Source organism: Mycobacterium sp. NGS15, from assembly GCF_059813245.1.
Map to the genome: position 1 here is coordinate 115,343 of NZ_JCALEF010000007.1, position 57,671 is coordinate 173,013.

55 protein-coding genes (2 of these 55 running past the window's edge) are annotated in these 57,671 nt (G+C 64.0%); 11 read left to right on the forward strand and 44 right to left on the reverse strand.

The genetic code is table 11. The features are described 5' to 3' along the window. From AC5Y5C_RS21425 to dop, 8 genes are all read right to left on the reverse strand, one after another. On the reverse strand, positions 1-329 hold the beginning of the coding sequence (locus AC5Y5C_RS21425; RefSeq protein ID WP_499976296.1) for a taurine ABC transporter substrate-binding protein. 700 nt of this gene lie to the left of the window's left edge; the window shows 329 of its 1,029 coding nt (coding positions 1-329); it begins with the start codon at positions 327-329; its stop codon lies beyond the left edge, outside the window. Next, complete coding sequence (locus AC5Y5C_RS21430) at positions 326-1,192, reverse strand: ABC transporter permease (RefSeq protein WP_499976297.1); 867 nt, start codon at positions 1,190-1,192, stop codon at positions 326-328. The genes AC5Y5C_RS21425 and AC5Y5C_RS21430 overlap by 4 nt, the downstream gene beginning before the upstream one ends. 125 nt (positions 1,193-1,317) lie before the next feature. Continuing rightward, positions 1,318-2,511, reverse strand: a complete 1,194-nt coding sequence (locus tag AC5Y5C_RS21435; protein ID WP_499976298.1) for a hypothetical protein — start codon at positions 2,509-2,511, stop codon at positions 1,318-1,320. After that, on the reverse strand, positions 2,508-2,867 hold the full coding sequence (locus AC5Y5C_RS21440; protein ID WP_499976299.1) for a hypothetical protein: 360 nt from the start codon (positions 2,865-2,867) through the stop codon (positions 2,508-2,510). Before AC5Y5C_RS21440 ends, AC5Y5C_RS21435 begins: the two co-directional genes overlap by 4 nt. A gap of 136 nt (positions 2,868-3,003) precedes the next feature. Further along, positions 3,004-3,825, reverse strand: coding sequence for a proteasome subunit alpha (gene prcA / locus AC5Y5C_RS21445; RefSeq protein ID WP_499976301.1), 822 nt, complete (start codon positions 3,823-3,825; stop codon positions 3,004-3,006). Continuing rightward, positions 3,822-4,691: a proteasome subunit beta gene (prcB, locus tag AC5Y5C_RS21450; protein ID WP_499976302.1), complete on the reverse strand. Its 870-nt coding sequence runs from the start codon at positions 4,689-4,691 to the stop codon at positions 3,822-3,824. Before prcB ends, prcA begins: the two co-directional genes overlap by 4 nt. After that, positions 4,688-4,882 carry a ubiquitin-like protein Pup gene (locus AC5Y5C_RS21455; protein WP_030095612.1) on the reverse strand — a complete coding sequence of 65 codons (195 nt, stop codon included), beginning with the start codon at positions 4,880-4,882 and terminating at the stop codon, positions 4,688-4,690. Before AC5Y5C_RS21455 ends, prcB begins: the two co-directional genes overlap by 4 nt. A gap of 90 nt (positions 4,883-4,972) precedes the next feature. Next, entirely contained in the window at positions 4,973-6,469 is a 1,497-nt protein-coding gene (gene dop, locus AC5Y5C_RS21460) for a depupylase/deamidase Dop (RefSeq protein ID WP_499976305.1), read from the reverse strand. Between the two features lie 92 nt (positions 6,470-6,561). On the opposite strand from dop, the gene AC5Y5C_RS21465 reads away from it, so the two are divergent. After that, complete coding sequence (locus tag AC5Y5C_RS21465) at positions 6,562-7,386, forward strand: class I SAM-dependent methyltransferase (RefSeq protein ID WP_499976307.1); 825 nt, start codon at positions 6,562-6,564, stop codon at positions 7,384-7,386. 78 nt (positions 7,387-7,464) lie between these two features. Here the strand turns inward: AC5Y5C_RS21465 and AC5Y5C_RS21470 are convergent, their stop codons facing one another. The 7 genes from AC5Y5C_RS21470 to AC5Y5C_RS21500 form a co-directional block, all read right to left on the reverse strand. Further along, a complete protein-coding gene (locus tag AC5Y5C_RS21470) occupies positions 7,465-8,523 on the reverse strand; it encodes an aminotransferase class I/II-fold pyridoxal phosphate-dependent enzyme (RefSeq protein WP_499976308.1) in 1,059 nt (352 codons plus the stop codon). After that, on the reverse strand, positions 8,502-9,515 hold the full coding sequence (locus AC5Y5C_RS21475; RefSeq protein WP_499976310.1) for a 3-oxoacyl-ACP synthase III family protein: 1,014 nt from the start codon (positions 9,513-9,515) through the stop codon (positions 8,502-8,504). Before AC5Y5C_RS21475 ends, AC5Y5C_RS21470 begins: the two co-directional genes overlap by 22 nt. After that, positions 9,512-10,171, reverse strand: a complete 660-nt coding sequence (locus tag AC5Y5C_RS21480; protein ID WP_499976751.1) for an SRPBCC family protein — start codon at positions 10,169-10,171, stop codon at positions 9,512-9,514. The genes AC5Y5C_RS21475 and AC5Y5C_RS21480 overlap by 4 nt, the downstream gene beginning before the upstream one ends. Continuing rightward, entirely contained in the window at positions 10,158-11,858 is a 1,701-nt protein-coding gene (locus tag AC5Y5C_RS21485; RefSeq protein ID WP_499976311.1) for a thiamine pyrophosphate-binding protein, read from the reverse strand. The genes AC5Y5C_RS21480 and AC5Y5C_RS21485 overlap by 14 nt, the downstream gene beginning before the upstream one ends. 219 nt (positions 11,859-12,077) lie before the next feature. Further along, entirely contained in the window at positions 12,078-12,824 is a 747-nt protein-coding gene (locus tag AC5Y5C_RS21490; protein ID WP_499976315.1) for a zf-HC2 domain-containing protein, read from the reverse strand. Beyond that, positions 12,821-13,303 (reverse strand): sigma-70 family RNA polymerase sigma factor, encoded by a 483-nt coding sequence (locus tag AC5Y5C_RS21495; RefSeq protein WP_499976752.1) that lies wholly within the window; start codon positions 13,301-13,303, stop codon positions 12,821-12,823. The genes AC5Y5C_RS21490 and AC5Y5C_RS21495 overlap by 4 nt, the downstream gene beginning before the upstream one ends. Before the next feature lie 207 nt (positions 13,304-13,510). Continuing rightward, the gene (locus tag AC5Y5C_RS21500; protein ID WP_499976754.1) at positions 13,511-14,116 is read right to left on the reverse strand and encodes a maleylpyruvate isomerase family mycothiol-dependent enzyme; all 606 of its coding nucleotides are present in this window, start codon (positions 14,114-14,116) and stop codon (positions 13,511-13,513) included. Positions 14,117-14,255: 139 nt separating this feature from the next. Here AC5Y5C_RS21500 and AC5Y5C_RS21505 point away from each other — a divergent pair, with 139 nt between their 5' ends. Beyond that, positions 14,256-15,122 (forward strand): class I SAM-dependent methyltransferase, encoded by an 867-nt coding sequence (locus tag AC5Y5C_RS21505; RefSeq protein ID WP_499976318.1) that lies wholly within the window; start codon positions 14,256-14,258, stop codon positions 15,120-15,122. Between the two features lie 36 nt (positions 15,123-15,158). Here AC5Y5C_RS21505 and arc read toward each other — a convergent pair whose 3' ends face one another. Next, complete coding sequence (gene arc, locus AC5Y5C_RS21510) at positions 15,159-16,967, reverse strand: proteasome ATPase (protein WP_499976320.1); 1,809 nt, start codon at positions 16,965-16,967, stop codon at positions 15,159-15,161. Positions 16,968-17,112: 145 nt separating this feature from the next. Here arc and AC5Y5C_RS21515 point away from each other — a divergent pair, with 145 nt between their 5' ends. Together AC5Y5C_RS21515 and lppK are read left to right on the forward strand one after the other, a co-directional pair. Beyond that, entirely contained in the window at positions 17,113-17,658 is a 546-nt protein-coding gene (locus AC5Y5C_RS21515) for an MTB12 family secreted protein (RefSeq protein WP_499976322.1), read from the forward strand. Positions 17,659-17,693: 35 nt separating this feature from the next. After that, positions 17,694-18,275 carry a lipoprotein LppK gene (gene lppK, locus AC5Y5C_RS21520; protein ID WP_499976323.1) on the forward strand — a complete coding sequence of 194 codons (582 nt, stop codon included), beginning with the start codon at positions 17,694-17,696 and terminating at the stop codon, positions 18,273-18,275. On the opposite strand, the gene AC5Y5C_RS21525 is transcribed toward lppK, so the two are convergent. Then, positions 18,276-19,121, reverse strand: a complete 846-nt coding sequence (locus AC5Y5C_RS21525; protein ID WP_499976324.1) for a tRNA (adenine-N1)-methyltransferase — start codon at positions 19,119-19,121, stop codon at positions 18,276-18,278. Between the two features lie 311 nt (positions 19,122-19,432). Between AC5Y5C_RS21525 and AC5Y5C_RS21530 the strand changes: the two genes are divergently transcribed. Then, the gene (locus AC5Y5C_RS21530) at positions 19,433-20,743 is read left to right on the forward strand and encodes a DEAD/DEAH box helicase (protein ID WP_499976326.1); all 1,311 of its coding nucleotides are present in this window, start codon (positions 19,433-19,435) and stop codon (positions 20,741-20,743) included. 72 nt (positions 20,744-20,815) lie between these two features. On the opposite strand, the gene AC5Y5C_RS21535 is transcribed toward AC5Y5C_RS21530, so the two are convergent. After that, positions 20,816-21,736 carry an acyl-ACP desaturase gene (locus AC5Y5C_RS21535; RefSeq protein WP_499976756.1) on the reverse strand — a complete coding sequence of 307 codons (921 nt, stop codon included), beginning with the start codon at positions 21,734-21,736 and terminating at the stop codon, positions 20,816-20,818. 95 nt (positions 21,737-21,831) lie between these two features. After that, entirely contained in the window at positions 21,832-23,799 is a 1,968-nt protein-coding gene (locus AC5Y5C_RS21540; RefSeq protein ID WP_499976327.1) for a CocE/NonD family hydrolase, read from the reverse strand. A 171-nt stretch (positions 23,800-23,970) separates the two neighbouring features. Here AC5Y5C_RS21540 and AC5Y5C_RS21545 point away from each other — a divergent pair, with 171 nt between their 5' ends. Next, complete coding sequence (locus tag AC5Y5C_RS21545; protein WP_499976329.1) at positions 23,971-24,861, forward strand: RecB family exonuclease; 891 nt, start codon at positions 23,971-23,973, stop codon at positions 24,859-24,861. Continuing rightward, a complete protein-coding gene (locus AC5Y5C_RS21550) occupies positions 24,858-25,667 on the forward strand; it encodes a thioesterase family protein (RefSeq protein ID WP_499976331.1) in 810 nt (269 codons plus the stop codon). Before AC5Y5C_RS21545 ends, AC5Y5C_RS21550 begins: the two co-directional genes overlap by 4 nt. Before the next feature lie 87 nt (positions 25,668-25,754). Here AC5Y5C_RS21550 and AC5Y5C_RS21555 read toward each other — a convergent pair whose 3' ends face one another. Further along, positions 25,755-26,420 carry a TetR/AcrR family transcriptional regulator gene (locus AC5Y5C_RS21555; protein ID WP_499976333.1) on the reverse strand — a complete coding sequence of 222 codons (666 nt, stop codon included), beginning with the start codon at positions 26,418-26,420 and terminating at the stop codon, positions 25,755-25,757. Positions 26,421-26,587: 167 nt separating this feature from the next. Between AC5Y5C_RS21555 and AC5Y5C_RS21560 the strand changes: the two genes are divergently transcribed. Then, a complete protein-coding gene (locus AC5Y5C_RS21560; protein ID WP_499976334.1) occupies positions 26,588-27,988 on the forward strand; it encodes a cytochrome P450 in 1,401 nt (466 codons plus the stop codon). Positions 27,989-28,034: 46 nt separating this feature from the next. Then, complete coding sequence (locus tag AC5Y5C_RS21565) at positions 28,035-28,712, forward strand: nuclear transport factor 2 family protein (protein ID WP_499976335.1); 678 nt, start codon at positions 28,035-28,037, stop codon at positions 28,710-28,712. A 14-nt stretch (positions 28,713-28,726) separates the two neighbouring features. Here AC5Y5C_RS21565 and AC5Y5C_RS21570 read toward each other — a convergent pair whose 3' ends face one another. The 21 genes from AC5Y5C_RS21570 to metH form a co-directional block, all read right to left on the reverse strand. Next, the gene (locus AC5Y5C_RS21570) at positions 28,727-29,392 is read right to left on the reverse strand and encodes an ABC transporter permease (protein WP_499976337.1); all 666 of its coding nucleotides are present in this window, start codon (positions 29,390-29,392) and stop codon (positions 28,727-28,729) included. 85 nt (positions 29,393-29,477) lie between these two features. Next, positions 29,478-30,719 carry a fatty acid desaturase family protein gene (locus AC5Y5C_RS21575; RefSeq protein ID WP_499976338.1) on the reverse strand — a complete coding sequence of 414 codons (1,242 nt, stop codon included), beginning with the start codon at positions 30,717-30,719 and terminating at the stop codon, positions 29,478-29,480. A gap of 184 nt (positions 30,720-30,903) precedes the next feature. Beyond that, the gene (nuoN, locus tag AC5Y5C_RS21580; protein WP_499976339.1) at positions 30,904-32,502 is read right to left on the reverse strand and encodes an NADH-quinone oxidoreductase subunit NuoN; all 1,599 of its coding nucleotides are present in this window, start codon (positions 32,500-32,502) and stop codon (positions 30,904-30,906) included. Further along, entirely contained in the window at positions 32,499-34,106 is a 1,608-nt protein-coding gene (locus tag AC5Y5C_RS21585; protein ID WP_499976340.1) for an NADH-quinone oxidoreductase subunit M, read from the reverse strand. Before AC5Y5C_RS21585 ends, nuoN begins: the two co-directional genes overlap by 4 nt. Beyond that, on the reverse strand, positions 34,103-36,001 hold the full coding sequence (gene nuoL, locus AC5Y5C_RS21590; protein WP_499976342.1) for an NADH-quinone oxidoreductase subunit L: 1,899 nt from the start codon (positions 35,999-36,001) through the stop codon (positions 34,103-34,105). The genes AC5Y5C_RS21585 and nuoL overlap by 4 nt, the downstream gene beginning before the upstream one ends. A gap of 24 nt (positions 36,002-36,025) precedes the next feature. Further along, positions 36,026-36,325, reverse strand: a complete 300-nt coding sequence (gene nuoK, locus AC5Y5C_RS21595) for an NADH-quinone oxidoreductase subunit NuoK (RefSeq protein WP_078326363.1) — start codon at positions 36,323-36,325, stop codon at positions 36,026-36,028. After that, positions 36,322-37,050, reverse strand: coding sequence for an NADH-quinone oxidoreductase subunit J (locus AC5Y5C_RS21600; protein WP_499976758.1), 729 nt, complete (start codon positions 37,048-37,050; stop codon positions 36,322-36,324). Before AC5Y5C_RS21600 ends, nuoK begins: the two co-directional genes overlap by 4 nt. Positions 37,051-37,079: 29 nt before the next feature. After that, positions 37,080-37,616, reverse strand: a complete 537-nt coding sequence (gene nuoI / locus AC5Y5C_RS21605) for an NADH-quinone oxidoreductase subunit NuoI (RefSeq protein ID WP_499976344.1) — start codon at positions 37,614-37,616, stop codon at positions 37,080-37,082. Beyond that, positions 37,609-38,877, reverse strand: a complete 1,269-nt coding sequence (gene nuoH, locus AC5Y5C_RS21610; RefSeq protein ID WP_499976346.1) for an NADH-quinone oxidoreductase subunit NuoH — start codon at positions 38,875-38,877, stop codon at positions 37,609-37,611. The genes nuoI and nuoH overlap by 8 nt, the downstream gene beginning before the upstream one ends. After that, positions 38,874-41,258, reverse strand: coding sequence for an NADH-quinone oxidoreductase subunit G (locus AC5Y5C_RS21615; RefSeq protein ID WP_499976347.1), 2,385 nt, complete (start codon positions 41,256-41,258; stop codon positions 38,874-38,876). Before AC5Y5C_RS21615 ends, nuoH begins: the two co-directional genes overlap by 4 nt. Then, positions 41,255-42,559, reverse strand: coding sequence for an NADH-quinone oxidoreductase subunit NuoF (gene nuoF, locus AC5Y5C_RS21620; protein WP_499976348.1), 1,305 nt, complete (start codon positions 42,557-42,559; stop codon positions 41,255-41,257). Before nuoF ends, AC5Y5C_RS21615 begins: the two co-directional genes overlap by 4 nt. Then, entirely contained in the window at positions 42,556-43,317 is a 762-nt protein-coding gene (gene nuoE, locus AC5Y5C_RS21625; protein ID WP_499976350.1) for an NADH-quinone oxidoreductase subunit NuoE, read from the reverse strand. Before nuoE ends, nuoF begins: the two co-directional genes overlap by 4 nt. Further along, complete coding sequence (gene nuoD, locus AC5Y5C_RS21630) at positions 43,314-44,612, reverse strand: NADH dehydrogenase (quinone) subunit D (RefSeq protein ID WP_499976352.1); 1,299 nt, start codon at positions 44,610-44,612, stop codon at positions 43,314-43,316. The genes nuoE and nuoD overlap by 4 nt, the downstream gene beginning before the upstream one ends. Then, positions 44,612-45,298 (reverse strand): NADH-quinone oxidoreductase subunit C, encoded by a 687-nt coding sequence (locus AC5Y5C_RS21635; protein WP_499976354.1) that lies wholly within the window; start codon positions 45,296-45,298, stop codon positions 44,612-44,614. The genes nuoD and AC5Y5C_RS21635 overlap by 1 nt, the downstream gene beginning before the upstream one ends. After that, the gene (locus AC5Y5C_RS21640) at positions 45,295-45,849 is read right to left on the reverse strand and encodes a NuoB/complex I 20 kDa subunit family protein (protein WP_499976355.1); all 555 of its coding nucleotides are present in this window, start codon (positions 45,847-45,849) and stop codon (positions 45,295-45,297) included. Before AC5Y5C_RS21640 ends, AC5Y5C_RS21635 begins: the two co-directional genes overlap by 4 nt. A 72-nt stretch (positions 45,850-45,921) precedes the next feature. Then, positions 45,922-46,308, reverse strand: a complete 387-nt coding sequence (locus tag AC5Y5C_RS21645; RefSeq protein ID WP_499976357.1) for an NADH-quinone oxidoreductase subunit A — start codon at positions 46,306-46,308, stop codon at positions 45,922-45,924. A 206-nt stretch (positions 46,309-46,514) separates the two neighbouring features. Next, positions 46,515-46,910, reverse strand: a complete 396-nt coding sequence (locus AC5Y5C_RS21650; RefSeq protein WP_499976358.1) for a hypothetical protein — start codon at positions 46,908-46,910, stop codon at positions 46,515-46,517. Positions 46,911-46,971: 61 nt separating this feature from the next. After that, positions 46,972-47,841 carry an ATP phosphoribosyltransferase gene (hisG, locus tag AC5Y5C_RS21655; protein WP_499976359.1) on the reverse strand — a complete coding sequence of 290 codons (870 nt, stop codon included), beginning with the start codon at positions 47,839-47,841 and terminating at the stop codon, positions 46,972-46,974. A gap of 1 nt (position 47,842) precedes the next feature. Then, positions 47,843-48,124 (reverse strand): phosphoribosyl-ATP diphosphatase, encoded by a 282-nt coding sequence (locus AC5Y5C_RS21660; protein ID WP_499976361.1) that lies wholly within the window; start codon positions 48,122-48,124, stop codon positions 47,843-47,845. Positions 48,125-48,140: 16 nt separating this feature from the next. After that, entirely contained in the window at positions 48,141-48,824 is a 684-nt protein-coding gene (locus AC5Y5C_RS21665) for an HAD family hydrolase (protein WP_499976362.1), read from the reverse strand. Between the two features lie 46 nt (positions 48,825-48,870). Next, positions 48,871-52,656 (reverse strand): methionine synthase, encoded by a 3,786-nt coding sequence (gene metH, locus AC5Y5C_RS21670; RefSeq protein ID WP_499976364.1) that lies wholly within the window; start codon positions 52,654-52,656, stop codon positions 48,871-48,873. A 265-nt stretch (positions 52,657-52,921) separates the two neighbouring features. Here metH and AC5Y5C_RS21675 point away from each other — a divergent pair, with 265 nt between their 5' ends. After that, positions 52,922-53,803, forward strand: coding sequence for a PAC2 family protein (locus AC5Y5C_RS21675; protein WP_499976366.1), 882 nt, complete (start codon positions 52,922-52,924; stop codon positions 53,801-53,803). Positions 53,804-53,806: 3 nt separating this feature from the next. Here the strand turns inward: AC5Y5C_RS21675 and AC5Y5C_RS21680 are convergent, their stop codons facing one another. The 3 genes from AC5Y5C_RS21680 to AC5Y5C_RS21690 form a co-directional block, all read right to left on the reverse strand. Continuing rightward, positions 53,807-54,388, reverse strand: coding sequence for an Rv1363c family protein (locus tag AC5Y5C_RS21680; RefSeq protein WP_499976368.1), 582 nt, complete (start codon positions 54,386-54,388; stop codon positions 53,807-53,809). Beyond that, positions 54,385-54,936, reverse strand: a complete 552-nt coding sequence (locus AC5Y5C_RS21685; protein ID WP_499976370.1) for an Rv1363c family protein — start codon at positions 54,934-54,936, stop codon at positions 54,385-54,387. Before AC5Y5C_RS21685 ends, AC5Y5C_RS21680 begins: the two co-directional genes overlap by 4 nt. Positions 54,937-55,009: 73 nt before the next feature. Further along, positions 55,010-56,164 (reverse strand): alpha-hydroxy-acid oxidizing protein, encoded by a 1,155-nt coding sequence (locus tag AC5Y5C_RS21690; RefSeq protein WP_499976371.1) that lies wholly within the window; start codon positions 56,162-56,164, stop codon positions 55,010-55,012. 274 nt (positions 56,165-56,438) lie between these two features. On the opposite strand from AC5Y5C_RS21690, the gene AC5Y5C_RS21695 reads away from it, so the two are divergent. Then, on the forward strand, positions 56,439-57,671 hold the 5' portion of the coding sequence (locus tag AC5Y5C_RS21695) for a SagB family peptide dehydrogenase (protein WP_499976373.1). 156 nt of this gene lie beyond the right edge of the window; 1,233 of the gene's 1,389 nt are visible here — the first part of the coding sequence; its start codon is at positions 56,439-56,441; the stop codon falls past the right edge of the window.

Consider the following 57,671-nt stretch of genomic DNA (forward strand, 5'->3'; position numbering starts at 1 on the left):
ACGAACGCCACGCGGTAGGGGATGTTCAACGGAGCCGACAATCCTCGTGCGAAAGGACTCGAACCCAGGGATCCGAAATCCAATTCCCGGGCGATGAATGCGGTGTTCACGTCGGCGCCCGAGTCGAATCGTGTCCACTTGATGTTGTATTCGGGCAAAGCCGTTTCCAGCCAACGATTTTGCTTGACCACAAGGTCGCCGCTGGGGAAGTTCTGATAGCCGATCCGGATGGTCGGCTTGCCGTCCTGCAGGCCGGAGTGGTCGATGGCGCATCCGGACAACACCCCGATCGCCACCAGCAGCGCTGCCGCGATTCGGCCCGGTCTCATACCTTTCCCCTCCACGGCACCGCACGGCGTTCCACGGCGCGCAATGCCCCGTCGATCACCAGTCCCGAGATCCCGATCGAGAAGATTCCGACGAGCACCACCGGAGTGTTGTTGTAGTTACTGGCGTCTTTCACCAGGCCGCCGATGCCGGGTATGCCGTTGAACAATTCGGCGGCGACCACCGAGGAATAGGCCATACCCACCGCGAGGCGCACTCCGGTGAATGTCTCGGGCAGCGCCGAGGGGATGACGACGTCGCGGACCACCTGCCAGCGGGTGGCGCCCAGGGCGCGGGCGGCCTCCACCAGCCCTACCGGTGCCGCGACCACGGCTGCCGTGGTGGCGACTGCGGCGGGCGGCAGCGCCGCCAACGCCAGCAGGGTGATCTTGGGGGCCTCGTCGATACCCAGCCAGATGACCAACAGGAAGAAGTAGGCCAGCGGAGGCAGCGTGCGCAGGAAGGTCAGCCAGGGTTCCAGGACACTGCGCACCCAGCCGACCGACCCCATGACCAGGCCCAACAGCACGCCACCGGTGACACCGATGACAACACCGAAAAGCAAGCGGCGCAACGTCATATACAGGTGCTCGGCCAGTAGATAGCCGCCGTACCCATGGACGCCGTCGTGGTTGGTGGAGACCTCGATGAATGCGTTCCAGACGGTGCTCGGATACGGCACGAAGGTCTGGTTCCAGATACCGCTTGCGGCAGCCAGCTGCCAGATGCCGACGAAGGCGACCACCGACAACAGCGGCAACGCGGCACTGGTCAGCCGCCGGCGCCATTGCGACGGGCGCGCAGTGGCTTCCGTCGATTCAGCGGGCGATTCTTCCGGGGGAACGATGTCAACGAATACGGACACTATGCAGACGGCTTTCTGTGACTAGGCGCGGTGGGATGGCGTCAGGCAACAGCAGCAATCAGCAGAGGTCGTCGAAGGCACCCGGTATTGATACCGGCGCAAACCCCGCCCTTCAAGGGTCCGACTCAGCGCGAACGAAACCCATGCCGCGGCGGCGGTCCGAAATCGTCGTCGGTGGCATCGACCTCCCATAACCCGATGACCGGAGCGGCACCCTTGGGCAACTCCCCCAGCAGCTCTCGTGTGTTGTCGCCGTTCACGAGATACCTCGGGCTGTAGTGCTCGTTTTCGTCACCGCGCCGCTGGTTTGCGTGCGCCGGATAGGCACCCATCATCGGCATCATCGCGCCCCACGCCCGTGTCGCCGCCCCCGCGCCAATACCGCTGCCATTGGCCACCGTGGGTGCCGCACCGAACGCCGGCATCCGGTCGGGAGAAAGTGGCTGTCGGCCCGTCGGTGTCGCCGTTTCGAACCCAGCACTGCGGGTTGGGTTCTCGCGCCAGAGCGGATCGCGCATCCAGTTCTGGCCCGCATAGACGTCGTCCTCGCCAGACTCGTCCGCCTCCGATCCGGAGGACGTTCCCACCCCGAAATCTCTGTCCCGGAATGGGTTACCCGGCATTCCCGCCACCGTGAGAGGCGTCTGCAGCGGCATACCGCCGTTGGCCGGGGGCACCGCCGACTGCGGGTTCGACTCCGGGCCCCACCGTGCCAGGAATTCCCCGGCCCGCTCGGCCTGCTCATCCGCCAGCCGGTCGGGCACCGCGTCCGCGTCCGCGTCGGCGCCGGATCCGAACCGGAGCCGTTCCCGAGGGCCGATCAGCTCGGCAACCGCATTACCGGCCTGCACCGCCGGGCCGCTATACATGGTGCGCACCTGAGCCAACGCCTGCTCCCAGAGGTCGAGGTTCTCGGCGACCGGCGTCGCCCAACCAAGGTCCACGCCCATCCGTCCGGCCGGGGCGCCGGCGGGCGGGGACGCGATCTTCTGTTGCAGTTCACTTGTCGCCCCTGCCAGCACCTCCAGGCCAGCGGACAGCGTGGACGCACGCCGCAACGCAACACCCGAGTTTTCGACGTACGCCCGCATAGTGCCCAGTGCTGCCTGCGCCCCGGGGCCGCTCCAACTCTCATCGATCATCGCGGCCACATCCTCCAGAAAGGTTGCGAACAGCGAATCAAGTTCCCCTAGAGTACTTTTCCATTCGTCGGCGATACGCTGGATACCCTCGGGCGCCATCCGCGCCTGCAAGTCCATGATTGATTCGTGGCTCCACTTGTCGCCATGCCATTCATCGGGCCGTACGGTGCCGCTCATCGCGCCGACGTCCGGGAACGCTGGGCGGAGCATCTGTCGGTTTCCAGGTAGGCATCACCGATGCGCCGGAAGGTCTCGGCGAACTCAGTGAGCGCCGTTCGGTGCTGCTCGAGGACGGCGGCCAGAGATCCCGTCGGCGCCCGGACCGTGTCCTGTACGACCCGGCCCCACCCTCGGCCTTCTTCGCAGTCGCCAAAGATGGCGTGGCTGACCGGCGCGAATGTGTCCAGGCGCGCGAGCACCCCCGCAAATGAGCTCCGCAGCAGCTCACAGCGGGTGGCCAGCGCCTCACAAGTACCGTCTGCGAGCCGCAGCGTCGCGAGATCGATATACGTGTCCTGATCTTTGATGGACATTGCTACTCCTACCTGGGGGAATACGGTTTCGATACCAGGTAGGACCGCCAACATGCGCGCGCGGTTTCGCCGATTTCAGGCTGTGGATAACTTCCGGGACGTCGTTCCGGCCATTGCCGAGCCGAAACCGGGCGAGCTAACTGTCCTTGGGGTCTTTGGAGCCCTTGGAGCCTTTGGGATCCTTGGTGTGCTTGGAATCACCGGACTCGGGCGCGGGATCTCCCCCACCCTCGGTCTGCCCTGGTGCGAAGTCCTCGGGCAGAAGCGCCTCCAGGGCTGCGCCCTTGATCCGCCGGAACGCCCGGCGCGGACGACTCTGCTCCAGCACCGCGACTTCCAGGCCGCCGAGCACCCGGCCCTCGGAGCTGCCATTGGCTGCACCGGCCCCGGCCTGCAGCGCCTTCACCGCGAAACCCACCGCGTCCTTGAGCGTGGTCCCCTCGGCGTAGCTCTCCTTGAGCGAGTTGATCACCGGCTCGGTGTTCCCGCCCATGACCACCCAGTGCGGCTCATCGGCGATCGACCCGTCATAGGTGATCCGGTACAGCACCGGGTCGGTGTCCCGGCCCTGGTGCGCCACCTCGCCGACACACAATTCCACCTCGTACGGCTTGGCCTGCTCGTTGAAGATGGTGCCGAGCGCCTCGGCGTAGATATTGGCCAGCTGACGTCCACTCACATCGCGGCGGTCATAGGCATAGCCGCGCATATCGGCCCACTGAATACCGCCGCGGCGCAATCGGTCGAACTCATTGAACTTTCCGACAGCGGCGAAACCCACCCGGTCGTATACCTCGCTGACCTTCTGCAACGAGTTGGACGGGTTCTCGGCGACAAACAACACTCCGTCGGCGTAGGTGAGCGCCACGACCGAACGACCGCGGCTGATTCCCTTGCGCGCCAGCTCCGAACGGTCGCGCATGAGCTGCTCGACCGACGCATAGTACGGAAAGGTCATGACTTACCTCCCGATTCACGCAATTCCGATTCGGCATGTGCCGCTTCGGTCCGCTTCTCGATGACCTCGCGCGCGATCCATTCGATATCCGCCTCGGGCACCCGGACCGCTCCCCCGGAATCGATCCGAACCGCCGTCGGGAACACCCGGCGCACCAAATCCGGTCCGCCCGTTGCCGAATCGTCCTCGGCGGCGTCGTAGAGCGATTCCACAGCCACCGCCAGGGCACCCAGCGCGTCGCCACCAGGCTTGTACAGCTTCTTGATCGAGGACTTGGCGAACATCGAGCCCGAACCCACCGCCTGGTAGCCGTCGCTCTCCACGTGCCAGCCACCGGCCACATCGAAAGACACGATGCGCCCAGCGGTTTCACCGTTGGGGTCGTCGATGTCGTAGCCCACCAACAGCGGCACCGCCACCAGACCCTGCATGGCCGCCGCGAGATTGCCGCGCACCAGCGCCGAGAGCCGATTGGCCTTGCCGTTGAAGGTCAGCGGCACACCTTCGAGCTTCTCGTAATGCTCCAGTTCGACGGCGTACAACCGCGCGAATTCGACGGCAATGGCGGCAGTTCCGGCGATACCGGTCGCGGAGTAGTTGTCGGTGATCTGCACCTTGTCGATATCGCGGTTGGCGATGTAGTTGCCCTGGGTAGCGCGCCGATCACCGGCGATCAGGACTCCACCGCGGTACGTGAGCGCCACGATGGTGGTGCCGTGCGGCAGGTTCGCGATCACTTCGCTTGACGCCTTTCCGACCGCCGGAAGCAACTCCGGGGCCTGAATCCTCAGGTACTCGGAGAACGACGAAAGGTGCGAGTGCCGGGTGAACTGCTGGGGCGTGATCGAGTCATCGCGCCAGATCACTGGCCACCCTTTTGGACGTACGCCCGCACGAAGTCCTCGGCGTTCTCTTCCAGCACGTCATCGATCTCGTCGAGCAGATCGTCGGTGTCCTCCGCCAGCTTTTCGCGGCGCTCCTGCCCGGCCGGTCCTCCCAGGTCGGTGACATCGTCCTCGTCACCGCCACCACCGCGCTTGGTCTGCTCCTGCGCCATCGCTGCCTCCTGACTGCTAGGTCGGTCTTGTTTAGCCTACCGGGCAGCGCCGACGACGTGACGTTTCGCTGGCGTGCGTCGCCGATCGCGTTACGTGGTGAGCTGATCGACCAGTTCAGCAGCCGAATCGACCGAGTCCAGCAGCGAGCCTACGTGGCTCTTGCTGCCGCGCAGCGGCTCCAGCGTTGGAATCCTGACAAGCGAATCCCCGCCCAGGTCAAAGATCACCGAGTCCCAGCTGGCGGCGGCGATATCGGCACCGAAACGGCGCAGGCACTCGCCACGGAAGTAGGCGCGGGTATCCGATGGAGGCCGGGTCACCGCGTCCAGCACCTGCTGCTCGGTGACCATCCGCTGCATGGAGCCGCGGGCGACCAGTCGGTTGTAGAGGCCCTTGTCGAGGCGCACATCGGAGTACTGCAGATCGACCAGGTGCAGGCGCGGCGCCGACCAGCTGAGGTTCTCGCGCTGCCGGAAGCCCTCCAACAGTCGCAGCTTGGCGGGCCAGTCCAGCAAGTCGGCGCATTCCATCGGATCGCGTTCCAACAGGTCGAGAACCTTGGCCCACACCTGCAGCACGTGGTCGGCCTGCGGATCCGGATCGCGGGACGCGACAAGTTCGGCCACCCGTTCCAGGTAAATGCGCTGCAGCGCAAGCGCCGTGAGCTCCCGGCCGTCCGCGAGTGCCACGGTGGCCCGCAGCGACGGATCGCGGCTGATCACGTGCACCGCGTACACGGGCCGCGCCAGGGCCAGGTCCGACAGGTCGGCCCCGGATTCGATCAGGTCGAGTACCAGGGCGGTGGTGCCCACCTTCAGGAATGTCGACGTCTCGGCGAGGTTCGCGTCCCCGATGATGACGTGTAGCCGCCGATATTTGTCGGCGTCGGCATGCGGCTCGTCGCGCGTGTTGATGATGCCCCGCTTAAGGGTGGTCTCCAGACCGACCTCAACCTCGATGTAGTCGGCACGCTGCGACAACTGGAAACCCGAGTCGTCACCGGACGGCCCGATGCCCACGCGACCGGAGCCCGTGACAACCTGGCGCGATACGAAGAACGGGGTGAGGCCGGTGATGATCGCCGAGAACGGTGTCTGTCGGTCCATCAAGTAGTTCTCGTGGGTGCCATAGGAGGCACCCTTGCCATCAATGTTGTTTTTGTAGAGCTGCAGCCGGGCCGCACCGGGCACGCTGGCGACGTGTCGCGCAGCGGCCTCCATCACGCGCTCACCGGCTTTGTCCCAGATGACGGCGTCCAAGGGGTTGGTGCATTCGGGCGCCGAGTACTCCGGGTGCGCATGATCGACGTACAGGCGAGCGCCGTTGGTGAGGATCATGTTGGCCGCCCCTACCTCGTCGGCGTCGACGATGGGCGCCGGACCGGTGGTGCGCCCCAGGTCGAAGCCGCGGGCGTCGCGCAGCGGCGACTCCACCTCATAATCCCAGCGGGTGCGCTTGGCCCGCTGGATCCCCGAGGCCGCGGCGTATGCCAGCACCGCCTGTGTGGAGGTGAGGATCGGGTTGGCGGCGGGGTCCGTGGGTGACGAAATGCCGTATTCAACCTCAGTACCGATGATCCGTTGCATGACGTTCAGCCTAGAGAGGCGGCGCTGAACACCACGCCGGGGACTGTTCAGACTCCTCTGCGCGCCACCGAATCCGCAGTAGCGTCGGCCTCATGAGCCAGCCCGAGAAGATTCATGTTGACCTCAGTGGAGCACCGCAGACCATGCTGGCGACGTTCTACGCCAAGGCGCTGGATGCCGATCTGCCCACGCCGATCCTCGGGGACCGGCTGGCCCGCGACATCGCCAACCGCATTGACTACGACTGGTCCAAGACGACCATCACCGCAGGCAGGTCCCCCGCCGTAACGACTCGCTCCGCGCATTTCGACAACTGGGCTCGCGCCTTTCTGTCCAGATACCCCGAGGCCGTCGTACTGCATCTGGGGTGCGGTCTCGACGGCCGCTTCTTCCGGCTGAACCCCGGTCCGGGGATCGAGTGGTACGACGTCGATTACCCCGATGTGGCCACACTGCGCAGCCAGCTCTACCCCACACACGACAACTACCATGTGGTTTCCGCATCGGTGACCGATCCGGCGTGGCTTGCCGACATTCGGGGCGACCGCCCGGTGCTGGCCATAGGCGAAGGCCTGACCATGTACCTGACAGAGGCCGACGGCATCGCACTGTTTCGCCGGATCGTTGATCACTTTCCCTACGGGGAGCTGCAATTCGACGCGTTCAACAGGTTCGGCATCAAGACACAGTGGTCGAATGCGGTGGTCCGACGCTCCGGCGCCACGCTGTATTGGGGCATCGACGGTCCCGAAGACCTCATTGGTGCGATACCCAAGCTACAACTGCTCGACTGGGAGTCGCCATTCGATTCGGAGACATTCCGACAGACCAAGACCGCGTATCGGCTTCTGGCGAAGGCAATGTCACTGTCGCCGACACTGCGATACATGGCGCAGTACCACCGCTACGCGTTCTGAGACGTTGGGGTTGGCCGCGACGGTCCTTGCCGTTTCGGGGCCGGCAATCGGGGGGACGGATCGCCGCGGCCAACCAGTCTATGACGCAGGCCTACTCATCTGGGGTGCTGCGCCTTCGCCCATCTCGTCTACCTCCAGTAGCCGTCGCGCGACAATCGCCATCTCACGCGGATCACCGACGGTGAGTCGGACGCCGCCGTCGGGGTACTCCTTGGCGACGACATCACCGGTTCCCAGGATGGACATCCAGGGCTCTCCATCGCCGCGCGCCGGGAGATAGACGAAGTTGGCGTGAGATTCCGGGGTATGCGCACCCATCTGAGCAAGCCGTTCTCGGAGCCGATCACGTTCGTAGACAATCGAATCCACCCGCAGGCGCAGCTCTTCTTCGGCCGCGTAGGATGCCGCTACCGCGACTGCTGCCGCGCGGTTCATGCCGAACGGGAGCTGGTAGCGGCGGATGACACCACAGACCGCGGGAGCGGCCAGCCCGTAGCCGATGCGCAGGCCGGCCAACCCATACGCCTTGGAGAAAGTACGCAGCACAACCAGATTCGGATGCGCCGCGATCAGACGCGGAATATCCAGATGCGCATCGGGATCCACGAATTCGATATAGGCCTCATCGAGTATCACAACACTGGTCGGCGGTGCCTGGCCGACAAACTCATAGACCTGCTCGGCAGGTATCAGCGTTCCGGTCGGGTTATGCGGTCGGCACAGCACCACGGCGGCGGCATCGGCGTCATACGCCGCTCCCAGTAGCTCATCGAGATCGGTCATCCCGTTGTCCGCCAGCGGGATCGGCACCTGGATCATCCCGGCGATATCGGCCAGTATCGGGTAGCCGTCGAATGTCGGATGCGCGAAGACCAAGGAATCGCCCGGCTGGCACAACGCCTGCAGCACCTGCAGCGCAACCCCGGTGGCCCCAACACCCACCACCACTTCCTCCGGTGTCATACCCACCCGCTCGGCGATCAACCTCGGGAGCACCACGGGCAGAAACTCGGGGTACCGATTCACCTCCGCGATGTCATGTCTGAGCGCATCGCGCACCGATGGCAGTGGACGATAAGGGTTTTCGTTCAGCGCCAGTCGGAGCGGACTGATCGTCACAGGCCTCTCCCGCCCCACCGCACGGCCGCCGCGGCCGCGTAGTCGCCGGCATGTGCGAATCCCGCCAGCATCACGGTGTCGCCGGCCTTGACCTGCCCATCGGAGACCGCCTGATCGAGCGTGTGCGGAATGCCGACCCCGAACAGGTTGCCGCACTCATCAAACGTATCGGGGTGCTTTTCCCGGGGCAGCTGCAGGGCATCTCGCCAGTTCCGCAGAAAGATCCGGTTGGGCTGGTTGGTCACCAGTGCATCGAGATCCGTTGACGGAACCCCGATTCGATCACAGACAGCCAGCGCCACCTCGGGCACCATCCGGTTGCCACGGGCTAGCACCTTGCTGATCTTGTGCTCGGTGAATGCCACCCTGCCCTGCCCCGGTCCGGCCTCCCAGTACTTGCGATGAGGTGTCACCGCGTAGGTCATGTCCCCCGCGAACTCTCCGAAGTTCCGCGTCTCGATGCTCAGGACCGGCGAACCCCCGTCGCGGGTAATCAGTGCCGCGGTGGCACCGTCTCCCGGTATCGAGGCCTGCGCGGCGGAACGCACCTGCTCCTGCACGAAGATCTGGCCCGCGGCATTCTGCATGTTCACGATGAGAGCCGACCGGGCGCTCGACGAGGCGATCATCTGCTGCACAAGCTTGAGCATCAGAACGAACGACACGCAGCCGCCGTTGTGCACATCCAGAATCCACTCCGGGCGGATCTGCAGCCGGTTCGCCACCTCCCCACCGCAACCCACGAACGGCAGGTCAGGCAACTGGGTATGCGTCAGGAGGATGTCCACCTCGTCCAGCACGCTGTCCCCGTGCCGTTCTCGCAGCCCCGCGACCGCACGCTCGGCCATGTCCACCGCGGACTCATCGGCGGCCACGTGGTGCCGGTAGGCGGGGCTGCGGAACATGACGTTCTCGGCCAGGTCATCATCCTTGGCGTACTGCGCGAAATAGTCTGCGCTGACCCGGTTCTCGGGAAGATAGCTGGAGATATCGAAGATGCTGACGGTCATTTCATCCACTCCGGAACAATCGGAAGTCCATGGCTGTGGCGGTACTCGGCAATGGCCTTGAGATTCAGCAGCTCCAACAGGTGGCCTGCGCCGAACATGTCCCAAAAGTCCCCTACCCACGGCTTGCGTTCCGGAGGAGCGGTTTCCGGATAGGGATTCTCGTCGTAGAAGGGGTGGTGGCAGTTGGTCCACAACACCACGGAACCCGGCTTGTTGAGCACGACCTGTGCGTCGACCACCCTCATGAGGTAGACCATCCACAAGTGATCGCCCTGATCCCAGGCACAGTGATAGTCGACGGTTCCGGATTCGGCATGTGATTCGGTGCGGGTGTATATCAGCGTGTCCGAACCCAAGCGATCATGTGCAACCCACAGCCCGGGCTCATCGGTCTCCTCGAAACCGCGCAGGCTGTAGGTCCATTCCTCCAGACAACGGGTGTCGGAGAGGTAGCGATGTAATTCGCCGGGCGGGCAGTCCACATACTCTTGAACGGTGCAGAACGGCCCGAACACCTGATCGTGTGGATACACCGACCGCATCATGTCCATGATGACCGGTGTCGCCTTCTCGCGTGGTGAGGTCTCGATGCGGTGCACCCCGGGCAGCGCGTCGTCGGTACCAGCGTCGGCGGCGATATCGCTAAGCGCGGGCAAAGCTTTCAGGCCGGGCTTGGTGGTTTCGGTAATCGTGTCGGTCATGCGTTTTCTCCTTAGCGATTTCGGATGACAAGAACGGGGCAAACGGGGGTATCTCGTCGGTAGAGCAGATGACCTCCACCACGGAAGGACCGCTGTGGGCCATCGCCGCATTCATGGCGGCCTCGAAATCGGCCACCGTATCGGCCGAACGGCACATCAAACCGGGGAACATTGCTGCCAGCCCCGCCCCGATGTGCGAGGGCGCGAACCGGTTGAAGCTGTATCGCCCTCCGTAATACAGCTGTTCGCGGGTGACACACATGGCGTGCGCGTTGTTGTTGACGATGACGAATGTCACCGGCAGCCGATGTTCGATCGCAGTGTGAATCTCCATGCCGTGCATGAAGAATGCGCCATCGCCCGCGACCACCACGGTGCGGCCTCCCCGCGCGAACGCGCAGCCGATACCGGCGCCGAAGGCATACCCCATGCCCCCCATCCCGAGAGCGACGACGTAACGTCCCCGGCGCCGGGCGCCCAGGTAGTGCACCGCGGCGGCGCCGGTGTTGCCCGCGTCGACGAAGATATCGGCCTCCGCCGGAATCACCCGGTCGAGAACGTGCATGCCATCGTGGTACCTGACACCGTCGCCGTCATGTACGGGTGGTTCGAGATGAGCTGGTGCGTAGAGCGTTTCACTGTCCGGGGATTCCGCACGCGCCGGTAGGGCCGCGGTGAGTCGGGCCAATGTCGATGACAGGTCCTCGGTCTGCAGGTGCCGCGATGCGATATGCGGAGTCGCCGAGCCGATCGAGAGCACCGGTGTCGTGGCGAAGTCAATGCCACCACGGGTCATGACGGGCATTGTGGTACCGATACACACACACGTCACACCGTGGTGCAATACCCTTTCAACGGCAGGGTGTCCCATCACTCCAATCACACCGAGCAGCCGCGGATCCTCGCCGTCTACAGCATCTTTGGCATCGGGTGACAGTGCGACAAAGGCGTCGAGACGATCGATGAGATCCGATAGCTCGTTACGGGCATCGTGCCGCGCCACCTCCGGCCCGGCCACGACCAAGATCCGCCCGGGCGTATCGGCCAGATGCACGGCGAAATCGGCGAGCTGGGCCGGCACCGCCCCGGGCCGAACCTGCCGCTCCTGCATCTGCGGTAGGGCCCTCAGGTTCGCCTGCTGAACATCCTTAGGTATCAAGAGCACCGCGGGCAGGCCGTCCCGAACCACGGCCAGGGCACCGGCGAGCGCCTCGGCGATTTCTTCCGGGTGCTCCACTCGGGCGCAGTAGCCCGAGATGGGGCGGAAGACCGCCTGCAGATCCATGCTGCCTGCGCGTCCACTCCCATCCTGGAATGCGCCATGTCCTTCCAACGGGCGGGGCGGCTGGCCCACGATCGCAAGTACCGGCACCCCGCTCGCATATGATTCGGCAAGCGCAGGAACAAGATTGACAGCACCGCCACCGGATGTCGTGGCCACCACGCTCATCCGCGACGTAGCGCGCGCATAGCCGTCGGCCATCGTGCCCGCCGAGAACTCGTGTTTGGCCACGACGGCTTCGATGCCGGGTGTGTAGTGCACGGCGTCGTAGAGATCCTCGATGTTCGCACCGTCGACCCCGAAGACAACATCGACATCGTGGCGACGCAGCTCCAAGGCGAGCCAGTCAACCACTCGCATGTTCCCGTTCCCGGACGGAGCGTCGCCTGCCGTTCGGCTCCGAGCACATATCGGCGTGGTCATGACTAGTACACGACTGCCACACGTGACCGGTTCAACAATCGACAAGAAAAAGTGATCCAGTTATCTCAATCATGTGATGGGACAATATGAATCGAGTTTCAGGTAGTGCCGATATGGGCACGTCGAAGCATCGCGAGCCCTGACGTATGGGGGAATTCAGCGGCGCAGTTCGAGGAACACGAGCGGTGCCGCGTCGCCGTGATTGTCAATCACCTGCACGCTCTCGATCTGATCCTGAGGCATCGGAACGGTCGTCGACGTCATCATCGCGGAGCCCGGCTTGGCCGTCCACGAACTGGCGATGATGTCCCCGCCTTCACGGGTGCCGATCCGCAGCGCGTACGGCGCCGCCGAGCCGTCGGCATCGTCTCCGTACGCCGGATAGCTGCACCACATTTCGATACGGGTCCCGGCGCCGTCGCGAGCAATGGCCACTTGGGCGCTCAGTGGCGATGGCGTCACCTGGCGCATCGGCAGCCAGTGCTCACCCGAGGGCAACGAACCCGCTGCGACATTCATCGGCGCGGGCCGGTGATACCAGGGCGGCGGCACCAGCGAGACCGTCAGCGCCACGGCGGCAGCCACCGCGACGGCGCCCACATAGGCGAGTCGGCGCACAGCACTCTGCCGTCGCCATCGGGCCTGCAGCCTGGGCCACAGAGCCTGTACCGGGCAGCTGGTCGCCGGCTTCGCGAGCACCGGCGGGTCTTCGAGTTCCATCTTCTCCGCGTAGCCGCGATCCACCTTCGACAACAGACCGGGCATGGCGGTTACCTCAGACAGCGCGCGCTGACAGCTGGCGCAGTCCACCAGGTGCTGTTCGTACTCACGCCGTTCGGTCGATGAGAGCGCGCCCAGCACATAGGCGGCATCCCAATCGGCGTAGACATGTTCGATAGTCATCGCGTGACCCCCATTTCCTGCAGCGACAACCGAAGCGCGCGCACCGCGTAGTGCAGGCGTGATTTGACGGTACCCTCGGGTACTCCCAGCTCAGCGGATATGTCGGCGACCGAACTCCCGCGGTAGTACGCACGCAGGATGACGGCTCGGTGATCAGTGGACAGCGTGCGCAACGCCTCGGCGACCAGCCACGTATCGAGCGTGGCATCCACCTGATCGGGGGACGCGAACTCGGGTGTCTCGGCGGTGGCAATCTCACTGCGGAAACGTGAGCTGCGCGCGTTATCGCGGACCAGGTTATGGGCAACCGTGAAGAGCCAGGCACGCGCCGATCCTTCGGTTTGATTGACGAGCGTCGGATGCCGCCAGGCGCGCAACACCACTTCCTGCACGATGTCTTCCGCTAGCGCAGAGTCGTGGGTCAGATACAGGACATAGCGATGCAGCGGGCCTGCGTACTCGTCGTAAAAGGCCCGCATAAGACCCGATGAGCCCTTGCCGCCGGCGCCTTTCGGCCCAGCCTGCCCATCCGCCATGAAACACCTCCGACGGTTACACGAAATGACCGCCCGATTGGTTCAACGTACGCCCGCTTTGCCGCGCCGAACAGCCTTGTCGTCGTGATCGGGTGCGCAATATCTCAAGGACGTCCACGGATGGATCATGAGTGCGGTACCGCGGCCGGCCTAGTGCATCCGCTGAGCCAGGGACGGCACGCCCTCGCCGTCGAGCTCACCGATCACCACCGGGCGCCCTGCCATCGCCAGCACCAGGGCCTCTCCGGTGCCACGCACCTCGGGCCCGGAGCCATTGGCCCAATCCACATCGGTGGCAACGAACCGCAGACCCTTGGTGTATCGCTTCGGATGAGCACCAAAGTCGGGATGCCCCAGGGCGAAGATCAGCCGGTCGGTAGGGATCTGGCGCGGTTTGCCCAAGGGCCTCCTGATGTCCTGATGGTGCACCATGGCATCGGTATGCAGAGCCGCGGGCGCCATCTTGCCGAAGGCTCCGGGTCGCACCGCCGACTCGAAATGACGCAGTAGTTCTTGATTCGACATGTGGCCGGTGCGTTCCACCAATGCATCGTTGAGTTTGTCGATCGATGGGTTACGCAGCGCGGTCCCCAAATACGCGCCGAGCGATACCGCGTCGACACTGGCATGTGCCACGACGTCGCGGACCCGCCACCCCGCACACAGTGACGGCGCCATCCAGTCATCCTCGGTGAGCGTGTGCAGGAATTCGGCCAGGCTGGCGCGCTCAGCGGAAAGCATTTCGCGGGGTTTCATGGGTTTCACGGATACCTCCTGGGGCTGTACCCGCCATGTTAGGAAGACTGCGCTGACCAGCACCGCCGCCGCCTGCCAAGCACTGCCAGATAGTGCCAGCGCGCCATCTTGCGCCCGCCGGGCTTTCTATCCTCGCGATATGCCTCCACGCCGACTCGACCACACCGCAAGCCTGACCGCACAATTCAATGCCTGGCAGCGCGCCGCCGAGTCCATGCAACCGAGCGCCCTGCTCGACGACCCACAGTCCGGCTGGTTCGTGACGCATCCGCTGTTCCGGCTCGGACTCAGCTCTCCGATGGCGGCGCAGTGGGGTCTGCGGCTACTGGACCGGTGGTGCGGTGGTCTGCACGCCCACATCGTGTTGCGCCGGCGGGTGTCCGATGACGAGCTGCGCGCAGCCGCGGCATCCGGCATCACCCAAGTCGTTATTCTCGGTGCAGGGTTTGACACCAGCAGTCAACATCTCGGGGCGCTGCCGGTCACCGTTTTCGAGGTCGACGCGCCATCGACGCAGCGGGATAAAAGGCGGCTGTTGGAACACCACGGTGTGCAGCCGCACTGGGTACCCTGCGATTTCGAACAGGACGATCTGACCATCAGCCTGCACACCGCCGGATTCAATGCGGCGGCACCGGCACTGGTGATCTGGCTCGGCGTCACCTACTACTTGACGGTGCCCGCGCTGGAATCGACACTGGCGCAGCTCCAAAACCTCTGCATGCCGGGAAGCCGACTCGTGATGGATTACGGCGATCCGGACATCGTGGGCCATGGCAGCGTCCGCCCCGACGTGCGCCGGGTGTCACGCTATGTCAGCCGCAAGGGCGAGCCTTATCGCACGGGACTGACGGCGACCCAAGTCGACGAACTCCTTGCGCGCCACGGGTTTCGGACGGTCACTCACCAGCGGGTGCCCGGACTCCTGGACCGCTACGATCCGATGAACAAGCGCGGGCTGGCACGCGGCGATTGGAACACGGTGCTGACCGCGCAGCGCGTATGAACTGTCAGCCGTCGGCACACAGTACCTATAGATGACCTATAAGTACTGTCCCAGGCTCGATTCGGTGTCGATTGCGCGGTTGGCACTCGAGCTCTTGCCGGTGACCAGCGTGCGGATGTAGACGATCCGCTCGCCCTTCTTGCCCGAGATCCGCGCCCAGTCATCCGGGTTCGTGGTGTTGGGCAGATCCTCGTTCTCGGCGAACTCGTCGACGATCGAGTCCAGCAGATGCTGAATACGCAGGCCCTTCTGACCGGTCTCCAGCACCGCCTTAATCGCATTCTTCTTCGCACGGTCCACGACGTTCTGGATCATGGCGCCGGAGTTGAAGTCCTTGAAGTACATGACTTCCTTATCACCGTTGGCGTAGGTGACTTCCAGGAATCGGTTGTCGTCGATCTCGGCGTACATCCGGTCCACGACCTTCTCGATCATGGCCTTGATGGTCAGCCCACGGTCGCCACCGAACTCGGCCAGGTCGTCGGTATTCACCGGCAGTTTGTCGGTGAGGTACTTGGAGAAGATGTCCTGCGCCGACTCGGCATCCGGCCGTTCGATCTTGATCTTCACGTCCAGGCGACCAGGCCGCAGGATCGCCGGATCAATCATGTCTTCACGGTTGGAGGCACCGATGACGATGACGTTCTCCAGGCCCTCGACACCATCGATCTCGGAAAGCAACTGCGGCACCACGGTCGTCTCCACGTCAGAGCTGACACCGGTACCACGGGTGCGGAAGATGGAGTCCATCTCGTCGAAGAAAACGATGACCGGCGTACCGTCCGAAGCCTTTTCGCGGGCCCGCTGGAAGATCAAGCGGATATGCCGCTCGGTCTCACCGACGAACTTGTTGAGCAGCTCCGGGCCCTTGATGTTCAGGAAGTAGGACTTGGCCTCGCGGGAATCGTCGCCACGCACCTCTGCCATCTTCTTGGCCAGCGAGTTGGCAACGGCCTTGGCGATGAGCGTCTTTCCGCATCCGGGCGGCCCGTACAGCAGCACACCCTTGGGCGGTCGCAGCGCGTACTCCCGGTACAGGTCCTTATGCAGGAACGGCAGCTCCACCGCGTCGCGGATCTGCTCGATCTGCCGGGTCAGGCCACCGATGTCGCTGTAGCTGACGTCCGGTACCTCTTCCAGCACCAGATCCTCGACCTCGGCCTTGGGGATCCGCTCGAAGGCATAGCCGGCCTTGGTGTCAACCAGCAACGAGTCGCCCGGCCGCAGTTTTCGGGGCTTGAGATCCGCTCCGTCAGCATCCTCGGACACGTCGGAGAGGTCGGGTGCGATCAGCGGATCGGCCAGCCAGACGATGCGCTCCTCGTCGGCATGTCCCACCACAAGCGCGCGGTGACCATCGTCCAGCAGTTCCCGCAGCGTGCTGATCTCACCAACGGATTCAAAGTGGCCGGCCTCGACCACGGTGAGCGCCTCATTGAGACGCACGGTCTGTCCCAGGCGCAGCTCGGCGGTCTCGATGTTGGGAGAGCAGGTCACCCGCATCTTGCGGCCGGAGGTGAAGACGTCCACCGTGTCGTCGGCCTGCACAGCCAGCAACACGCCATAACCGCTCGGCGGCTGGCCCAGCCGGTCAACTTCCTCGCGCAGTGCCAAGAGCTGCTGACGGGCCTCCTTGAGGGTGTCCATCAGCTTGGCGTTCCGCGTATTCAGGGAGTCAATGCGGGCCTCGAGCTGGTTCAGATCGCGCAGACGCCCGGTATCTCCCGCCCCACGGCCCGCACTGTCTTCCAGCTCTTGGCGAAGCACCGCAACCTCTCGGCGTAGCCGCTCCAGTTCGGCGGCATCCGGTGTGCCGAACGCCTCAGAACGCTCCGACTCACTCATGATGTCCTCCTTTCCCACACCGAGAATTGGTGCGGTGGATACTTCAACGCTACCGGCGATTGGCCGGTAATGCGGGGTCTACCCGTTGTCTGTGATGTCTACGCTGTTAGCGTTCGTCACATTCAGGTCGATCGAAAGGACAACCGTGAGCTCACAAACCGGTATGTCGGGGGTCGCCATGCTGGGTTTACTCGCAGCGGCCGCGGTTGGCTTGGCAGTGCCAATGGGCGAGCCGACAGCCAGCTCTCCTGGCCCGACAGCAACGACCGCGATACCCGCCGGCATCGCCCCCGTGTCGTGGGATATCCCGATGGACGTTCCTTCCGAGCCGGCCGATGCCACACCCACGTCCGATGAGTTGAGCGGTTTGCTGTATTCGCTTGCCGATCCGGGCGTGTCGGCCCTCGCCAAGGGCGGTCTGGTCGAGGGTGGCATCGGTGCCGGCGAGGCGATCTACGCCGATCGCGCGTTCAAGAACGCCAACCGCGACGGTTTCCTGCCACTCGCATTCACAGTGTCCGACGTCAAATCCACCGGACCGGGCGTGGCCTCGGCCGCGGTCACCATTACCGGCCCCAAGACCCAGGCCTATACGACGAAGATCAACTTCGTGAACCAGGACGGCTGGAAGATCAGCAAGGCCTCGGCCGTTTCGCTAATCCAGGCGGCATCAGGTAAGTCTGGAAGGTAGACGTAGCCGATATGCCGAATGGAGTCACCTGGATCATGGCCCGTCACCTTCAACTCGCAGTCGTCACGGCGAGTGCGGCCGTTCTCGCCCTGACCGCCTGCAGCAGCTCGAACGACAAGGCCGCCCCGACCAGCTCGTCGGCAACGCAGCCCGCATCCTCGGCTGCTCCCGCCGCGGCGGACCCAGATCATCCGCTGCCCGATCCGGCGGTGCTGACCGATGTTCTCAACCGTCTCGCCGATCCGAACCTGCCGGGCACCGAGAAGGTCGCCGCCGTTCAAGGCGCCACCCCCGAACAGCTGGACAAGTTCACCAAGGCGATCGGCGACGCCGGGTTCTCCCCGTTGTCATTCACCGTGAAGGACCCCAAGTGGTCGACGGAGACCACGGGCGATGTCGAAGCCGTCGTCACCATCAACAGCCCGAGCCCCAAGATGGGCGGGTTCGCGGTGCCGATGTCGTTCTCGCCCGAGGCGCAGGGGTGGAAGTTGTCGAAGCGGACATCCGACCTTCTGCTCAAGACCGGGACATCCCTCGCGGGTACCGCCACACCACATGAGGCACCTCCCGCCGGAGCCCCGGCTCCCGAGGCACCGGCCCCTACACCTGCCCCGTAGCTACCCAGCGCTAGTCGGTAGCCGTTTACGCCGCAGCGGTGTGGGGGTGATCGTGTCGGGCGCCAGGCGACGTGCACTCACCAGGAACGCGGTATGCCCGCGCATGCTGTGCTCCGGACGCACCGCCAGACCGACGACGTTCCAGCCGCGCTGCATCGTCTCCCAGGACCGAGGCTCGGTCCAGCATTGCTGTTCCCGCAACGCCTCGACCACACGCGACAGTTGGGTCACGGTGGCGACGTAGACGATGAGTACGCCGCCCGGCACCAGCGATTCGGCGACCGCGGGCAAAGTTTCCCAGGGCGCCAGCATGTCGAGAACCACCCGGTCGACGGGGCCGGCATCCACGGACCGCTCGGAGAGATCGCCGAGCACCAGCTCCCAGTTATCCGGTCGCTCACCGAAGAATGTTGTGACGTTACGCACAGCGTGCTCGGCATGATCCTCACGAATCTCGTAAGAGATCACGGTTCCCTCGGGCCCCACCGCTCGCAGCAGTGAGCACGTGAGTGCGCCCGAGCCTGCGCCGGCTTCCAGCACTCGCGCGCCGGGGAAGATATCGCCGTCGTGCACGATCTGCGCGGCGTCCTTCGGGTAAATCACCTGCGCGCCGCGCGGCATCGACAGCACGTAGTCGATCAGCAAAGGGCGCAATACCAAGAACTGGTCACCGTTGGTCGATTTCACGACGCTGCCCTCGGGGATGCCGATCACCCCGTCGTGCACGATGGCACCGCGATGGGTGTGGAACTCCTTACCGGGCTCGAGCACCATCGTGTAGTGCCGCCCCTTGGCGTCGGTCAGTTGCACACGATCGCCGACGACGAACGGTCCGGTTCGAGACATGCGCTCACCTTGCCAGGTATGCGTTGCCGACTCCGAATCGGGCAGACATCAGGGCAGGCAGCAGCGCCCGTCACCAGTGTGTTCCGCCGCACACGTTTAGCTATCGATGCCAAGAGGCAGTAGTGTGTGTCACTGAGCGCTGAATTTGCGCTCGCGTCGAAGAACGTTTCTTTCGTCAGCCAGTGTGAATTTCGGCAGACTTTCAGGCTCTTCTCTCGGCGATCGACATTGCCCATCGGCAATCTCGCCACCACAATGCCTCGAAAGGCGTTCAAGTACCCATGTCTCAACCCACATTTGATTCTCTCGGCGTGCCCGCACCACTTATTGACGTGCTGCAGGCCGCTGGAATCAGCGCGCCGTTCCCCATCCAGGCCGCGACTCTTCCCGACACTCTCAGCGGCCGTGACGTACTGGCCCGCGGCAAGACCGGCAGCGGAAAGACTCTCGCGTTCTCCCTTCCTGTCGTCTCCCGTATTGCCAGCGGTAACCGGGTGCCGCGTAAGCCGCGTGCACTCGTGCTGGCACCCACCCGGGAGCTGGCGACCCAAATCAGCGCCGTCATCGAACCTTTGGCGGCGATCTGCCGTCTCAAGGTCACCACCATTTTCGGTGGCGTCTCCCAGCACCGGCAGGTGCAGGCCCTCTCGGCCGGCGTCGACATCGTGGTCGCTTGCCCGGGACGCCTGGAAGACCTTCTGAAGCAACGCCATCTGAGCCTGGACGCCGTGGAGATCTGCGTGCTGGACGAGGCCGACCACATGGCCGACCTCGGCTTCCTGCCCGCGGTGACCCGGCTGCTGGCCGCGACACCGAGTTCCGGTCAGCGCCTGCTGTTCTCGGCTACCCTGGACAACGACGTCGACAAGCTCGTCAAGCGGTTCCTGCACAACCCGGCCGAGCACTCGGTCGATTCCGTCGACTCCCCCGTCGCCGCGATGACGCATCACGTGTTCACCGTCAGCGGGCCCGATGCCAAGCGCGATCTCGTCAACACGCTGGCCTCCGGCACCGGGCGGCGCATCCTGTTCATGCGCACCAAGCATCAGGCGAAGCGGCTCGCGCATCAGCTCAATCAGTCAGGCATCCCATCGGTTGACTTGCACGGCAACCTTTCTCAGGGTGCGCGCGACCGTAACCTCGCCGCCTTCTCCGGTGGCCAGGCGCGGGTGCTGGTGGCGACCGATGTCGCCGCACGCGGAGTCCACGTCGATGACGTGACGCTGGTCGTGCACGTCGACCCGCCCGCCGAGCACAAGGCCTACCTACACCGGTCGGGCCGCACCGCCCGCGCCGGCGGCACCGGCGATGTGGTGACGGTGGTACTTCCCGAGCAGCGCCGCGATGTCACGCAGCTGCTGCGCAAGGCCGCCATTACCGCCACCCCGCAGCAGGTGACGGCTCACTCTGACGAGGTCAAGACTTTGGTGGGCGAGGTGGCACCGTATGTGAAACCCGCTCCCGCACAGAAGGTCGACAACTCCTCCGCCGCGAACGGCCCACGCGGTCAGCGGTCACACCGGCCCCGTGGCGGTGCCGAGGGACGCCCGGCACGTGCGCCTCGGCGCAGTGGACAGGGTCAGCGGTCCGCACAGCGCGCAGGCAGCAGCGCGTCGCGGTAGATCTGAATCCAGGAAAAACTAGCTGATTACCGGAGGCCAGCCGTCAACGCGGGTGACCTCCGGTAATCGCGTTCAGGCACCTCTAGCCGCGCGCGCCGCCGCCTTCTCTTCATAGAACTTCGCGCGGTCATCCACGCCGGCAAGGAATTTCGCCAGCGTCTCGCGAGCCTGCTCGCCTTCGGGCCCCATATCGGAGCGTTCGAACACCCGCCAGAAACGCAGGATGGGCTGCAGGACGTCGTCGTGGTGGATGCGCAGGTCGTAGATACCGGCCTTGGCGATGGCTATCGCCTTCTGCGCGAAGCCTTCCATCCCCATACCCGGCATCGCGAAGCCGACGATCTCTTTGTAGATCGCCTGCATCGCGGCATCGGGCTCGATATCGAATGCCGCCGACATGAGATTGCGGTAGAAGACCATGTGCAGGTTCTCATCCAGCGCCACCCGCGCCAACAGCTGATCAGCAATCGGGCAGCCCGAGGCCTTCCCCGTATTGCGGTGGGATATTCGAGTGGCCAGCTCCTGGAACGACACGTAGGCCAGCGCCTCCAGAGGCGTCTTGTCCCCTGAGTCGTAGCCGGCGACGGTGTGCGCCATGCGCATTGCTTCGAGATTGCTCGGGTCGACCCCACGGGTGACCACCAGATAGTCCCGAAGCGCGATGGCGTGTCGCCCTTCTTCCGCCGTCCACTGGCCCACCCAGGTTCCCCACGCACCGTCTCGCCCAAATCTCGTGGCGATCTCACGGTGATAGGACGGCAGGTTGTCCTCGGTCAGCAGGTTGACGACCAACGCCGCCTGGGCCACCGAATCAAGCGGGCTGTCCTCGGGCTGCCAATCCTCGCCGCCGAGGAAAGCGAAGTCGCGGCCCCGACTCCAGGGCACGTAATCATGTGGGGCCCATGGGCGCGCGGCACCCAGGTGCCGCGCGAGATTCGCCTCGACGACGGGCTCCAGCTCGGTAAGTAGTCGTGTTTGTAATCCGGTCACCATCTTGTCCACCTCTCCATTCGTCCTACCGCCACCTCCAACCTACGGTACCGTAAGTTACAGAAAAAGTGGCTGGCGAATGGGTGAATTGCCGAGGACTAGGCGGCCCCCGCCGCGGCACCGACAACCACGGGTGCCACCAGGTAACTCGGCTGCTCAGGGTCCAGGATCAGGATCTGACCGTGACGGCTCGCCCAGAGCTCGGGAACGGACGGTATGTACCTCGGCAGGCTCGCCGCCGAGACGACAACCCGCAGCCGGTGCCCGGCCGCGATCACCGCATCGACTTCCGTGAGATCTATGTCGAGCGTGATCGGCGCACCGGGCTCCACCGGAAGCTTGCTCCCCATGCCGGCGGGATGCCAGGGCGACAAATAGTCGCCGTCCTCCGTCCGCAGACTCTTCCCCTCGTCCACGCCGCGGCGCGAACCCAGCAGCGCCCCCTCGGCCAGCATCCGCGAAAAACCGTCCGGTGCCACGTCGGTCACCGAGACGACCCAGAATGCCTCCGTACCCATCGCTTTGGTGCGTAGATGAAGGTTGAGCGGCCCGGAGATCACCCATGGCTCCGCGGCGACACCGCTGGTGAACGTGAGTGCACCGCGCTCGAAGTAGCGCGAGTCCTTCAACCCGGAGGTACCCAACGCGGCGGTGATACCGGCCGTCAACCGGGAGGTCGTGGGCGATTTCAGCAGTCCCATCCGGCGGCGAAGGAGATGCTCGGTCCTACCGAGCGGTGCGGCACCCGCCAATGACCCGTCGAACATCGAACCCGCTCCCACACCCGAGGGTTCAGCATCCAGGTAGAAGCGTTGCGGCCTCGCTTCGGGCCGCGGATAAGCGTTCATGGTGTGCCAACCGCCATTTTGCTGTTGCAAGGTGAGCGGGCCGTAGCCCTCGATGCCGTTGTCAATACCCTTGAGCCACTTGTCAAACCATGCGCGCTGCAGGACATCCAGCCGAGGTGGTCCGTCCTGGCGGCCGAGCTGCGAACCCGGAGAGCCGTGGTATCCCTCGTTGATGACAACCTGAAACCTGCCACCCGGCAATGCCGTTCGTCGATGAATGCGCAACGCAGCCGGACCAAAGATGTCGTCCCACGCCCCGTACACAAATGTCGGGATCTCGATGTCCTCGAACCGGGGGCTGATCTGCTGGAAGTATTCATCGTTGTCGATCAGCGCCCCCTTGCCACGCAATCCCTCGAAGATATACCGCACCAAGCGATTCAGCGGTGCACGCAACCGCCCGACCAGCCAGCCCAGCCCGACGCCACCACGTATCACATCCGACGGCGACGGCAGCCACTTTGCCAACGCAACAGCAAGCATCCAGACGGGCAGGAAGAATGTCTGTGCCCCACCGGTCTTCATGAGATCGCGGGATATATCGCTGACCGGCTCGACCGCGAACACCGCACCGAGGCCCGGTACCCGGTTACCGGCAGCCTGCAGGGCGTTGATCGAACAGTACGAGATGCCGTACATTCCGACCGACCCGTCGCACCAGGGCTGCGACTGCGCCCAGGCCACCACCTCGGCGGTGTCGCGCTGTTCGACATCGTTGAGCATGCCCCAATCGCCGGTGGAAGCGCCGGTACCGCGAACGTCCACAACCACCTGGGCGTACCCGCTGCGGATCAGCGAATCGTTCACACCGAACGTCGTCAGGCCACCGCCCGGAATGGCCCGCGCCAGCTCGGCGAGCTCGAAGAGACGCGGGTTCTTCGGCGGAGCGGCCGGCACGGTAACCCCGAACCGGCGCAGTCCCCGCAGCAGCCACGCCGCCAGATGCGTCACGGATTTGTTGTAGGGGGTCAGGTTGAAAAGCACCGGCACCGGGTCGCTCACCGGAGTCCCGTCGGCGTCGGCCGGCCGGAACACCTGGGCCTTGAGCACGGTCCCGTCGGACAGCGGTATCGAGACGTTGGGAGTGAACGACACCCGTGAGTACCGGCTGGGCCCATCCGCCGCTGCGGTCCACCGTTCGGCCTGACCCGCTCCGGCGAGTGCCGTGTCCTGTGTCTGCAGACTCTCCAGCGGGCTTCGATGCTTTGCCGTCGTCACTGCGCATTCCTCTCGGGCGGGGCGTCGCTGCCCATGACCAATGAGAGGTTGACGTTACTTCGAGTACGGATACTTTGGGGACGACTTGTGACATGTGTTGAATGACGTCCACCGGTTTTGTGCGCGGCGTGGCGTCAGCACCTGTCGGACGCGATGCCTAGGCTGCCAACCATGAAGGAGACCACGCAGGATCGGCCGGCGCGGCGGCCCGCGCTGTCCCCTTCCCGTGCCAGCGACTTCAAACAGTGCCCACTGCTGTACCGGTTCCGCGCCATCGACCGGCTCCCCGAGCCGCCCTCAACGGCGCAGGTGCGCGGCAGCCTGGTACACGCCGCGCTGGAGGATCTCTACGCGCGGCCCGCGGCCGAACGTGAGTACGCCACAGCCGCCGGACTGGTGGAACCCGCATGGGAACGCCTCGTGGAATCGAACCCGGAGCTCGCGGCGGTGGTCGAGGCCGAGCGCCTTCCCGGGTTCCTCGATGAGGCGCGCGACCTGCTGTCGGGCTACTACCGGCTCGAGGATCCCACCGGGTTCGATCCCGACAGCTGCGAGGAGCGCGTCGAGGTCGAGCTGTCCGACGGCACGATGCTGCGCGGGTTCATCGACCGCATCGACATCGCGCCCGGGGGTGCGATGCGTCTGGTGGATTACAAGACCGGACGCGCACCTCGCGCCCTGTTCGAGGCCAAGGCGTTGTTTCAGATGAAGTTTTACGCCGTCGCGCTGTATCGCACCCGCGGGGTGGTGCCCCGGCGGCTACGGCTGCTGTATCTGTCCGACGGCGAGGTTCTCGACTACACACCGGATGAGGCAGAGCTGCTCAAGTTCGAGAAGACGCTGATGGCGATCTGGCGGACGATTCAAAACCTCGGTACCACGGGCGACTTCCGGCCCAGTCCCTCTCGGTTATGCAACTGGTGCGCCCATCAGTCGCTGTGCCCCGCATTCGGCGGCACGCCGCCGCCCTATCCGGGCTGGCCCAGCGATTACGGTTCCTCCGATACGGATATCGAAGATGCCGAAGCCTCCGCGACCGCGATCCCGGGAGATGCGGCATGACATTGGACCTGACCGGCTGCTACTACCGGCGCTTGGAATCCGACGGCGAGTTCCAGGTGTTCGAGTCCACCGCGCTGACCGCCAGCGGGTGGGGTCCCAATCTGCAGCACGGCTCTCCCCCGATGGCGTTGCTGCTCAAGGCCATCGAGGAGCTGTTCAAGCCGCGTGAGGGCCTGCGGATCGGCCGGGTCGCGCTCGACATCCTCGGCGCGGTGCCGCTGGAGCCGGTGCGCGTGCGGGCCTGGATCGAACGGCCGGGCCGCCGGATCGCCCTTGCGGTCGCCGAGATGGAGGCGCATGCCAACGGCGGATACCGTGCGGTCGCACGGGCCAGCGCGTGGTTGTTGGCAACATCGGTGACCGCCGATAAGGCGAGCGACCGGTATCCACCACTGCCCGAGTACCCACCGGGCCCCACCCCGCCGGCCTTCGGTTTCGAGGGTTCCAACTACTCCAAATCGGTTGATTTTCAGTGGTTTTCGGTGCCCGATGGAGAGCCACAGGTGGCCTGGATGCGGCCACACGTACATATCGTCGACAGCGAGCCGACCACCCCCTGGCAACGGCTGGCCTCAGTCATCGACTCCGCGAATGGGATCGGCGCGGTGCTCAACCCGCTGCGATTCGTCTACATGAACACCGACACAGTGATGCATGTGCACCGGATTCCCCACGGTGATAATTTCGGAGTACGTGCCCGCATGTCGGTCGGACCCGACGGCGTCGGTGTGACCACTGCGGAAATCTTTGACCGCCGGGGGTATATCGGCTCCAGCGCACAGACCGTATTGGTCCAGCGACGGTAAGTTACGGCGAACCGCTCCTGCGCCACACGGTTACCTTGATGATTCACCGTCAAACTGTCTCCGGCCCACCAGAATACGGAGCGCCGGCTAACGGGCAGCACGCATGAGGGGCAGCAAGTATCTGCCTGCGAATTCACGCGTGTTTTCGTCGGTGTCGGTCGGCATCAGCACGGAGGGATTGACCAGAAACGTCGACGTCAGCCGAAGCGCCAAGTCCAGTGCCCGCTTCACCGCCGCAACGGGATAAGCGTCGTCGGCCAGCAGTTCCGCGATCACCGCGAGCAGACCTTGATATCCGGATGCGCTCATGTCGAAAACATTCCGCGAGAACGATTCCGAGTCGAATTCCTTCAGTGCCATCACCAGCGGATGGTCACGCGCCTCGCGCATGCCCATGACGAAGGCTTCGACCATCCTGTCTTCTGCGTTCGACAAGGGCGCAAGCACCGCCTGCGCCCGTACGAAGAATTCCGTTGTCTCCCGGACTAATACCGCGGCGACAATGTCTTCCTTGTCCCCACACTTGCGGTACAACGTGGGGCGAGACACGCCGGCGCGGCGCGCGATATCTCCGACCGCAGTGCGGGCTATGCCGTGGGCGACGAATTCCTCGCGTGCGGCATCCAATAAACGAGAGGTCGCCGCGTTTGTATCGGACAAGGTTCCCGTGGCCAGCTGCCGCAGCAATGAGTCGAGCTCTACCACGGGGCCGATACTAGCGGCGCGGACCGTCGCGACGACATTACGACTCACGGCTGCTCCCTCCGAACCGCCTACCTGGCATTTGAATCAATGAATTACTTTTGATTCAGTATTGCACAACGGCGGGATCCGCCATACACTTCGCCACCAGAATCACTGTCCGGCATCGCGGCGGCCCGGCCCCCTGAATCGCGACCGACCGCAGAGAAGGGGTACGCATGCACGCCACCGATACGAACTCCCCCGCACCGGAACTCCCCCGGACCTCGGGACCCAGGCTTCCCCCGAGAATGCCGATTCATCGGGCGGCGTTGTTGGGGCTGAGCTGCATGGGTGACCCATCTCGCCTGCCCTACCTGCTGCTGCCCAAGATCGCGAACCAATACGGCGACATCGTCCGCCTGTTCACCGGACCGAAGCCGGCACTCACCCTCACCCTGATCAACCATCCCGATTACGTCGACCACGTCTTCACCCGCCATCACGACCGCTACGTCAAGCACGAGGCCACTATCGAGTTGGTCTCCGGGGAGCCGGTAGCCCTTCCCCTGCTTGAGGGGCAGGAGTGGAAACGAGTCCGCTCCGCGTTCAATCCGTACTTCGGCGAGCGCGCGTTGGCCGTGGCAACCCCACTGATGATGGAAGGGATAACCGATCGAGTCGATGCCTGGTCCCGCTACGTGGCCAACGGGGAACTGGTGGACCTCGAACACGAACTCGGCGCGGTCGTGATGGACGGGCTGATGCGATCGATGTTCAAGGTTCAACTCAGCGCCGATGAGATCGATCATGCGGTCGACGGGGCACGCCGGTACGGTGTCTACGTCATCAGCCGGGTCGCCATGCATTTCTTGCCCACATGGATACCAAACCCCTTGCGCCGCAGTGGCGAGGAATCCAAGGAAGAACTTTTTGGCATTCTCGACCGCTTCGTCGACGAGCGCGCGGGCTGCCCGGTTTCCGCGACGCCGGACCTCGTGGATGCCCTGGTTGGATTGGAGTTCGAGGGCTGCCCGCAGACGCAGCATCGCCGAAGGCGCTCCGAGGCCGCCGGGCTGGTGTTCGCGGGATTCGAAACGACCGCCGCTGCACTTGCCTGGACCATCGCACTGCTCTGTCGCAACCCGAGGGCGCTCGGTAAGGCGTATGCAGAGATTGACGCACTCGGTGGGAAGACGCTGGAGTACGACGATCTGGAGAATTTGAAGTATCTGAGGGCGTGTTTCGATGAAGCGCAACGCTTTCAGGCCGCACCAGCCAATGTTCGAACGGCCGTCCAGGACGACGAGATCGGCGGCTACTTCATTCCCGAGGGCTCACAGGTCATCATCACGCAGTACGCGCTGCAGCGCGATCCCCGGTTCTGGAAGGAGCCGGACACGTTCAATCCGGATCGATTCCTGACCGACAAGATCAATCGGAATGCGTTTCTGCCCTTCAGTATCGGGCCTCGCAAGTGTATGGGAACTCGGATGGCCTACATCGAGGGAACTCTCGTCCTCGGGACCATCTTGCAACGCTACGCATTCCAGATCCGCGACGGCTGGGCACCCCGGCATCGCGTGCGGGTGTCTACCGGCCTTGCGGGCGGTCTGCCAATACGGCTCTTCGCCCGCTGAGCCCGTCACATATTTCCCACGATTTCCCCACGATGAAAGGAAAGAGATGAGCAGATTGGAAAAGTTGGGCCCCTCACCGGAACATGCGCAGTATCAGGCGCTCATGCCGGAGTTCTGGAAGAGGGTGCAACAACAGGAAACGAACGACATCGAGCGCGGACTTCCCGCCCGGGGCAGAACAGAGTTCGCGTACACGTGGTTCGACGCCTGGGCCGAGCAGGACATCAAGAAGATCGACTACTGCATTGCCGAGGACTGTAGCTACATCGACAGCACGACGTTCCAGGAGAACAGACTCGGACGCCAGTTCACGATCGACAACTGCCAGGCCGCCTTCGACGTCTTCCCCGACTTCGCCTTCTACCCTCAGGATGGGACGAATCGGTCACTGCCCTACTGGGATTACTTCGACAGCCAGTGGCGTGTGACCATTCCGTGGCGAGGCATCGGCCGCATGATCGGCAAGACCGTCGAGCCCAACACCGGAGCCACGCTCAAGGGGACAGGCCGCTGCCTGAACTTCATTGGCATTGACCGCTATACATTGACCGAAGACTTCAAGATCACCCATATCGACACCGACTGGGACATGCTCTACGGTGCCGCGCAACTTGCCGGATTGGGTCCCCTTGTGCGGAGTCACCGCCTTCAGAAGATCGGACTGCGCGCAGCCGGCATGGTGGCACCGGTGTTTCGTCTGGCGACCCTGCTGACCGCCCGGTGACCGAATAGCACGGGTCACGAATGGTCCGCGGGCGCGGAAACACCTCTGTAGCAGGCGATGAGGCCCCCGATAAACCCGAGAGCCACCGCTTCGATGATCACAATGAGCACATTGGCTGGGCTCATCAGCTGCATCAAGTTTCCGATGAACAGACTCAACGGAGTGTGCTTGCCAAACGCCGAGAAAAAGTAGACACCTGCTGCGCCGACAGCTACGAAGGCCAACGGCACCGCTACCACCGCAGTGGCGAGCACGCGTGGGACCACGAAGCCGTGGATGATGTCTACGCCACTGCTCCGCAATGTGTCTATTTCCTGCTCGATCCGGGGAGAATCGGCCTCAGCGAACACCACAGTGGCACCCGTGGCCGCGGCGACCAATATCGCGTGGGTCGGGAATCCTGTTGGGCCGAACACCAACGCCTCGAGGACGAGCACAATCAGCACCGCCAGCGGTATCGCCACCATACACATCGGCAGCACGGAGACTCTGGCTATCGAGCCTGCCTGCCGGAAGAACTCGCGGACGGCGGGCGGGCGGCGCAGCATGGTGCCGAACGTGTGCACTGCCATCGATACGAAGCCGGTAAAGGTGCGCCTGGGCTTCTCGGCGGAACCCGAGATCAGGCCGTCCGGCCGGTCCGCGTTGATCACCGTCGGGGCTTCTAGATACGTGGTCACATATCACTACATATCGCGTTCTGCCCGCCTTCGCGGCGAAATCATCAAGATCACTGAACGCGGCGTGGATCAGCCCGTGGAGAATCTAGACGGACACCTTGTTGCGGCGGTGCTCGCGAACCATGGCAATCGCGGTCTTGAGCCCGCGCCGTGGAACCGAATTCGACTCGGCCGCAGGAGGTTCTAGGACCACGAACATGCGCTCGCTACGAGTCTCCGGCGCGTTGTCCGCAGTGGCATGCAGGAACCGGTCCGGTAGCGACAGCTTGGCGATGGTGCGCCAGGTCTTCGCGTACTGGAGCAGCATCGATCCGGTCGTATACGGCAGGTCGTAGCGCTCACAGATTTCCCGCACGCGCACCGAGATCTCGTGCAGCCGGTTGCTCGGCAGATCCGGATACAGGTGATGCTCGATCTGATGACACAGGTTGCCACTCATCAGCCGCAGCGTCGGCCCCGCATCGAAGTTCGCGCTGCCCAGCAGCTGACGCAGGTACCACTGGCCACGGGTCTCGTTCTCCATATCGGTTACGGAGAACTTCTCCGCGCCATCCGGGAAGTGCCCGCAGAAAATGACGGCGTTGGACCAGAAGTTGCGAATCAGGTTGGCCGTTGCCGTGGAGGTCAGTGTCGACCGGTAGGTCGCCCCCGGCGACAGCGCGGTGATTGCCGGGAACGCGACATAGTCCTTGAAGACCTGCGAGCCCGCAGACGTGACCAGTTCACGCACCCGCTGCCTGGTCGCCTCGCGGGTTTCCTTTGTCCAGATCTTGCGGAATTCCAGGTGCTGCAGGGCAATTCCCCACTCAAATCCCGCCGCCAGGATGAAATTGAGCGGCAGATTCAGGAGGTTGCGCACCTTCCAGGGCTCGTCGCGCGTCACCCGGAGGATCCCGTAGCCCACGTCGTCGTCCAGATCGAGGATATTCGTGTACTTGTGATGCTCGACGTTATGCGTGAAGCGCCAGTGCTTGGAGGCGCCCGCCATATCCCATTCCCACGTCGAGGAGTGAATCTCGGGATCATTCATCCAATCCCATTGGCCGTGCATGACGTTGTGGCCGATCTCCATGTTCTCGATGATCTTGGCGACGGCCAGCGTCACCGTGCCTGCCCACCACGCGGAGCGCTTCTTGCTCGCAGCCAGAAGGGCCCGGCCGGTCAATTCGAGCGCGCGTTGCGCGCCAATGGTGCGTCGGATATAGCGGGCGTCGCGCGTACCGCGCGACTCCTCGATCTCACGCCGGAGCCCATCGAGCTCAACGGCCAGGTTCTCGACGTCCTCGCTGGTGAGATGCGCGAATGCCGAGATGTCCGTGATCGCCATTGGTGTCCTTCCGCAGCTGCGATACCGCCACCCTACGGTACCGTAGGTTACTCGCCGGTAAATGGACACGCCACAGGTGGTGACAACCAGGCCACGCTATGCGTCGACACGCCGCATTCCAGGCGGATCGTGGGCGTGTCGGCGCCGCATACGGCGAGTCACGAGAGGCGACCGGCGACTGGACTCACGTGGCGAAGCTGACGAGATTCCCGACCAGCTCGAGGAGCGGCTGGGGCACCACGCCCAGCAGAACGGTGACGAGCGCGCTCACCCCGATCGATATCGCCACGGCGGGGCCCGGGATCCGAAGCACCCCCGAGTCCTCCACCGGGTCGGCGAAGAACATCAGCACGATCACCCGCACGTAGAAGTACGCGGCGATGGCGCTGCACACCACACCCACCACCACCAGCGCCATGGCCCCACCGGATGCGGCGGCCGCGAAGACCGCAAACTTGCTGACGAATCCACTCGTCAGCGGGATCCCCGCGAAGGCCAGCAAGAAGAGGGCGAAGACGATGCCGAGCACCGGTGACCTGCGACCGATTCCCGCCCATCGACTCAAATCGGTGATCTCTTCATCCTCATTCTGGCCGTTCTCTCTGTTACCGGAGCGCACCAGCCCGGCAATGGCGAACGCCCCGACGGTGCTGAAACCATATGCCGCCAAATAGAACAACGTCGCGGACACACCACGCCCATTGGCGGCCGCGACTCCGGTCAAGAGAAATCCGGTGTGCGCTACCGCCGAATAGGCCAGCATGCGCTTGACGTCGGTCTGCGTCACGGCGCCGAGGGATCCGATCAGCATGGTGGCGATCGCCACCGCCCACAGCACCGGCCGCCAGTCGGCCGTGATCCCTGGTAGCGCGACGTACAGAACCCGTAGCAACGCGCCGAAGGCCGCGATCTTGGTGGTGGCCGCCATGAACGCGGTGACCGGGGTCGGTGCCCCTTGATACACATCGGGGACCCAGAAGTGGAAGGGCACCGCCCCCACCTTGAACAGCAGACCCGCCGATAGCATGGCAACTCCGAGCAGCAGGAAGGCCCGCTGCCCCGCATCGGCGTGGACAGCCCGAGCGACGGCGCCGAGTTCGACAGTTCCGGCATATCCGTACACAAAGGCCGAGCCGAACAGAAAGAACGCGGAGGAGAACGCGCCGAGCAGGAAGTACTTGAGCGCCGATTCCTGAGACAGCAGACGCCTGCGCCGGGCCAGTGCGCACATCACGTACAGCGGAAGGGAAAAAACCTCCAAGGCAACAAACATCGTCAACAGATCGTTGCAGGCGGGGAAGAGCATCATGCCGGCGATCGCGAACAACGTCAGCGGGAAAATCTCCGTTTGGGTGATACCGGTGCGGTTCAGCACCCGCTCAGGTTCACTGCCCGGAACGCTGGATGCCTGTGCGGCGAAGGCGTCCAGGCCGCCGCCTGCGCCGACCGAACTGGGAAGGGCCGCAACCGTTCTGCGTTGTGCCATCACCGGTAATGCCAGACCAGAGGCCACCAGGACTAGGCCTTGCAGGTAAAGCGTGGGGCCGTCTATCGCCACCGCGCCGTTCATGACGACGTGACGCGAGCCGCCCAGTACCACTACGGCCACAAAGGCGCCGAGGATTCCTCCAGTGGCCAGCGCCAGTTGAGTGGTGAGTCGGTACCGCCGCGGAACGAACGCCTCCACAAGCACCGACACCACCGCGACTCCGAACATGATCAGCATGGGAGACAGTGCGCCGTATGCGATCGGCGGGGCCGGAAGGATCCCGATATCGGTCATCGTCGCTCGCCTTCACCATGCCGGAGGGCAACATCCGCCACGACAGGCGGCGGATCCTTCTCGTTGACGGTGCGCAGTGTCTGCTCGACCGCGGGACTCACGATGTCCAACAGTGGCTTGGGATAGATGCCCAACACGAGGAGCAGCGCGATCAACGGCACCACCACGGTGAGCTCACGGCGTTTCAGGTCGCCGATGCTCTCGTTTCCAGGTGCCAACGGGCCGGTCATCATCCGCTGGTACATCCACAAGACGTAGACAGCGGCCAGCACCAACGCGATGACCGCACACGCCGCGGCCACCGGGTATCGCGTGAATGTTCCCACCAACACCAGGAACTCGCTGATAAACGGTGCTAGCCCGGGCAGCGACAGGGTGGCCAGACCCGCCACCAGGAAGGATCCGGCGAGAATCGGCGCCACCTTCTGCACTCCGCCGTATGTCGCGATGAGTCGCGATCCTTTGCGAGACACCAAGAAACCTGCCACCAACATCAATGCTGCGGTCGAAATGCCGTGGTTGACCATGTACAGCGTCGAACCCGATTGCCCCTGACTTGTCATCGCGAAGATGCCCAGAATGATGAAGCCGAAATGCGATATCGAGGTGTACGCGATCAGTCGCATCACGTCGCTCTGACCGATCGCGAGGACGGCACCATAGAGAATGCCGATGACCGCCAGCGTGATGATCACCGGCGTGAAATATCTACTAGCGTCAGGGAACAGCTGGATGCAGTACCGCAGCATCGCGAAAGTTCCGACCTTGTCGACGATCGCCATCATGAGGACCGCGCTGGCCGGGGTGGCGTGCACGGCAGCATCCGGCAGCCAGGTATGTAGCGGCCAGAGTGGGGCCTTCACCGCGAACGCGAACATGAACCCGAGAAAGAGTGCCTTGGCTATGCCAGGGTCGATCCCGAGTGTGCCGGTGGCGACCATTTCGGTGATATCGCGCAGATCGAAGGTTCCGCCGTGACTCCCGGTCCGGCCCTGCGCCGTCACCACGTAAAGCCCGATCACGGCCGCCAGCATGATCAGACCGCCAAGCAGGTTGTACATCAGGAACTTCACCGCCGCGCGCGACCGCTGCCTGGTGTCGGAGTACGTGCTTCCGAATCCTCCGATCAGGAAGTACATCGGGATCAGCATCGCCTCGAAGAAGATGTAGAACAGCAACACGTCCAGGGCGGAGAACGACAGCAGCACCATCGATTCCACGACCAGGATCAGGGCGATATAGCGTTGCGCCACTGGGCGATTGCCGTATCCGGGGGTCTCTGCTCCGTCATTCCATGCGGCCAGTAACAGGATCGGTAGCAGGCCCGTCGTCAATAGCACCAGCGCGAGCGCGATCCCGTCGAGACCCACCGCGTACTTCATCCCGAATGCCGGTACCCAGGAAGCCGATTCGACGAACTGGTATTGCGGACCTGCGGGATCGAAGGCAACCGCCAGCGCAATCGCGACGATCAAGGCCAGCAACGAGGCACCCAGCGCCACGTATTTGGCAAGGGTGCGCCGGTGGATCGGCATGATCAGCACGGCACCGGCACCCGCCAAGGGAATAAGCCACAGAGCTGTCACGGCGCCCACCGCACTCACCACCTCACTGCCATCAACGCCGCGACCACCAGAGCCGCGCCGGCACACATGGACAACGCATAGGAGCGGACGTGACCGGTCTGCATATGCCGCACGCGGCCCGATACGGCATCCAGCGCGGAGGCCAGACCGTTGACGAGGCCGTCGACCCAGCGATCGTCCGCACGCACCAGACCGCGGGTTAGCCGTTGACCGGGACGCATGAACACCGCCTCGTTGACGACGTCGCCATAGAGATCCCGGCGGGCGGCGACGGTGAGTGCTGAACCCTGCGGTGCCGTTTCAGGCACGTCGGTGCGGTACATCCGGTAGGCGACACCGACGCCGCAGAGCACCACCGTGACGGTGACAGCGCTGATCACCCAGGCGGGAACGGGTAGCTCGCCGTGATGCGCACCAACGACCGGTTCCAGCCAGTTCTGCAGAGCCCCACCGAAGCTCAGCAGGAATCCCGCACTCACCGACCCGACGGCGAGCACCATCATCGGCCAGGTCATCACCGAGGGCGACTCATGCGGATGCGCATCCTGTCCCCATCGGGGCCTGCCGAAGAAGGTCAGGAGCATGACCCGAGTCATATAGAACGCCGTGATTCCGGCGCCCAGCAGCGCCGCTGCCCCGAGCAGGAATCCGCCGGCACCGCCGTGCCCGAAGGCGACCTCGATGATCTTGTCCTTCGAATAGAACCCCGCGAACGGCGGGACTCCGATGATGGCAAGGTATCCAACTCCGAAGGTGATGAAGGTGATCGGCATGAGGGTGCGCAGACCACCGTAACGGCGCATATCGGTTTCTTCGTTCATACCGTGCATGACCGAACCGGCGCCGAGGAAGAGCCCAGCCTTGAAGAACCCGTGTGTGAGCAGATGCATGATCGCCACCGCATATCCGGCGGGCCCTAGCCCCGCCGCCAGTACCATGTAGCCGATCTGCGACATAGTGCTCGCGGCAAGGGCCTTCTTGATGTCGTCCTTGGCGCAGCCGATGATGGCTCCGAAGAGCAGGGTGATGGCACCGACGCTCACCACCGCGACCTGTGCGTAGGGGGCGCGTTCGAAGATCGGTCCGGACCGGGTGATCAGATAGACACCGGCGGTCACCATGGTGGCGGCATGGATGAGGGCCGATACCGGGGTGGGGCCCTCCATCGCATCCCCAAGCCAGGACTGCAGCGGCACCTGCGCCGACTTTCCGCACGCCGCCAGCAATAGTGCCAATCCGATTGCGGTGTTGCGACTCTCGCCGGCCGCACCCGCCGAGCCGAGCACCTCGGCGAAGCCGACCGAGCCGAACGTCGCGAACATCAGCATCATGGCCAGGGCCAACCCCATGTCGCCGACGCGGTTGACGATGAAGGCCTTCTTGGCCGCGGCGGCGGCCGACGGTTTCTGGTACCAGAAACCGATCAGCAGGTAGGACGCCAAGCCGACTCCCTCCCAGCCCACGTATAACCCCAGGAAATTGTCGGCAAGCACGAGCAGCAGCATGGCCGCCAGGAAGAGGTTCAGGTAGCCGAAAAAGATCCGACGATTCCGGGCTGTGTACTCGGGTCGCTCCGCGAGCGACGCTCCCGGCGCCATGTACCCGATCGAGTAGATATGGATGAGCGAACCCACCCCGGTGATCAGCAGCGCGAAGCACACGGACAGCTGGTCGAGGGTCAATCCGAAATCAATGTGCAATGCCCCGACCGGAACCCAGGCGAAAAGCGTCTCGTGCACCACACGTTCGGAGCCCGCTCGTCCGAGCATGCCGATGAATGACGCGACGGCCACGAGAAAGGACGCGAGTGCCGTCGCGCACCCCAAGAGATGACCCCAGGTGTCACCCCGGCGGCCGACGAGCAAAAGTACGGCCGCACCAGCCAGGGGCAACACCGGCATGAGCCATGTCACGGGCACTCCTTCCTAGAACTATCCCTAGAATCTCAATAGATCGGCGTCGTCGACCGAGGCCGACCTGCGGGTGCGGAAGATAGTCATGATGATTCCCAGTCCCACAACCACTTCCGTGGCTGCTACCACCATGGTGAAGAACGCGATGACCTGGCCGTCGAGGTTTCCGTGCATCCGGGCGAAGGTGACGAATGCCAGGTTTGCCGCGTTGAGCATCAGCTCGACACTCATGAAGACCACAATCGCGTTACGGCGCAACATCACGCCGGCCGCCCCGATGGTGAAGATGAGTGCGGCCAGATAGAGGTAGTTGCCGGGATTCACCGTGCCTCCATATCCCGCGGGGTGAGCACACCGCTGACCGACAACTCGGAGAATGACCCGTCGGGAAGTAACGCAGGCACGTCGACAGCGTTATGCCGCGCGTACACACCCGGATTGGGCAACGGCGTGGCACGATCTCCATGCAGGAACCGCCGAATCGCCAACTCGCGCTGTCCGCCGGTCTGCCCCAGCTTCTCCCGGTGCGCCAGCACCATCGCGCCGATCGTCGCGGTGATCAACAGTGCGCCGGTGAGTTCGAACGCCCACAGATAGTCGATAAAGATGCGCTCGGCCAGACCCTCCACGTTTCCGCGGCTGTTGGCCTGGTCGAGCCCGACAAACGCTGTGATGGAAGCATTTCCGATGCCCGCGATGGCCAGTATCCCGAACCCCAGCCCGGCCGCGATGGCACCCACCCGCTGGCCCGGCAGTGTCTCCACCAGAGAGTCGGAGGAATCTACGCCCACGAACATGAGGACGAACAAAAACAGCATCATGACCGCGCCGGTGTACACCACCACCTGGGCGACGCCGAGAAACAGCGCACCCTGGGCCACGAAAAACACCGCGAGAATGACCATGGTCATGGCAAGGAAGATCGCCGAATACACCGCCTTGGGCGCAGCGATCACGCCGAGTGCGCCGAGCACCGCGACGGTGCCAAGCACCCAGAACGTCACTCCCTCCCACGTCGGTGTGCGCGAGAGACCCTCGGCCGCAATCATTGTCACGTGGCCGGCCACGGCGACGAAGCTCACCTGAGATCCTCCCCTGCCTTTGGCAGGTTGCCCAGGTAGTAGTCCGTGTCGGTGGACCCCGGGTACATCGCGTGCGGGGGCGGCTCCATACCGGGTTGCAGCGGTGCCAGCAGTTTGTCCTTGCCGTAGATGAGGTCGGACCGATTGTCATCGGCCATCTCGTAGTCGTTGGTCATGGTGAGAGCGCGGGTCGGGCACGCTTCGATACACAGCCCGCAACCGATGCACCGCAGATAATTGATCTGGTACACCTGGCCATATCGCTCACCTGGAGAGAAGCGTTCTTCCTCGGAATTGTCGGCGCCCTCGACGAATATGGCGTCGGCCGGACACGCCCAGGCACACAACTCACAGCCGATGCATTTCTCCAGCCCATCGGAGTACCGGTTGAGTTGGTGCCTTCCGTGGTAGCGGGGTGCGGTGGGTTCCTTCTTCTCGGGGTATTGCTCGGTGAGCCGCTTTTTGAACATCGAGGAGAAGGTCACCCAGAACCCGGCCATGGCATCGACGGAATGTCGCAAAAGATCAGGCATGTGCGTCCTCCTTTGTGGTTGTACCCGGGCCCGAGTCGACGTGCTGCCCGGGCAGCGGCGGCACCGGGAATCCGCCGGCCATCGGATCGAAGTTTTTGGACAGCGAGGGTTTCGGTGGTTCGGCACGCCGCGACACGACACCCACCAGGGCGATGCTGCCGACCGAGAACACCACGCCGGTCACGCCGAGGATGATCGACGGGTTTCCATATCCGTAGAGCGCGATGGCCTGCACCACGCCGACGATGACAATCCATGCCAGCGCCACCGGGATCAAGACCTCCCAGCCCAACCGCATGAACTGGTCGTAGCGCAGCCGCGGCAAGGTGGCGCGCAGCCACATGAACAGGAACATGAAGCCCCAGACCTTGGCCACAAACCACAGCACCGGCCACCAGGAGGTGTTTGCGCCGTCCATCAGGCTCAACGGCCAGGGCGCGTGCCAGCCCCCAAGGAACATGGTTGCCGCCAACCCGGAAACCGTTGCCATATTGATGTATTCGGCGAGCATGAACATCGCGAAGCGCAGCGAGGAGTATTCGGTGTGGAATCCACCGACCAGCTCACCCTCTGCTTCGGGCAGGTCGAACGGTGCCCTGTTGGTCTCGCCGACCATGGCGGTCACGTACACCAGGAACGATGGCAACAGCAGGAAGACGTACCAGCGGCCGGCCTGCGCGGCGACGATTCCCGACGTCGACATCGTTCCGGCCAGCAGGAACACCGCGGCGAATGTCAGGCCCATCGCTATCTCGTAGGAGATCACCTGCGCGGAGGACCGCAATCCGCCGAGCAGCGGGTAGGTGGATCCGGACGCCCAGCCGCCCAGCACGATTCCGTAGACACCCACGGAAGTGACCGCGAGCACGAAAAGAATCGCCACCGGTAGGTCCGTGAGCTGAAGGGGTGTGCGATGGCCGAAAAACGAGACCACGGGACCGAACGGGATCACCGCGTACGCGACGATCGCCGGTACCACAGAGATGATGGGCGCCAAGAGATAGATCGGCTTGTCGACGCCGGCCGGGGTCAGGCCCTCTTTGAGGGCCAGTTTCACGCCGTCGGCCAGGCTCTGCAGCAGCCCGAACGGGCCCACCCTGTTGGGGCCGATGCGGCGCTGCATCCAGGCAAGCACCTTGCGCTCGACAAGAATCGCCACAAGCACGGTCAGCACCAGGAAGACGAATACCGCAACGCATTTCAGGAGCACGAGCCAGAGCGGATCGATTCCGAACTGTGACAAGTCCGTCTTGCCTGTCATGACGTGACCTCTATTCGCACCACTTGCCCCAGCGCCGGACCGAGCTGCTGATGAACCTCCGACCCGGCCGAGCGCATCGGTACCCAGACCACCCTGTCCGGCATCTCCGTTATCCGCAGCGGCAGGGTAATGGCCCCCTGGATCGACTCCGACATACTGCGCACGGTCACCAATTCGCCTTCAGCGGCACCGATCTCATGTGCTGTCGCGTCCGATAACCGCACCTCTGTGCTGTGCGCGGTACCGGCAAGGAACTGTTCGCCGTCCTGCAGCCGACCGGCGTCCAGCAGCAGGCGCCAGGACGCCAGTACCGCCTCTCCCGCCTCGGGCCGCGGCCTGGCGGTCGCCCGGACTGGCCCCGGGGTTTCCCGCGCGCCCGCCCACGGACCGATGCCCGCGAGCTCCGCGAGCGCCTCGTTTCCATCGTCCAGGCCGATCGGGCGATCCATCCGCCGAGACAACGCGGCAAGCAGTCTGAGATCGTCGAGGGCATCACTGGTATCGAGAGTGGTCTGGAAAGGTCTCAGCCTGCCTTCCCAATTCACGAAGCTGCCGGATTTCTCCGCGACCGCCGCCACCGGAAGCACCACATCGGCGAGCTCGGTGACGGCGCCGCGGCGCATCTCCAGGCTCACCACGAACGCTGTCTTGAGCGCACCGACGGCGGCGGCAGGGTACGGAAGGTCAGCCAGTTCGACGCCACCGACGAGGAACGCATCCAGGCCGCTTCCCGGATCCAACATGCCGCCGGCGTCGAGCCCGGGCATATCGGGCAGCGCGATCACTCCCCACTTGTCGGCAACATAGCGTCGCGCCGCACTGTCGGATACCGGGTGACCACCCGGCAGGAGCCTCGGCAGCGCCCCCGCTTCCAAGGCTCCACGCTCCCCTGCTCTACGCGGAACCCACGCCAGCGTCGCGCCCGTCTTCGCGGCGAGCTGTGCCGCCGCCGACAGTGCTCCGGGTATACACGCCAACCGTTCTCCCGCCATGATCACGGCCCCGGGCTGACGTAAGAGATCCGAATCAACCAGGCCCGCGATGGTTTCCGGTTCACTGCCAGGAACGGTGGCGATCACATGGGCCGAGAGCTTGGTGGACCCGCGGCTGGCGAAGGGCGCGACAGTGAGCACCTTGAGCCCCCGTTTACGGACCCCCTTACGCAACCGCAGGAAGACGATGGGAGATTCCTCTTCCGGTTCAAATCCCGCCAGCACCACCACCGGCGCGGCCTCCAATGCCGCGTACGTCTGCGTCATCCCATGCCCGGCAACGCCCGAGCCCAGGAACGCGGCCTCCTCCGCGCTATGCGCGCGAGCCCGGAAGTCGATGTTGTTGGTGCCGAGCACCATGCGGGCGAACTTGACATAGGCATAGGAGTCTTCGACGGTGAGCCGTCCACCAGTGAGGACCCCGGCATTGGCGCCCGCATCCGCCAAACCCTTTGCGGCGGTTTCCAATGCCTGCGGCCACGATACTGCGACCAGGCTTCCGGACTCGTCACGAATCATCGGATCGGTGATGCGGTCCCCCGCGGTGGCGTAGGTGAATGCCCAGCGCCCCTTATCGCAGTTCCATTCCTCGTTGACTTCGGGATCGTCACCGGCCAGTCGCCGCAGCACCTTTCCGCGCCGATGGTCGGTGCGCTGTGCACATCCGCTCGCGCAGTGCTCGCACACACTGGGCGTGGACACCAAATCGAACGGGCGGGCGCGGAATCGGTATGCGGCACCGGTGAGAGCGCCTACCGGACAAATCTGCACGGTATTGCCGGAGAAGTAGGAATCGAAGGGTTCATCGCCCGCGATGCCGACCTGTTGTTGCGCACCGCGTTCGAGAAGCTCGATGAACGGGTCACCGGCGACCTGTTGGGAGAACCGGGTGCACCGCGCGCACAGGACACAGCGCTCCCTGTCGAGCAACACCTCGGTGGACAGCGGAATCGGCTTCGGAAATGTGCGTTTAGCCTCGGCGAACCGGGTCTCGGCGCGACCGGTCGACATGGCCTGGTTCTGCAGTGGGCACTCTCCGCCCTTGTCGCAGACCGGACAGTCGAGTGGGTGATTGATCAGCAGCAGTTCCATCACGCCGCTCTGCGCCTTCTGCGCCGCCGCGGACGTGACCTGCGTATGAACAACCATCTCGTCGGTGACGGTGGTGGTACACGCGGCCAACGGTTTACGTTGGCCCTCCACTTCGACCAGGCACTGTCGACACGCACCCACCGGATCGAGGAGCGGGTGATCGCAGAACCGGGGAATCTGGACGCCGATCAGCTCGGCGGCACGAATGACCAATGTGCCCTTGGGCACCGCGATGCTGGTCCCGTCGATGTCGACGGTGACCAGCTCAATCTCGGTCTCCCTTTCTACGGCAGTCATCGGTTCCCCTCCCCGAAGACGGTGCTGGCCCCCGAATCGAAGGGGCACCCGTTCTGTAGGTGTGCCTCGTACTCTGCACGGAAGTACTTGAGCGAGGACATGATCGGACTCGCTGCGCCGTCACCGAGAGCGCAGAATGACTTACCCAGCACGATGTCCGAGATGTCGAGAAGTTTGTCCAGGTCTTCGGCAGCACCCTCGCCGGATTCCAGTCGCTGGAGAATGCGCACCAGCCAATAGGTACCCTCACGGCAGGGCGTGCACTTGCCACAGGACTCGTGCGCGTAGAACTCGGTCCACCTGAGCACTGCGCGTACCACGCACGTGGTGTCATCGAATATCTGTAATGCCTTGGTGCCCAGCATCGATCCGGCGGCACTCACACCCTCGTAATCGAGCGGGACATCCAGATGCTCGGCGGTGAACAACGGTGTCGATGAGCCACCGGGAGTCCAGAACTTGAGCCCGTGTCCGTCGCGCACTCCCCCGGCCAGCTCCAGAAGCTCGCGCAGCGTCACTCCGAGCGGAGCCTCATACTGTCCGGGGGTGCGCACATGGCCGGACAACGAGTACAGCGTGAATCCCGGCGACTTCTCCGATCCCATCGTCCGGAACCACTCGGCACCGCGCCTCAGGATGACCGGGACACTCGCGATGGACTCGACGTTGTTGACAACCGTCGGGCTGGCGTACAGACCGGCAACCGCAGGAAATGGGGGACGCAGCCGCGGCTGGCCGCGGCGCCCCTCCAGCGAGTCCAGGAGCGCGGTCTCTTCCCCGCAGATATAGGCGCCCGCACCGGCATGCACCACCAGCTCCAGATCGAAACCGCTATCAAGAATGTTGCGGCCCAGATATCCGGCCTCATACGCCTGCGCCACCGCGGTCTGCAACCTTCGGATCACCGAGATGACCTCGCCGCGCACGTAGATGAAGGCGTGTGCGGCACGGATCGCATAGGCGGCGATGACGATTCCCTCGATGAGGGTGTGTGGTGTCGCCAGCATCAACGGAATGTCTTTGCACGTACCGGGTTCGGACTCGTCGGCGTTCACCACCAGGTAGTGCGGCTTGCCGTCACCCTGCGGGATGAAGGACCATTTGGTGCCCGTGGGGAATCCGGCGCCCCCTCGCCCACGCAGACCTGCGTCCTTCACCAGGGCGATGACCGCATCCGGTTCCATGCTCAGTGCGGTATGCAGGCCCCGGTAGCCCTCATGGCGCAGATACCCGCCAAGGGTCCAGGAGTCGGCCTCGTCCCAGTGCTCGGAAAGGACCGGGGCAAGGATCGTGGACGTCACCGCGTCGTCCCCCCTGCCACTCCCTTTGCGTCCTTTTCTACGTCCCGAGCGAGTCGCAGTCCCGCCAGTGTCGGCTCACCCGGCTGCGCAGCGGCCACCGCCTCAGGCCGCTCGTCCGCGAACCCGGCCAAGATCCGGGCGGTCTGTCTGAACGTGCACGGCGGCGCACCGCGCCGTGGCTCGGGAATGCGGTCGCTGCGGAGGCCCTCCACTAGATCTACTGCTCCCTCCGGGGTTTGGTTGTCGAAGAACTCCCAATTGACCATCAACACCGGCGCGTAGTCACAGGCGGCGTTGCACTCGACATGTTCGAGCGTGACCTTGCCGTCCTCGGTGGTACCGCCGGGCGGCACACCGAGCTCATCGACCAATCGCGTCAAGATCGCGTCACCACCCAGCACCGCACAGAGCGTGTTGGTACATACCCCAACGAGGTAATCGCCGGTCGGTTCGCGCCGGTACATCGAGTAGAAGCTCGCCACGGCCGTCACCTCGGCGGATGTCAATTCCACTTGTCCAGCGCAGAATTCGATGCCCGCCATGGTCACAAACCCGTCCTCGGACTGGACCAGGTGCAGCAGCGGCAGCAACGCCGACCTACGGCTCGGATATCGGTCGAGGATCTCCTTGGCATCGATGGTAAGGCGTGAAACTACCTCCGGCGGATAACTTTTGCGCCCGGCGAAGCTACTGCCCTGGTCATCCGGCGGGCGGTTGCCGAGTTCAAGAAAGACGCCCTCGCGCTCCGTCTCCTTCACCTGTCCACCCCGCCCATCACCGGATCGATACTCGCGACCGCAGCGATCAGATCGGCCACCATTCCGCCCTCACACATCGCCGAGACAGACTGCAGATTCGTAAACGATGGATCGCGGAAATGCACGCGGTAGGGCCGCGTTCCGCCATCGCTGACCATGTGTACCCCGAGCTCACCGCGCGGCGACTCGACGGCGACGTACACCTGTCCGGCCGGTACCCTGATCCCCTCGGTCACCAGTTTGAAGTGGTGGATCAGCCCCTCCATGGACGTGCCCATGATCTTGGCGATGTGTTTGGGCGAGTTACCCAACCCATCTGGGCCCGACGAGAGGTCGGCGGGCCACGCAATCTTCTTGTCGTCCACCATGATCGGCCCTGGCCGCAACCGATCCAGGCACTGCTGAGCGATCTTGATGGACTCGTGCATCTCCTTGACCCGGATCAGATACCGGCCATAGGAGTCGCAGTCCCCATGGGTGATGACCTCGAAGTCATAGTTCTCGTATCCACAGTACGGTTGTGCGCGCCGCAGATCGTGCGCCAGCCCCGTGGCACGCAGTACCGGACCGGTGATGCCCAGCGCCATACAACCGGTCAGGTCCAGGTATCCGACTCCCTGAGTCCGCGCCTTCCAGATGTAGTTCTCGTTCAACAGGTTTTCCATGTCACGTAACCTGCCGGGCAGGATCTTCAGCAGATCCTGCACGTCCTGCTCGGCGCCATCGGGCAGATCCTGCGCCAGCCCGCCGGGCCTGACGTAGGCGTGATTCATGCGCAGGCCGGTGACCGCTTCGAATACCTTCAGGATCATTTCGCGTTCGCGAAACCCGAGGAACATCGCAGTCATCGCGCCGAGCTCCATACCACCGGTGGCGAGTGCGACCAGATGGGAGGAGATGCGATTGAGTTCCATCATCAACACCCGAATCACGGTGGCACGCTCCGGGATTTCGTCGGTGATGTCGAGTAACTTCTCGACCCCCAGGCAATAGGCGGTCTCGTTGAAGAATGGTGACAGGTAGTCCATCCGGGTCACAAAGGTGACGCCCTGCATCCAGGTGCGATACTCCAGATTCTTTTCGATACCGGTGTGCAGATAGCCGATTCCGCAGCGCACGACGGTAACCGTCTCCCCCTCGATCTCCAGGATCAGGCGCAGCACGCCGTGGGTCGACGGATGCTGGGGGCCCATGTTGACGACAATGCGTTCGTCACCGGCTTGGGCGGCGGCAGTGACGATCTCGTCCCAGTCCTGCCCGCCGGCCATCAGGTGTGTCTCGGGCTGTGCTGTCATTAGTTGTAGGACCTCCGCTGATCGGGCGGAGCGATAGTCGCCCCGTGGTATTCGACCGGCACGCCACCGAGTGGATAGTCCTTGCGCTGCGGATGCCCGTCCCAGTCATCCGGCATTTCGATACGCGTCAACGCTGGGTGATCGTCGAAGACGATGCCAAAGAAGTCGTAGGTTTCCCGTTCGTGCCAGTCGGTGGTCGGGTACACGGCATTCAGCGACGGGATATGCGGATTATCGTCCGGCACCGCTACTTCGAGCATGACCCGCCGGTTCCAGGTAATCGACATGAGCGGGTAGACGGCATGCAGTTCCCGCGCAGCATCCTCGGGGTAGTGCACACCGCTGACACCGAGGCAGAGCTCGAAACGCAGCTGCGGGTCATCTCGCAGGGACTGAGCTACTTGCACCAAGTGCTCGGCCTGGACGTGGATCGTGAGTTGATCACGGTAGACGACAACGCCCTCGATGGCATCCTCATAGGTGACGTGTTCCTGCTCCGCAAGCACCGATTCCAGCCGATCGACGACCTGATCGAAGTACCCGCCGTAGGGACGGTCCGAGCTGGCCGGCAAGGAGATTGGCTGAACCAGCCCGCCATAACCCGACGTGTCGCCACTGCCGTGGACACCGAAGAGCCCATGCCGTACCCCGATGACCTCGCCTGGGTTCTGCTCGTTGCCCGTCACCGCAGCAGGCCCTTCATCTCGATGGTCGGTGTGGCGGCGAGGGCCGCCGCTTCGGTCTCGCGGATGACCTCCTCACGATTGGCCCCGAGCGGCATATCGCCGATCTTCTCGTGCAGCTTCAAGATCGCGTGCAGCAGCATTTCCGGGCGCGGAGGACACCCGGGAAGGTAGATATCCACGGGGACAACATGATCGACACCCTGCAGGATGGCATAGTTGTTGAACATCCCGCCCGAAGAAGCACAGACCCCCATGGCGAGCACCCATTTCGGTTCAGCCATCTGGTCATAGATCTGCCGCAACACCGGGGCCATCTTCTGGCTGACCCTGCCGGCCACGATCATGAGGTCGGCCTGTCGTGGTGTCGCCGAGAACCGTTCCATGCCAAAGCGGGCGATGTCGAATCGCGGGCCCGCCGTCGACATCATCTCGATGGCACAACACGCCAGCCCAAAGGTGGCGGGCCACAACGAACCTTTGCGTACGTAGCCCGCCAGCGCCTCGACGGTGCTCAACAGAAATCCGCTAGGCAGTTTTTCCTCAAGACCCATAGCTCTCCCGACAGGTGTGCTTATTCGTGATGTTGCAAGGACTTCCGCGCCGCCCCACCAATCGCACAGGGGCTAATCCCAGCTCAGGCCACCGCGCCTCCATTCGTAGGCGTACGCCACCGACACGTTGACGATGAACAAGGCCATTGCGAGCAGTCCGAACACTCCGAGGGCCCCGAAGTGGACGGCCCACGGATACAGGAAGACGATCTCGATATCGAAGATGATGAACAACATCGCGGTGAGGTAGTACTTCACGGGCACCCGGTGTCCGCCGACGGCGCCACCGTGGTGATCACGGCCCATCGAGTGCTCGGTGGGCTCGATACCGCATTCATACGCCTGAAGCTTCGCGCGGTTGTATCGGCGCGGACCGACAAATGACGAAATCCCAATGGAGAAAACGGCAAAGGCCACCGCAATGGCGCCGAGTACCAAGATCGGTACATATGCATCCATGGCAGAACAGCCTCCCGAATCGATCGATCGGGTCCCTGTGCTGGATCGGCAACGTTGCCGCGTCATTGCTGTGTGTGGTCGAGGGCTGCCGACCAGTACAGATGTGACCTAACAAACACACTATCGGTTGGCGCCTGGTCCATGCCACCGTTTGACGGTGTTTTGCGTAATTAAGTACTGAGCCGAAGGGCTTGGGACGGCTGACGTCAGCGGTGTGTCGCGGCGGCCGAACCAAGCAGCTCGATCACCGTCGCGGTCAGTCGCATCGGGTCGATCGGCCGCGGTACCACACCCTCGGCGCGGGACCAGTTCGCCAGCCAGCTGTCTTGCGGACGTCCGGTCAGGACCACGATCGGAGGCGGCGCAACGACCTCGTCCTTGACCTGTTTGGCCACGCCCATCCCGCCGAAGGGCGTCGCCTCACCGTCCAGGATCGCCACGTCGATGCCACCGGCGGCGAGGCTTTCGATGACCATGGGTCCGGTGGCCACCTCGACAAACTCCAGTGGCGGCAGTGCAGAATCCGGCCGTGTGCCAATTCCCTGAATTACCTTGCGCCGGACCGTGATGTCATCGCTATAGACGAGGACGTGCAGCGCCATACCGCCATGTTAGGCCGAGCTGCGATTACTCGCGAAGGAATCCGGAGAAACCCCCGGGAAACTAGGCGCGGAAGAATCTGACTTCGGAGGCCAGAATGGCCTTCGCGCCGATCGCGGCCAGCGCATCCATGGTGGTGTTCACGCCCTTGCGCGGGGCCAGGGCACGTACCGCCACCCAGTTCTCGTCAGCCAGCGGGGCCAGGGTCGGAGATTCCAGGCCGGGCGTCACCTTGAGTGCCTCGTCCAGAACCGCACGCGGGCAGTCATAGTCGAGCATCAAATACAGCTGGCCGAACACCACGCCCTGGATGCGGGTCGTGAGCTGTGCGCGCGCCGTTTCCGTTGCCGGATCGGCGTTCTCCCGCTCGATCAGCACGGCCTCCGAATCGCACAGCGACTCCCCGAAGGCCACCAGTCCGTGCTGGCGCAGGGTGCGGCCGGTGCCGACGATATCGGCGATCACATCAGCCACGCCAAGCTGGATGGATATCTCGACAGCACCGTCCAGCCGAATGACATCGGCCTCGATTCCCTTGGTGGCCAGATCCTTTCGCACCAGGTTGGGGTAGGCAGTGGCAATCCGCTTCCCCGCGATGTCGTAAATCGTCCAGTCTCGCCCGGCAGGCGCGGCGTAGCGGAACGTCGATCCACCGAATCCCAGCGCGAGCCGCTCGATCACCGGCGCATCGGAGTCCATCATCAGGTCGCGGCCGGTGATACCAAGATCCAGCTCGCCAGAGCCGACGTAGATCGCTATGTCCTTGGGCCTCAGGAAGAAGAACTCGACGTCGTTCTGCGGATCCAGCACCGTGAGGTCCTTGGCATCTCCGCGGCGCCGGTAGCCGGCCTCGGAAAGGATCTCCGATGCGGCCTCGCTGAGCGCCCCTTTATTGGGAACGGCGACGCGCAACGCTCCATTCGCACTGGTCATGTCAGAGCTTCCGGTAGACGTCATCGAGAGTGAGGCCGCGGGCGATCAGCAGCACCTGCGCCCAATAGAGCAGCTGGCTGACCTCTTCGGCGAGTGATTCGTCGCTCTCGTGCTCGGCGGCCAGCCACACCTCGCCCGCCTCTTCGAGCAGCTTCTTGCCCAGTGCGTGCACCCCAGCGTCGAGGGCGGCGACGGTCCCGCTTCCCTCGGGCCGGGTTCTGGCGCGGTCACTGAGCTCGGTGAACAGCTCGTCGAAGGTCTTCACGGGTGGCGATTCTGTCACGAACGGGCCGGGCAAGTCATATGGGTTTGCAGGTAGACGCCGTCAGCACGTCCGCGTGAGCGCCCCGCAGGTCGCCCGGGGACATGCCCGACAACGTGATGGCATGCCTGCGCCGGTCACCGGCCGGCACCTCGACGTGGTTGGGCACCACCAGCACCGCACACCCCGCCGCCTCGGCCGCGGCTGCGCCGGTCGCCGAGTCCTCGATGACCAGGCAATCGCGCGGCTCGACTCCCAGTAGCTCGGCAGCCCGCAGATACGGATCGGGAGCGGGCTTGCCCGCAGGCACCTCGTCGCCACAGACCGACTCGGTAAACCAGTGCGTGCCAATGGTCTTGAGCGCCTGGTTGGTGAGCGACCTGATGGTGTTGGTAACCAGCGCCATGGGCACCCGCTCCGCGGCAAGCTGGGCCAGCATCTCTTGAGCACCATCGCACCAGACGAGACCGGTCTCGAAGAGCTCCCCGGTGTACGCGTGCAGCCAATCGTTCTCGTTGGCCATCCGCTCGGCATCGTGTTCCAGATCCAGCGCGGTGAAGATCATCCGCATGGTGGCGTCCGCCGAGCCCCCGACCAGCGCGGTCCGTAACTCGGGGGTCATCTCACCACCTAGCCTGCGGCACAACCCTGCCATCGAGATGTCCCAGAGCTTCTCCGATTCGATGAGGGTGCCGTCCATGTCCCACAGCACCGCACGCATGCGACCAATTCTGTCAGAGGTCGCCTGCTGCCCATGACGCTGGTGCTCAGTCCTCCGGGTTGTAGCCGAGGTTCGGCGCGAGCCAGCGCTCGGCCTCCTTCAGAGTCCAGCCCTTGCGCTTCGCGTAATCGGCGACCTGGTCCTGAGAGATCCGGCCGACCACGAAGTACTGCGACTGCGGGTGCGAGAAGTACCAGCCGCTGACGGCGGCGCCCGGCCACATCGCCATCGACTCGGTCAGCTCGATGCCGGTCCGCTCCTTGACGTCCATCAGCTGCCAGAGCGTCGCCTTCTCGGTATGCTCCGGGCACGCCGGGTAGCCCGGCGCTGGGCGGATTCCGACGTACTTCTCCCCGATGAGCGCCTCGTTGTCCAGCTGCTCGTCGGGCTGAAACCCCCAGAACTCCTTGCGAACCCGCTGGTGCATCCGTTCGGCGAACGCCTCGGCGAGCCGGTCGGCGAGCGACTCAAGCAGGATCGCGTTGTAGTCGTCGTTGGCCGCCTTGAACTCGACGATCTTGTCGGCGCTGCCGAGCCCCGTGGTGACGGCGAAGGCGCCAATGAAATCGGCGGCCCCAGTTTCCTTGGGTGCAATGAAGTCGCCGAGGCTCCGGTTCGGGATGCCGTCGCGGTGCTCGCCCTGCTGTCGCAGGTTGTACAGGGTGGTGAGCACCTCGGTACGCGTCTCGTCGGTGTAGACCTCGATGTCGTCACCGACCGCGTTCGCCGGGAAGAAGCCGATGACCCCGTTGGCGGTCAGCCACTTCTCCTTGATCAGGGTGTCGAGCATCTCCTGGGCGTCTTCGTACAGCTTGCGGGCCGTCTCGCCCGATACCGGGTTGTTGAGGATGTCAGGGAATCTGCCCTTCATCTCCCAGGCGTTGAAAAACGGCTGCCAGTCGATGTACTCGCGCAGCTCGGCGAGGTCGTACTCCAGAAATTCCCGTACTCGCGTCCCTATAGCGGGCACCGGCGGCGTGTAGCCGTCCCATTCGATCGGCGTCCGGTTCGCGCGGGCCTTCTCCAGCGTCAGCATCGGCCGCTCACTCTTCTGGGCGTGCCGTTCGCGTAGGGCCGCGTAGTCCTTCTCAGTGGCCTCCAACAGCGCTGGACGCTGCTTGTCGTCGAGGAGCGCAGCAGCGACCGGTACCGAGCGTGAGGCGTCCTTCACCCAGACCACAGGACCGCTGCGACGCGGCGACACCTTCACCGCCGTGTGAGCGCGCGACGTGGTCGCGCCACCGATCAGCAGTGGGATCTTCAGATCCTGACGCTCCATCTCAACGGCGAAGTTGACCATCTCGTCCAGGGACGGAGTGATCAGACCGGACAACCCGATGATGTCGGCGTTGTGCTCCTTGGCCGCGTCCAGGATCTTCTGGGCGGGAACCATCACACCGAGATCGATCACTTCGTAGTTGTTGCACTGCAGGACGACCCCGACGATGTTCTTACCGATGTCGTGGACGTCGCCCTTGACGGTCGCCATGATGATCGTGCCGTTGGTGTCCTTGTTCCCAGCCGCGGCACCGGAGGTGACCTTTTCCTCCTCGATGAAGGGCAGCAGGTAGGCGACGGCCTTCTTCATCACCCTGGCCGACTTCACGACCTGGGGCAGGAACATCTTGCCCGCGCCGAAGAGGTCACCGACGACGTTCATGCCGTCCATCAGCGGGCCCTCGATCACCTCGATCGGGCGTCCGCCTGCGCCCGCGATTTCGGCCCGCAACTCCTCGGTGTCGGTCTCGACATCGGCGTCGATGCCCTTGACCAGGGCGTGCGTGATCCGCTCGCGGACTGGGAGGCTGCGCCACTCTTGAACAGCCGAGGGACCGGTCTCCTCCCCCTTGCTGTTGAACCGTTCGGCGATCTCCAGCAGGCGCTCGGCCGCATCCTCGCGACGGTTCAGGACAACGTCCTCGATCCGGTCGCGCAGTTCGCGGTCGATCGAGTCGTAGGGCACCAGCGCGCCGGCGTTGACGATGCCCATGTCCAGGCCCGCCTTGATGGCGTGGAACAGGAACACCGCGTGGATGGCCTCGCGGACGGGGTTGTTCCCCCGGAACGAGAACGACACGTTCGAGATACCGCCGGAGATGTGCACCCCGGGGAGGTTCTCCTTGATCCAGGCACAGGCCTCGATGAAGTCGATCCCGTACGTCGCGTGCTCCTCGATGCCGGTCGCCAGCGCGAAGCAGTTCGGGTCGAAGATGATGTCCTCGGCGGGGAAGCCGACCTCCTCGGTGAGGATCCGGTAGGCACGCCCGCAGATCTCCTTGCGGCGCTCCAGGTTGTCGGCCTGCCCATGCTCGTCGAAGGCCATCACCACGACGGCAGCGCCGTACTTGCGGCACAGCCGGGCCTCGCGGATGAACTTCTCCTCGCCCTCCTTCATGGAGATCGAGTTGACGATCGGCTTGCCCTGCACGTTCTTCAGGCCGGCCTCGATGACCTCCCATTTCGAGGAGTCGATCATCACCGGGACGCGGCTGATGTCGGGCTCGGCCGCGATCAGCTTGGTGAACCGGTCCATCGCGGCGACGCCGTCGATCATGCCTTCGTCCATGTTGATGTCGATGACCTGCGCACCGACTTCGACCTGCTGTAGTGCGACCGACAGCGCGGTGTCGTAGTCCTCGGCCTTGATCAGGTTGCGGAACCGGGCCGAACCGGTGATGTTGGTGCGCTCACCGATGTTGACGAACAGCGAGTCGTCGGTGATGTTGAGCGGTTCCAGACCCGAGAGCCGGGTGGCCAACTCGATCTCCGGCACTTCCCTCGGTGTCAAACCATCGACGACCTTGGCGATCTCGGCGATGTGCGCCGGCGCCGTACCGCAGCAGCCGCCGACCAGGTTGACCAGGCCGGCCTCGGCGAACTCGGCGATGTAGCCCGCCTGGGCCTCCGGGGACTCGTCGTACTCGCCGAAGGCATTGGGCAGACCGGCGTTCGGGTAGCAGGACACGAACGTGTCCGCGATGCGCGCCACCTCGGCGATATAGGGCCTCATCTCCGGCGCGCCGAGCGCGCAGTTGAGACCGACCGCAATCGGCTTTGCGTGCCTGATCGCGTTCCAGAACGCCTCGGTGACCTGACCGGACAACGTCCGGCCGGAGGCATCGGTGATGGTGCCCGAGATGATCACCGGCCAGCGGCGTTCACGTTCCTCGAACAGCGTCTCGACGGCGAACACCGCGGCCTTGGCGTTCAGCGAATCGAAGATCGTCTCGATGAGGATCAGGTCTGAGCCACCGTCGACCAGTCCGTTGAGGGCCTCGAGGTAGGCGGCGACAAGCTGGTCGTAGGAGACGTTGCGGGCGCCGGGGTCGTTGACGTCCGGCGAGATCGATGCGGTCCGCGTCGTCGGTCCGAGGGCTCCGGCGACGTATCGGGGCTTGTCCGGGGTGCTGAACTCATCGCAGGCAGCGCGCGCCAGGGCGGCTCCGGCGTAGTTCAGCTCGTAGCTGAGGTCGGCCATGTCGTAGTCCGAGAGCGAGATCGCGTTCGCGTTGAACGTGTTCGTCTCAAGGATGTCGGCGCCCGCCTCCAGGTACTCCCGGTGAATTCCCTCGATGATGTGCGGCTGCGTCAGGTTGAGCAGGTCGTTGTTGCCCTGCAGCGCGGTCGGCCATTCCATGAACCGCTCACCGCGGTAACCCTCTTCGTCCGGGCGGTCGCGCTGGATCGCGGTGCCCATGGCGCCGTCGATAACCATGATCCGCCGGCGCAGCGCTGCGGTCAGTTCATCGGTGCAGTCGGGGCGGACGTTCGGCACAAAGGTGTCCGGCCCAATGGTGTACGGCACACAGACGTCCGACTTCGCGGCGTTCACAGGGCACTCCTTCCGTAGCGGAAGGCGTCCTTAACTCTGCCGAGCGTGGCGGTCACGGGCTGTGATCCGGAACCGTTGCAACGCCTCTCGACCAGATGGAGTCTACGTCGTCACTCAACAGTCGTGCGAACGCCCAATATGTCGTGCGGGTTATGTCGTACGGGTTTCTCTTAGAGACCGTCATATCAACAATGTGATCCGGCTATCCAATCCCTTCTCCGCCAGCCGCGGCTCGTCCCCGTCACGCAGGGCTTACGCTGGCACCGTGACCCTGTCGGATACCGCCCAGAACGGCCTACCCGTGCTGCGCGACCCGGTGGTGGTTGCCGCATTCGAAGGCTGGAATGACGCCGGTGATGCGGCCAGCGCGGCGTTGGAGCACCTGGACACCACCTGGCAGGCCACCCCGTTGATGACCATCGACGATGAGGACTACTACGACTACCAGGTCAATCGTCCCGTCGTGCGGCTGGTCGAGGGCGTCACCCGCGAGCTGGAGTGGCCGGGGATGCATATCTCCTACTGCTCACCGCCCGGCTCGCAGCGCGATGTGGTCCTGATGCACGGCGCCGAGCCGAACATGCGCTGGCGCACCTTCTGCAACCGCTTGCTGGCTATCGCGGATCGTCTCAACGTGTCGACCGTCGTGATCTTGGGGGCCCTGTTGGCCGACACACCGCACACTCGGCCGGTGCCCGTCAGCGGCACCGCCTACTCCCCCGATGCGGCCAAGTTCTTTGGCCTGGAGGAGACCCGATACGAGGGTCCGACCGGTATCGCCGGGGTATTCCAGGACGCCTGCGTGAACGCCGGCATACCGGCCGTCGCGTTCTGGGCCGCGGTACCGCACTACGTGTCACAACCCCCCAATCCGAAGGCGACGGTTGCGCTGCTGCAGCGCGTCGAGGATGTGCTCGACGTCGAGGTACCGCTCGGAGATCTGCCGGAGCAGGCCGAGGAGTGGGAGCAGGCGGTCTCCGAGATGACCACCGAGGACGAGGAGATCGCCGAGTACGTGCAGTCGCTCGAGGAGCGCGGCGACGCCGAGGTGGACACCACCGAGATTCTCAGCAAGATCGACGGCGACGCCTTGGCGGCCGAATTCGAGCGCTACCTACGACGGCGCGGACCCCGATTCGGGGGGTGATCCCTAGATGTATTCGAGCTTGCCCGCAAGCCAGCGACCGTCCACCAGCTCCATGGTCATTTTCATCCGGCTCCTGTCGATCCGTGGTTCGGGCTGAACAGAATTGGCGATGGACTGATCCACCGCGAGCAGGATCACGACGCTCTTCTCGGGTTTGTCGACCGTATCCGATTGCACCGCCGAGGCGACGACCTTGCCTGCCGCGCTGGCCTTGTTGTCGATCAACAGCTGTCGCAGTTGCACTGACGCTTTCGTGAACTCGTCTTTGAGCTCGCCCGTGCAGCGCTCCAGGATCTGGGCGAAGTTCTCATCGACGTTGCCCGAATCGATCGAGGTCAAGATGGCAGCTACCGCCTCGGCGGCGTCGCGCGCCTGCTCCCTGAATTCTCGGATCTGACGGTCACGATTGAACTCATCGTGTTCCTGTGCGGCCTTCTCCCGCTGCGCAACCAGAATTGGACCATCATGAAACTGCTTCCACGCCAGAAGTCCGCAGGCACACAGTGCGACAACGGCAACGCCAACCATCAAGCTGGCGAGGACAATTCGCAGCTGGCCACCGGGCGGCGCGGGATAACCGGTCATATCAGCTCGACATCGCTTGCCAGCCAACGACCGTCGACCTTCTCCATGGTCATTCGCAGCCGGCTGCGATCAACACGCCCGTCGGGTACCGCGACGTTGGTCACGGTCTGATCGATGAAGAGCAGCATGATGGCCTTGTCGACCGACTCGGTGTGAATCGCGGAATCGATCACCTTGCCGCTGGATTTCGCCTTGTTGTCGACCAAAATCTGGCGCAGTTGAGCGCTGGACTTCGTGTACTTCTCTTTGAACGCACCGGTCGACTTCTCCAGTATCTGCGACCTGTTTCTATCGACATCGCGATAGTCCGTGTTGATCATCAGCAGTGCGAACGCGGCGGATGCTTCCTGCGCTTGCTGGCCTGCCTTGTGCGCCTCTCGATCTCGGCTGAGCTGGACACGCCACCCTTCCGACGTATCAGGAACCGCCGCACCATCGGCCACCAATGTCCACCCCAGAAACCCGCACCCGGACAACGCAACCACGGCAATCAGCCCGGAGACGATGATCGTCACCGTCGCCCATCGACTCGGTCTGGACGAGGGCATCGGATAACCCGGATACGGGACCGGTTCTTGCGGCCACTGCTGAATCACGACACCCCCACTCAGTCACCGTGCATCAGGAAAGCCGCTGCACCGCCAACTCGTCGAGCGAAAGATAGCAGTTCACCGCCATGGTCAGGTCGGCTTCGGCCAGCAGTGACTGGATGACGTGTTTGACGCCGTTGGTTCCGTCCAGCGCCAGCCCATACACGTATGGCCGGGCGACTCCCACCAGGCTGGCGCCGAGGGCGACGGCGCGCAATATGTCGATACCGTCACGGACCCCGGAGTCGAAAGTCACCGGAACCGAGCCGGCCGCCTGGACTGCCGCGGCGAGACCATCGATGGCGGGAATTCCACCATTCGCTTGCCGCCCACCATGATTGGAATAGGCAATGGCATCAACGCCGCGATCCACCGCCTGCCGAACGTCATCGACGTCGCAGATGCCCTTCAGGATGATCGGGAGCTTGGTCAGTTCTCGATAGTGATCGATGTCCGCCCACGTCAGCCCCGGATGGCTGAAGAGCGACGCCCACACCAGACCCGCGTGCATCGGAGTCAGTTCTCCGGCGGTACGTACGCCCGCGATCTCCAGGAAGCGGGGATCGGAGGTGTAGTTCGCCAGGCAGTGTCCGTGCAGCATCGGCAGATAGCCGTGTTGGAGATCACGGGGACGCCATCCCAGGGTGCCCGTGTCCAGGGTCACCGCGAGCGCGTCATATCCCGCCGCCTCGGCACGCCGGATGAAGTTGTCAGTCAGCTCGGCATCCGATGACGGGTACAGCTGGAAGATCCCGTAGGAATCGCCACGCTCCGCGGCGACCTCCTCAAGAGTCGCCGACGAGAGTGTCGAGTACATGGCGGGCACATCAAGCTCACGGGCGGCGGCGGCCGTCAACAGATCGCCACGGTCACGGACCGCACCCAGCACACCCACCGGGCAGATGAATACCGGACTCGTGAGCTCGCGTCCCAGAAATGACGTCGACATGTCCCGAGTCGTACGGTCGCGCAACATCCGGGGCACGAGCCCGTAGTGGCGCAACGCGGTGGCATTCGCATCCTGGGTGTGCTCGTCGCCGGCGCCACCACGCACGTAGCCGAAGATCCCCTCTCCCAGCGTCTGCTCCGCCCGACTCTCCAGCTCGGCAAAGGTGAAGGGAAGTGTCGACACTTTGCCGAGCGCACCCGCCGCATAGAACTGGAGCTGGAAATCGCCGAAATTCATCAAGCACTCCTCGTCGTTCGGACATTCGCTGGATGCTCAGCGTACTGGGCACTTTCGGCGTCACCCAGCACCATCGGCCGGGGCGCCGCGCGTGCTCATTCATCGGGTCGCATGTTGAATCCGCGGCGCAGGTAACTCACCCGCCCAAACGGCTGACAGCAATCCACCCTCCAGCAAATGGAGCCCAAGTTAGGGGTACCTTACCGGGGTTCCTTATGATCGTCGTGAAAACGCATACGTATTCGGCGTCAGCACACCTTCCGGAAGGCTTCCGTTGTCCGCTCTCACCTACCCTGCCGGGACCCGGTTCGCCCTACGCGACGGCGCAACATGCCTCGTCACAGCGGCGGGCGGCATACTGCTGAACCCGCCGCGCAACGAGAAACTCACCGGCCTCACCGGGCCGCAGCGGCGCGTGCTGAAGACTCTCAACAGCGGTCCCGCGACGCTCCCCGAACTTGTCGGCAGCGACGACGGCGACGACAGCGACGTCATCGAAGCACTCATCACGCGGCTGCTCGAAGGTGGATGGCTATCGGTAGCGGTCCGTGACGACAGGCGTGATCTATACGCCGTCGAATGCTTCGGAACCCCCGGTCCCTACCCCGTGGGAGCCCTACCGTCGGGCACCCATCTGTCGAAATTCTCCGTACTGCATCGTGATTCACGGGGATATGTGCTCGAAAACCCGCTCAGCTGGTGCGATATCCGCATCCACGATCTGCGCCTGCTTCCCCTGCTCGACGGGCCAGGACGCGCTGTCGCCGACCTGAGCGAGGAGCTCATCGCACGATTCCTGGCAGATTTACGCTGGGGCGGATTCGTCGTCTCCGACAGCGATGAGGAAAACCACGAGTTCGCCTCGATCAGTTGGAACGCAGCGGACCTATGGTTCCACCGGCGCAGCACCCTGGGTGAGCGCACCATCACGTGGGATCATTTCGGTCCCACGAAATGGGCGAAGGGCAAGTTCCCCCAGCCACCGGCGCGCAAACCCGACTATCCGGGAAGCTCCATCCCGTTACCCGCCCCGGATCTGGCGGTCCTCCGCGCCGCGGACCCGACCCTCACCACGGTCATCGAGGATCGGATCTCGGTACGCGCCTTCGATGATGCCAATCCCATTACCATCGAACAGCTTTCCGAGCTCTTGTATCGCACGGCCCGTACCCGTGGTGCGCGCTCGGAGAGCGAAGGCGAGGAGCTCTTATCCCGCCCGTACCCGTCGGGTGGCAGCGTGTACGAACTCGAGCTGTATCCGGTGGTGCGCAACGTCGCCGGACTCGCACCCGGCATGTACCACTACGACTCCTTCGAGCACGCACTGCGGCCGGTGGCCGACGCCGCTTCCACCGCGGTCAAGCAGCTGCTGAAATCGACCTCCGCGACGCTGGAGGGGGGCGCCGAACCACAGGTGCTGCTGGTGATGGGCGCGCGCGCCGGGCGGGTGATGTGGACCTACGAGCAGGTCGCCTACTCGGCCATCCTGAAGCACGTCGGTGTGCTC

Coding starts and splice junctions, on each gene's coding strand:
- AC5Y5C_RS21435 (WP_499976298.1), bottom strand. CDS start 2,511: ATGAGCGGCACCGTACGGCCCGATGAATGGCATGGCGACAAGTGGAGC.
- AC5Y5C_RS21440 (WP_499976299.1), bottom strand. CDS start 2,867: ATGTCCATCAAAGATCAGGACACGTATATCGATCTCGCGACGCTGCGG.
- prcA (WP_499976301.1), bottom strand. CDS start 3,825: ATGACCTTTCCGTACTATGCGTCGGTCGAGCAGCTCATGCGCGACCGT.
- AC5Y5C_RS21455 (WP_030095612.1), bottom strand. CDS start 4,882: ATGGCGCAGGAGCAGACCAAGCGCGGTGGTGGCGGTGACGAGGACGAT.
- dop (WP_499976305.1), bottom strand. CDS start 6,469: ATGCAACGGATCATCGGTACTGAGGTTGAATACGGCATTTCGTCACCC.
- AC5Y5C_RS21465 (WP_499976307.1), top strand. CDS start 6,562: ATGAGCCAGCCCGAGAAGATTCATGTTGACCTCAGTGGAGCACCGCAG.
- AC5Y5C_RS21475 (WP_499976310.1), bottom strand. CDS start 9,515: ATGACCGTCAGCATCTTCGATATCTCCAGCTATCTTCCCGAGAACCGG.
- AC5Y5C_RS21485 (WP_499976311.1), bottom strand. CDS start 11,858: ATGCGAGTGGTTGACTGGCTCGCCTTGGAGCTGCGTCGCCACGATGTC.
- AC5Y5C_RS21490 (WP_499976315.1), bottom strand. CDS start 12,824: ATGACTATCGAACATGTCTACGCCGATTGGGATGCCGCCTATGTGCTG.
- AC5Y5C_RS21495 (WP_499976752.1), bottom strand. CDS start 13,303: ATGCGGGCCTTTTACGACGAGTACGCAGGCCCGCTGCATCGCTATGTC.
- AC5Y5C_RS21500 (WP_499976754.1), bottom strand. CDS start 14,116: ATGAAACCCCGCGAAATGCTTTCCGCTGAGCGCGCCAGCCTGGCCGAA.
- AC5Y5C_RS21505 (WP_499976318.1), top strand. CDS start 14,256: ATGCCTCCACGCCGACTCGACCACACCGCAAGCCTGACCGCACAATTC.
- arc (WP_499976320.1), bottom strand. CDS start 16,967: ATGAGTGAGTCGGAGCGTTCTGAGGCGTTCGGCACACCGGATGCCGCC.
- lppK (WP_499976323.1), top strand. CDS start 17,694: ATGGCCCGTCACCTTCAACTCGCAGTCGTCACGGCGAGTGCGGCCGTT.
- AC5Y5C_RS21525 (WP_499976324.1), bottom strand. CDS start 19,121: ATGTCTCGAACCGGACCGTTCGTCGTCGGCGATCGTGTGCAACTGACC.
- AC5Y5C_RS21535 (WP_499976756.1), bottom strand. CDS start 21,736: ATGGTGACCGGATTACAAACACGACTACTTACCGAGCTGGAGCCCGTC.
- AC5Y5C_RS21545 (WP_499976329.1), top strand. CDS start 23,971: ATGAAGGAGACCACGCAGGATCGGCCGGCGCGGCGGCCCGCGCTGTCC.
- AC5Y5C_RS21550 (WP_499976331.1), top strand. CDS start 24,858: ATGACATTGGACCTGACCGGCTGCTACTACCGGCGCTTGGAATCCGAC.
- AC5Y5C_RS21560 (WP_499976334.1), top strand. CDS start 26,588: ATGCACGCCACCGATACGAACTCCCCCGCACCGGAACTCCCCCGGACC.
- AC5Y5C_RS21565 (WP_499976335.1), top strand. CDS start 28,035: ATGAGCAGATTGGAAAAGTTGGGCCCCTCACCGGAACATGCGCAGTAT.
- AC5Y5C_RS21575 (WP_499976338.1), bottom strand. CDS start 30,719: ATGGCGATCACGGACATCTCGGCATTCGCGCATCTCACCAGCGAGGAC.
- nuoN (WP_499976339.1), bottom strand. CDS start 32,502: ATGACCGATATCGGGATCCTTCCGGCCCCGCCGATCGCATACGGCGCA.
- AC5Y5C_RS21600 (WP_499976758.1), bottom strand. CDS start 37,050: ATGATTGCGGCCGAGGGTCTCTCGCGCACACCGACGTGGGAGGGAGTG.
- nuoI (WP_499976344.1), bottom strand. CDS start 37,616: ATGCCTGATCTTTTGCGACATTCCGTCGATGCCATGGCCGGGTTCTGG.
- nuoH (WP_499976346.1), bottom strand. CDS start 38,877: ATGACAGGCAAGACGGACTTGTCACAGTTCGGAATCGATCCGCTCTGG.
- AC5Y5C_RS21615 (WP_499976347.1), bottom strand. CDS start 41,258: ATGACTGCCGTAGAAAGGGAGACCGAGATTGAGCTGGTCACCGTCGAC.
- nuoD (WP_499976352.1), bottom strand. CDS start 44,612: ATGACAGCACAGCCCGAGACACACCTGATGGCCGGCGGGCAGGACTGG.
- AC5Y5C_RS21640 (WP_499976355.1), bottom strand. CDS start 45,849: ATGGGTCTTGAGGAAAAACTGCCTAGCGGATTTCTGTTGAGCACCGTC.
- AC5Y5C_RS21645 (WP_499976357.1), bottom strand. CDS start 46,308: ATGGATGCATATGTACCGATCTTGGTACTCGGCGCCATTGCGGTGGCC.
- AC5Y5C_RS21650 (WP_499976358.1), bottom strand. CDS start 46,910: ATGGCGCTGCACGTCCTCGTCTATAGCGATGACATCACGGTCCGGCGC.
- hisG (WP_499976359.1), bottom strand. CDS start 47,841: ATGACCAGTGCGAATGGAGCGTTGCGCGTCGCCGTTCCCAATAAAGGG.
- AC5Y5C_RS21665 (WP_499976362.1), bottom strand. CDS start 48,824: ATGCGTGCGGTGCTGTGGGACATGGACGGCACCCTCATCGAATCGGAG.
- AC5Y5C_RS21680 (WP_499976368.1), bottom strand. CDS start 54,388: ATGACCGGTTATCCCGCGCCGCCCGGTGGCCAGCTGCGAATTGTCCTC.
- AC5Y5C_RS21685 (WP_499976370.1), bottom strand. CDS start 54,936: ATGCCCTCGTCCAGACCGAGTCGATGGGCGACGGTGACGATCATCGTC.
- AC5Y5C_RS21690 (WP_499976371.1), bottom strand. CDS start 56,164: ATGAATTTCGGCGATTTCCAGCTCCAGTTCTATGCGGCGGGTGCGCTC.